The organism is Atlanticothrix silvestris CENA357 (genome assembly GCF_016056295.1).
GTDB classification, from domain to species: Bacteria; Cyanobacteriota; Cyanobacteriia; order Cyanobacteriales; family Nostocaceae; genus Atlanticothrix; species Atlanticothrix silvestris.
In genome coordinates this window covers 39,270-96,940 of sequence record NZ_JAECZB010000075.1, presented here as the reverse complement: position 1 = coordinate 96,940, position 57,671 = coordinate 39,270, and the positions used below count along the sequence as shown (strand labels likewise).

The 57,671-nt window shown below is 41.0% G+C and carries 52 protein-coding genes and 1 pseudogene; 26 read left to right on the top strand and 27 right to left on the bottom strand.

The features are described from left to right. Window positions 1-133: 133 nt before the first annotated feature. The gene (locus tag I8751_RS19595) at window positions 134-1,186 is read right to left on the bottom strand and encodes an aldo/keto reductase (RefSeq protein ID WP_214440787.1); all 1,053 of its coding nucleotides are present in this window, start codon (window positions 1,184-1,186) and stop codon (window positions 134-136) included. A gap of 239 nt (window positions 1,187-1,425) precedes the next feature. On the opposite strand from I8751_RS19595, the gene I8751_RS19590 reads away from it, so the two are divergent. From I8751_RS19590 to I8751_RS19580, 3 genes are all read left to right on the top strand, one after another. Beyond that, a complete protein-coding gene (locus I8751_RS19590) occupies window positions 1,426-1,845 on the top strand; it encodes a thiol-disulfide oxidoreductase DCC family protein (protein ID WP_214440786.1) in 420 nt (139 codons plus the stop codon). An 18-nt stretch (window positions 1,846-1,863) separates the two neighbouring features. Further along, a complete protein-coding gene (locus tag I8751_RS19585) occupies window positions 1,864-2,760 on the top strand; it encodes a helix-turn-helix domain-containing protein (protein WP_214440785.1) in 897 nt (298 codons plus the stop codon). A gap of 109 nt (window positions 2,761-2,869) precedes the next feature. After that, window positions 2,870-3,886, top strand: a complete 1,017-nt coding sequence (locus I8751_RS19580; RefSeq protein ID WP_225894264.1) for a Rieske 2Fe-2S domain-containing protein — start codon at window positions 2,870-2,872, stop codon at window positions 3,884-3,886. A gap of 13 nt (window positions 3,887-3,899) precedes the next feature. Here I8751_RS19580 and I8751_RS19575 read toward each other — a convergent pair whose 3' ends face one another. Continuing rightward, a complete protein-coding gene (locus I8751_RS19575) occupies window positions 3,900-4,328 on the bottom strand; it encodes a hypothetical protein (protein WP_214440784.1) in 429 nt (142 codons plus the stop codon). Window positions 4,329-4,681: 353 nt separating this feature from the next. Between I8751_RS19575 and psbQ the strand changes: the two genes are divergently transcribed. The 3 genes from psbQ to I8751_RS19560 all read left to right on the top strand — a co-directional run bounded on the left by psbQ (window position 4,682) and on the right by I8751_RS19560 (window position 7,261). Continuing rightward, window positions 4,682-5,149, top strand: a complete 468-nt coding sequence (gene psbQ / locus I8751_RS19570; protein ID WP_214440783.1) for a photosystem II protein PsbQ — start codon at window positions 4,682-4,684, stop codon at window positions 5,147-5,149. A 75-nt stretch (window positions 5,150-5,224) separates the two neighbouring features. Then, complete coding sequence (locus tag I8751_RS19565) at window positions 5,225-6,328, top strand: NAD(P)/FAD-dependent oxidoreductase (RefSeq protein ID WP_214440782.1); 1,104 nt, start codon at window positions 5,225-5,227, stop codon at window positions 6,326-6,328. 81 nt (window positions 6,329-6,409) lie between these two features. Further along, a complete protein-coding gene (locus I8751_RS19560; protein ID WP_214440781.1) occupies window positions 6,410-7,261 on the top strand; it encodes an alpha/beta fold hydrolase in 852 nt (283 codons plus the stop codon). Window positions 7,262-7,268: 7 nt separating this feature from the next. On the opposite strand, the gene I8751_RS19555 is transcribed toward I8751_RS19560, so the two are convergent. After that, window positions 7,269-8,306: a serine hydrolase domain-containing protein gene (locus tag I8751_RS19555; RefSeq protein WP_214440780.1), complete on the bottom strand. Its 1,038-nt coding sequence runs from the start codon at window positions 8,304-8,306 to the stop codon at window positions 7,269-7,271. Window positions 8,307-8,567: 261 nt separating this feature from the next. On the opposite strand from I8751_RS19555, the gene hemJ reads away from it, so the two are divergent. Further along, entirely contained in the window at window positions 8,568-9,152 is a 585-nt protein-coding gene (hemJ, locus tag I8751_RS19550; RefSeq protein WP_214440779.1) for a protoporphyrinogen oxidase HemJ, read from the top strand. A gap of 533 nt (window positions 9,153-9,685) precedes the next feature. Here hemJ and I8751_RS19545 read toward each other — a convergent pair. From I8751_RS19545 to I8751_RS19505, 9 genes are all read right to left on the bottom strand, one after another. Next, a complete protein-coding gene (locus I8751_RS19545; RefSeq protein WP_214440778.1) occupies window positions 9,686-10,420 on the bottom strand; it encodes an amino acid ABC transporter ATP-binding protein in 735 nt (244 codons plus the stop codon). Continuing rightward, entirely contained in the window at window positions 10,413-11,903 is a 1,491-nt protein-coding gene (locus tag I8751_RS19540) for an ABC transporter permease subunit (protein WP_214440777.1), read from the bottom strand. Before I8751_RS19540 ends, I8751_RS19545 begins: the two co-directional genes overlap by 8 nt. 614 nt (window positions 11,904-12,517) lie before the next feature. Next, window positions 12,518-14,302, bottom strand: a complete 1,785-nt coding sequence (locus I8751_RS19535) for a M61 family metallopeptidase (RefSeq protein WP_214440776.1) — start codon at window positions 14,300-14,302, stop codon at window positions 12,518-12,520. 141 nt (window positions 14,303-14,443) lie between these two features. After that, window positions 14,444-15,127: a Crp/Fnr family transcriptional regulator gene (locus I8751_RS19530; protein WP_214440775.1), complete on the bottom strand. Its 684-nt coding sequence runs from the start codon at window positions 15,125-15,127 to the stop codon at window positions 14,444-14,446. Window positions 15,128-15,327: 200 nt separating this feature from the next. Next, window positions 15,328-16,572 (bottom strand): pilus assembly protein PilB, encoded by a 1,245-nt coding sequence (locus tag I8751_RS19525; protein ID WP_214440774.1) that lies wholly within the window; start codon window positions 16,570-16,572, stop codon window positions 15,328-15,330. A gap of 98 nt (window positions 16,573-16,670) precedes the next feature. Next, a complete protein-coding gene (locus I8751_RS19520) occupies window positions 16,671-16,820 on the bottom strand; it encodes a hypothetical protein (protein ID WP_214440773.1) in 150 nt (49 codons plus the stop codon). Further along, window positions 16,817-18,004: a HetZ-related protein 2 gene (locus I8751_RS19515; protein ID WP_214440812.1), complete on the bottom strand. Its 1,188-nt coding sequence runs from the start codon at window positions 18,002-18,004 to the stop codon at window positions 16,817-16,819. The genes I8751_RS19520 and I8751_RS19515 overlap by 4 nt, the downstream gene beginning before the upstream one ends. A 960-nt stretch (window positions 18,005-18,964) precedes the next feature. Continuing rightward, window positions 18,965-19,315, bottom strand: coding sequence for a carbon dioxide-concentrating mechanism protein CcmK (locus I8751_RS19510; RefSeq protein WP_214440772.1), 351 nt, complete (start codon window positions 19,313-19,315; stop codon window positions 18,965-18,967). Between the two features lie 85 nt (window positions 19,316-19,400). Beyond that, the gene (locus tag I8751_RS19505; protein ID WP_214440771.1) at window positions 19,401-19,712 is read right to left on the bottom strand and encodes a carbon dioxide-concentrating mechanism protein CcmK; all 312 of its coding nucleotides are present in this window, start codon (window positions 19,710-19,712) and stop codon (window positions 19,401-19,403) included. A gap of 572 nt (window positions 19,713-20,284) precedes the next feature. Between I8751_RS19505 and I8751_RS19500 the strand changes: the two genes are divergently transcribed. The 3 genes from I8751_RS19500 to I8751_RS19490 all read left to right on the top strand — a co-directional run bounded on the left by I8751_RS19500 (window position 20,285) and on the right by I8751_RS19490 (window position 24,329). After that, window positions 20,285-20,683 carry a hypothetical protein gene (locus I8751_RS19500; RefSeq protein ID WP_214440770.1) on the top strand — a complete coding sequence of 133 codons (399 nt, stop codon included), beginning with the start codon at window positions 20,285-20,287 and terminating at the stop codon, window positions 20,681-20,683. 283 nt (window positions 20,684-20,966) lie between these two features. Continuing rightward, window positions 20,967-22,532 carry a hydantoinase B/oxoprolinase family protein gene (locus I8751_RS19495; RefSeq protein WP_214440769.1) on the top strand — a complete coding sequence of 522 codons (1,566 nt, stop codon included), beginning with the start codon at window positions 20,967-20,969 and terminating at the stop codon, window positions 22,530-22,532. A 246-nt stretch (window positions 22,533-22,778) separates the two neighbouring features. After that, complete coding sequence (locus tag I8751_RS19490) at window positions 22,779-24,329, top strand: serine/threonine-protein kinase (RefSeq protein WP_214440768.1); 1,551 nt, start codon at window positions 22,779-22,781, stop codon at window positions 24,327-24,329. Between the two features lie 448 nt (window positions 24,330-24,777). Here the strand turns inward: I8751_RS19490 and I8751_RS19485 are convergent, their stop codons facing one another. The 4 genes from I8751_RS19485 to I8751_RS19470 all read right to left on the bottom strand — a co-directional run bounded on the left by I8751_RS19485 (window position 24,778) and on the right by I8751_RS19470 (window position 28,433). Further along, on the bottom strand, window positions 24,778-24,972 hold the full coding sequence (locus I8751_RS19485; protein WP_214440767.1) for an NblA/ycf18 family protein: 195 nt from the start codon (window positions 24,970-24,972) through the stop codon (window positions 24,778-24,780). A 555-nt stretch (window positions 24,973-25,527) separates the two neighbouring features. After that, entirely contained in the window at window positions 25,528-26,259 is a 732-nt protein-coding gene (locus I8751_RS19480) for a Stp1/IreP family PP2C-type Ser/Thr phosphatase (protein ID WP_214440766.1), read from the bottom strand. A gap of 18 nt (window positions 26,260-26,277) precedes the next feature. Then, window positions 26,278-27,966, bottom strand: coding sequence for an ABC1 kinase family protein (locus I8751_RS19475; protein ID WP_214440811.1), 1,689 nt, complete (start codon window positions 27,964-27,966; stop codon window positions 26,278-26,280). Window positions 27,967-28,106: 140 nt separating this feature from the next. Then, window positions 28,107-28,433 carry a DUF6825 family protein gene (locus I8751_RS19470; protein ID WP_214440765.1) on the bottom strand — a complete coding sequence of 109 codons (327 nt, stop codon included), beginning with the start codon at window positions 28,431-28,433 and terminating at the stop codon, window positions 28,107-28,109. A 673-nt stretch (window positions 28,434-29,106) separates the two neighbouring features. On the opposite strand from I8751_RS19470, the gene I8751_RS19465 reads away from it, so the two are divergent. Then, a complete protein-coding gene (locus I8751_RS19465) occupies window positions 29,107-31,272 on the top strand; it encodes a PhoX family protein (protein WP_214440764.1) in 2,166 nt (721 codons plus the stop codon). A gap of 219 nt (window positions 31,273-31,491) precedes the next feature. Here I8751_RS19465 and I8751_RS19460 read toward each other — a convergent pair whose 3' ends face one another. After that, on the bottom strand, window positions 31,492-32,037 hold the full coding sequence (locus I8751_RS19460) for a PEP-CTERM sorting domain-containing protein (RefSeq protein ID WP_214440763.1): 546 nt from the start codon (window positions 32,035-32,037) through the stop codon (window positions 31,492-31,494). 440 nt (window positions 32,038-32,477) lie between these two features. On the opposite strand from I8751_RS19460, the gene I8751_RS19455 reads away from it, so the two are divergent. Beyond that, on the top strand, window positions 32,478-33,680 hold the full coding sequence (locus tag I8751_RS19455; protein WP_214440762.1) for an argininosuccinate synthase: 1,203 nt from the start codon (window positions 32,478-32,480) through the stop codon (window positions 33,678-33,680). 55 nt (window positions 33,681-33,735) lie between these two features. Here I8751_RS19455 and I8751_RS19450 read toward each other — a convergent pair whose 3' ends face one another. After that, the gene (locus I8751_RS19450; RefSeq protein ID WP_214440761.1) at window positions 33,736-34,365 is read right to left on the bottom strand and encodes a DedA family protein; all 630 of its coding nucleotides are present in this window, start codon (window positions 34,363-34,365) and stop codon (window positions 33,736-33,738) included. Window positions 34,366-34,816: 451 nt separating this feature from the next. Here I8751_RS19450 and I8751_RS19445 point away from each other — a divergent pair, with 451 nt between their 5' ends. Continuing rightward, the gene (locus tag I8751_RS19445; RefSeq protein WP_214440760.1) at window positions 34,817-35,170 is read left to right on the top strand and encodes an STAS domain-containing protein; all 354 of its coding nucleotides are present in this window, start codon (window positions 34,817-34,819) and stop codon (window positions 35,168-35,170) included. Between the two features lie 615 nt (window positions 35,171-35,785). On the opposite strand, the gene I8751_RS19440 is transcribed toward I8751_RS19445, so the two are convergent. Together I8751_RS19440 and rpsF are read right to left on the bottom strand one after the other, a co-directional pair. After that, entirely contained in the window at window positions 35,786-36,337 is a 552-nt protein-coding gene (locus I8751_RS19440) for an Npun_F5560 family protein (protein ID WP_214440759.1), read from the bottom strand. Between the two features lie 284 nt (window positions 36,338-36,621). Further along, the gene (gene rpsF / locus I8751_RS19435) at window positions 36,622-36,969 is read right to left on the bottom strand and encodes a 30S ribosomal protein S6 (protein ID WP_214440758.1); all 348 of its coding nucleotides are present in this window, start codon (window positions 36,967-36,969) and stop codon (window positions 36,622-36,624) included. Between the two features lie 471 nt (window positions 36,970-37,440). Here rpsF and I8751_RS19430 point away from each other — a divergent pair, with 471 nt between their 5' ends. Then, on the top strand, window positions 37,441-38,214 hold the full coding sequence (locus tag I8751_RS19430; protein WP_214440757.1) for a fumarylacetoacetate hydrolase family protein: 774 nt from the start codon (window positions 37,441-37,443) through the stop codon (window positions 38,212-38,214). A gap of 3 nt (window positions 38,215-38,217) precedes the next feature. On the opposite strand, the gene I8751_RS19425 is transcribed toward I8751_RS19430, so the two are convergent. Both I8751_RS19425 and I8751_RS19420 read right to left on the bottom strand, forming a co-directional pair. Beyond that, window positions 38,218-38,694, bottom strand: a complete 477-nt coding sequence (locus I8751_RS19425) for a Tic20 family protein (protein ID WP_214440756.1) — start codon at window positions 38,692-38,694, stop codon at window positions 38,218-38,220. An 81-nt stretch (window positions 38,695-38,775) separates the two neighbouring features. Beyond that, a complete protein-coding gene (locus I8751_RS19420; protein WP_214440755.1) occupies window positions 38,776-38,973 on the bottom strand; it encodes a hypothetical protein in 198 nt (65 codons plus the stop codon). Window positions 38,974-39,466: 493 nt separating this feature from the next. Between I8751_RS19420 and glyA the strand changes: the two genes are divergently transcribed. The 4 genes from glyA (at window position 39,467) to I8751_RS19400 (ending at window position 43,755) form a co-directional block, all read left to right on the top strand. Then, window positions 39,467-40,750: a serine hydroxymethyltransferase gene (gene glyA, locus I8751_RS19415; protein ID WP_214440754.1), complete on the top strand. Its 1,284-nt coding sequence runs from the start codon at window positions 39,467-39,469 to the stop codon at window positions 40,748-40,750. Between the two features lie 154 nt (window positions 40,751-40,904). Next, window positions 40,905-41,951: a glycosyltransferase family 4 protein gene (locus I8751_RS19410; RefSeq protein ID WP_214440753.1), complete on the top strand. Its 1,047-nt coding sequence runs from the start codon at window positions 40,905-40,907 to the stop codon at window positions 41,949-41,951. A gap of 96 nt (window positions 41,952-42,047) precedes the next feature. Then, on the top strand, window positions 42,048-43,298 hold the full coding sequence (locus I8751_RS19405) for a competence/damage-inducible protein A (protein WP_214440752.1): 1,251 nt from the start codon (window positions 42,048-42,050) through the stop codon (window positions 43,296-43,298). Between the two features lie 265 nt (window positions 43,299-43,563). Continuing rightward, window positions 43,564-43,755, top strand: coding sequence for a hypothetical protein (locus I8751_RS19400; RefSeq protein ID WP_214440751.1), 192 nt, complete (start codon window positions 43,564-43,566; stop codon window positions 43,753-43,755). A gap of 112 nt (window positions 43,756-43,867) precedes the next feature. Here the strand turns inward: I8751_RS19400 and I8751_RS19395 are convergent, their stop codons facing one another. The 3 genes from I8751_RS19395 to sbcD form a co-directional block, all read right to left on the bottom strand. Further along, window positions 43,868-44,254, bottom strand: a complete 387-nt coding sequence (locus tag I8751_RS19395) for a DUF2358 domain-containing protein (RefSeq protein ID WP_214440750.1) — start codon at window positions 44,252-44,254, stop codon at window positions 43,868-43,870. 72 nt (window positions 44,255-44,326) lie between these two features. Then, window positions 44,327-44,905, bottom strand: coding sequence for a hypothetical protein (locus tag I8751_RS19390; protein WP_214440749.1), 579 nt, complete (start codon window positions 44,903-44,905; stop codon window positions 44,327-44,329). 114 nt (window positions 44,906-45,019) lie between these two features. Next, on the bottom strand, window positions 45,020-46,273 hold the full coding sequence (gene sbcD / locus I8751_RS19385) for an exonuclease subunit SbcD (protein ID WP_214440748.1): 1,254 nt from the start codon (window positions 46,271-46,273) through the stop codon (window positions 45,020-45,022). A 330-nt stretch (window positions 46,274-46,603) separates the two neighbouring features. On the opposite strand from sbcD, the gene I8751_RS19380 reads away from it, so the two are divergent. From I8751_RS19380 to I8751_RS19365, 4 genes and pseudogenes are all read left to right on the top strand, one after another. Further along, the gene (locus tag I8751_RS19380; protein WP_214440747.1) at window positions 46,604-46,909 is read left to right on the top strand and encodes an RNA recognition motif domain-containing protein; all 306 of its coding nucleotides are present in this window, start codon (window positions 46,604-46,606) and stop codon (window positions 46,907-46,909) included. 654 nt (window positions 46,910-47,563) lie between these two features. Continuing rightward, window positions 47,564-47,869, top strand: a pseudogene (locus I8751_RS19375) (hypothetical protein); the annotation flags it as partial. A gap of 103 nt (window positions 47,870-47,972) precedes the next feature. Then, entirely contained in the window at window positions 47,973-49,172 is a 1,200-nt protein-coding gene (locus I8751_RS19370; RefSeq protein ID WP_214440746.1) for a GUN4 domain-containing protein, read from the top strand. A 23-nt stretch (window positions 49,173-49,195) separates the two neighbouring features. Further along, window positions 49,196-50,107, top strand: a complete 912-nt coding sequence (locus tag I8751_RS19365) for an ATP adenylyltransferase family protein (RefSeq protein ID WP_214440745.1) — start codon at window positions 49,196-49,198, stop codon at window positions 50,105-50,107. On the opposite strand, the gene I8751_RS19360 is transcribed toward I8751_RS19365, so the two are convergent. After that, window positions 50,024-50,407 carry a hypothetical protein gene (locus tag I8751_RS19360; protein ID WP_225894263.1) on the bottom strand — a complete coding sequence of 128 codons (384 nt, stop codon included), beginning with the start codon at window positions 50,405-50,407 and terminating at the stop codon, window positions 50,024-50,026. The two genes, I8751_RS19365 and I8751_RS19360, sit on opposite strands and share 84 nt — an antisense overlap. A gap of 379 nt (window positions 50,408-50,786) precedes the next feature. On the opposite strand from I8751_RS19360, the gene I8751_RS19355 reads away from it, so the two are divergent. The 4 genes from I8751_RS19355 to I8751_RS19340 all read left to right on the top strand — a co-directional run bounded on the left by I8751_RS19355 (window position 50,787) and on the right by I8751_RS19340 (window position 57,383). Further along, entirely contained in the window at window positions 50,787-51,590 is an 804-nt protein-coding gene (locus I8751_RS19355) for an SDR family NAD(P)-dependent oxidoreductase (protein ID WP_214440744.1), read from the top strand. 468 nt (window positions 51,591-52,058) lie between these two features. Next, window positions 52,059-54,383 (top strand): GMC family oxidoreductase N-terminal domain-containing protein, encoded by a 2,325-nt coding sequence (locus tag I8751_RS19350; RefSeq protein ID WP_214440743.1) that lies wholly within the window; start codon window positions 52,059-52,061, stop codon window positions 54,381-54,383. 94 nt (window positions 54,384-54,477) lie between these two features. Next, the gene (locus I8751_RS19345; RefSeq protein WP_214440742.1) at window positions 54,478-55,542 is read left to right on the top strand and encodes a DUF6765 family protein; all 1,065 of its coding nucleotides are present in this window, start codon (window positions 54,478-54,480) and stop codon (window positions 55,540-55,542) included. Window positions 55,543-55,682: 140 nt separating this feature from the next. Continuing rightward, window positions 55,683-57,383, top strand: a complete 1,701-nt coding sequence (locus I8751_RS19340) for an alpha/beta hydrolase (RefSeq protein ID WP_214440741.1) — start codon at window positions 55,683-55,685, stop codon at window positions 57,381-57,383. A gap of 19 nt (window positions 57,384-57,402) precedes the next feature. Here I8751_RS19340 and I8751_RS19335 read toward each other — a convergent pair. Further along, the coding region (locus tag I8751_RS19335) for a hypothetical protein (RefSeq protein WP_214440740.1) at window positions 57,403-57,671 on the bottom strand (269 nt) is incomplete at its 5' end.

The window sequence follows — 57,671 nt, the reverse complement described above, 5'->3', positions numbered from 1 at the left end:
TACTTGAATTTGAATCAATAGTACAAGTCTACAGATAGTGGCATAATGTCCGAAACTCTCTACCGACAGATGGAATTCAGGAGTTAATGAATTATTATCTAGCTCATTATCCGAAAATCTAAAATTAGCTCTTTCAGATGCGATGGTTGTCTATGGTATTAAATGTGCCACCAAACAAGCGATCGCGGATCATGTCATTCTGCAAGAAATCATGGGGAAAACCCAATTCAATTTGGCTCACTTCATCTAAGCGTTGCAGATGCTCCGGTGATAAAGTCACATCAAGGCAAGCTAAATTATCTTGAAACTGAGTCAGCTTACGTGCGCCAATAATGGGGATAATCACGCCGCTTTGAGCGCGTAACCAAGCCAGGGCGACCTGTGGAGATGTGCATCCAATTTCGGCGGCCACTTGACCAACGACATCTGCGATCGCTAAACTTTTTTCGGAAATACTGCCGGCTGCGGCATTTGTCAATCGCCCTGGTTCACTGCTTTCTGGAAGAGGTTTGTTGTATTTGCCTGTTAGCACTCCACCACCCAAAGGCGACCACGGTGTGACTGCCAAATCAAAGGCTTTAGCCATTGGTAGCAAATCTCGTTCTGGAGTTCGCTGAATCAAATTATACTCAATCTGGAGCGCCACAAACTGAGTCCACCCTTGATATTGAGACATTGTATTGGCTTGGGCAACAATCCAAGCGGGGGTATCAGAAATACCGATGTAAAGTACTTTACCTTGGCGCACCATATCATCAAGCGATCGCATGACTTCCTCTACAGGCGTTGTGAAGTCCCAAGCGTGCAACCAAAATAAGTCAATATAATCGGTATTCAGGCGTTTGAGGCTGCCTTCTAATGACTGCATCAGATTTTTGCGATGATTGCCACTACCGTTAGGGTTGCCTTGATTCTCGTTCATTTGCAAAGGAAAGGAATACTTCGTCGCAACTACAAAGCGTTCTCTTTCTTTTGCAATTAACTCACCAACAATTTTTTCACTACTGCCATCGGTGTAACCGTTGGCGGTGTCAATAAAATTCCCTCCTGCTGCGACGAAAGTATCAAAAATTTTTTGACTTTCGTCTTTAGAAGCGCCCCAACCCCAGTCTTCACCGAAGGTCATGGTTCCTAAGCAGAGTTCAGAAACTCGTAATCCACTTTTGCCCAAGAGTTTGTATCTCATGAAACTTGCTCACTAGTTAAAAAATCTAGATTTTGACTTGTTCCTTGTAGGCTTTAGGTGTAATGCTTGTTAGTTGATGAAAGATATTATTTCTAAACAAGCATTTTTTTGAGCAAAATCAACACTGAAGATTTTCTCTGCTGATATCGTTCTCACCCTAATAATTTGGTTGTAGGTGTAACGCTATACTGAATTTATAAAACACCTTCAAATATTATCCTAAATCACTCATTTTTTCGATGAATTACTACATTATCTACGATGGAAATTGTAATCTCTGCGTCACTTTAGTCCAATTCCTAGAAACCTTAGATCAGGGAAAGTTGTTTCGCTATGCTTCCATGCAAGATGAGCAAGCACTTTCCCAGTGGGGAATTACACCACAAGATTGCGAACAAGGGATGATTTTAATTGATGGCAATATGCCCCAGAGACGTTGGCAAGGTAGTGCCGCGGCTGAAGAAATTGGGCGATTATTACCATTAGAAAGTATATTTGTAGACGCTTATCGGGCATTACCAGGGATGAAATGGGCAGGCGATCGCTTTTACGAACAAATCCGCGACAATCGCTATACTCTTTTTGGCAAGCGTTCTAGTACCTATCAATCGGCTTACTGTGTCGATGGTAGCTGTAAGTTAGATACTCAAAGTCAATAAAATAATTGATAAGTGGTCATGCAAAGGTCACAGTTTCTCAGGCTCAATGCTGCCCAACCAGATAGTCTAAAACAAATCCTGCCTAAACCCCTAATTATCTCTAGCCCTATGGGAGGTTGGAATGGTTTTTATTTTGCCTATCATTGCCAAACTGACTATAAAGCTCCCGAAACATGCGCTTCTCAGCATGTTATTGGTATTGGCACTGAAAGTTTTCAGGCAAGACTAAAAATAAACGAAAAATGGCAAGACAAACTTTATACAGCAAATGATGTAACTATTTTTCCTGCTCAACAAATTTCTCCAGCAGTGGAGTTTGAGCAGGAATTAGGATTCATTGTTCTCTGTCTGGAACCAGTATTTGTGCAGCGTGCTGCCTATGAATTAATTGATACTGATAAAATCGAAATTTTACAACAATTACAAACCCATGACCCACTCATTCAACAAATTGGACTAGCACTGAAAAGAGAACTAGAAATCAGTGTAATTGATAGTCGCCTCTATGCAGAGTCGGCAGCCAATATGTTGGCAGTACATTTGTTAAAACGCTATTCGGCACGTCCATTTCTGATCCGAGAAGACACAAGCGGATTACCAAAGCACATATTAAAAGAAGTGATTGCCTATATCAACGATAACTTAGACAAAAACTTGTCGCTTGCGGAAATGTCTATAGTTGTGCGGATGAGTCCACACTATTTCGCCACCTTGTTTAAGCAGTCAATGGGAATAGCACCTCACCAGTACGTCATCAAATGCCGAGTCGAAAGAGCAAAGCATTTATTGATAAACAGAGAATTATCAATTATCCAAGTCTCTCAGTTAGTGGGATTTCAAAGTCAAAGCCATTTTACCAAGGTTTTCCGTAAATACATCGGCGTTACTCCTCAAGTATTTAAGAATACACACTGAATTGTTCGGAAGATTCCGCTAATTTTCAGAAGATTGTGCGAGACAGCATGATTTTGTCAGTACTAGACTTAGGAGTTATTACCATTCACTAAGTCTATTCTCCAAAAAAATGACACAACTAAAATCAGCAGTGGTTATAGACATGCTGCAAGGCGCACCGTGGCTGTTGGCACATCGTTCCATGCTCATGCCCAATCAGCCGAGGAAGGTTTCACTTTATGGTAATGACTACGTAATCTGGCAAGATAGCAACGGTAATGTTAGCTGCTTGCCGAATATCTGCCCTCACATGGGGGCTATGCTATCGGCAGGGTGGTGTACAACTAAACCCAATGGTAGTAGTGTGGTGAATTGCCCATTTCATGCTTTGGAGTTTGATAGCACTGGTTGCACAGTGTTACCTGGTTCCAATAAATCAACCAAATCCTTAATCAAGCCATTGGAGTTAATCATTCAAGGGGATTTTATCTGGTCTTATGGTGGCAGGGAACCCAAAATCCCGATTCCAACGATTATGAACGATATTGCATCTGAGTATGATTTTGTTGGGTTTACAGGCGATCGCAGCATCAAGACTGATCTTCTGACTCTCCTACTAAACATGCATGATTACAATCATCAAAATGGTACGCATCGTCAACTATTTGAAATAGAAGAAGTTCAAGTTAAACAGTTTCTCGACAACGGACATCATTCCCATGCGTACATTACTCAGCAGAGGAAGAAATCTACATTGCGCGAAATCTTCAAGAACCCTGGACTCCTAGCTATGCCACAGGTACTTGAGGCTCATCTGGAAAATTTCTTTCCGTGCCTTGGAGTGATGCACGGTGAGAGTCCGTTATTAAGTCTCAAAGAATGTCACTTCTACATTCCAGAATCACCAAATTACTCTCGTGTTTACGTTTTGATATTCATGAAAGCGTACAATCCCATTGCCCATCTAATCAAACGGAATCTTTTACGCCTTGTTGAGGTTGTTATTGACCAAGATGTTGACATTTTGGGTAAGCTTTATGTCAAAATACCTCAACAAATTAAGCTCAATAATGAAGTTGGAATAGATTGGGTGCGGCGAAATTTTAAGAGTTTCCCAAAGGTTGTTGAACCCAATCTGTCTCGATAAATAATTCGACCTCTTAATCGCTCGGTTTATTAAACACTTCTAAAATCTGGCGACAAATTTGTTTGAGTTTATCCCCAATTTGAGGAGAGGGTATAGATTCACCTACAAAACTCCAGTTTTCTACTGTAGAGAGTCGCCACGCCTCACCGCGATGGTCAAAGCCAGCTACTTCTAAACCGATCGCCCGCCGTGAATTATTTATGGGATCTTGATGAAAACGAATTTGAATCAAGATGCTGCGACTGCGCCAAGATTTGCTAATACCAGGAAAGTGAAACCCGATGTCTATCGAATCTGGATCGACCAATTCTCTGGTTTCTGGGTCATTTTTCCAAGGTTTCAGATCCGATTTGGCATCGGGGAACTCGAATTTAAATAAATTCACCGCCGCAGCAATCTTGCTGGCGAGTTCAAGGTTGGTTGCCTGTTCAGCTGCGTTCACGAAAAAACACTCCTATGATTGTGTCGGTTAATTTGTTGGATGTGACGACAGAAAAACCGCCAGAAGGCTTATCATTTTGGTGTTTCAGCTTATCAATACCTTTTAGTTTTTGCAACTATAAATCACACTTTCCTGATAATTATGCTTGCCCAAAACTGCTCTTTGAAGGCTGGTCTATTGGAATATGCATATTAAGTAATTGTACTTAAAAAATATTAAAATTGAGCTTGCTTGTAGAAAATATCAGATGACGATTCATAGTTTTTCAGCAAATTAACTAGTTGATAAGAACAATAAAATCACGCTAGCGATCTAAAATGACACTGTTATTGGTAAACAAATAAGTTCGGTTTATGGTGCGTCAACGCTCTATTTTTTCACTGGTTCTAGTATTATTGGCCACATTCTTGATTAGTTGTGGCGGCCCTGGCGTGGCAGTTGCACCGCCAACTTACACAGCAGTTGATCTGCAAAGAATTCAGGTACACGTTCCTGAAATTAAATCTGTGCGCGATCGCTCACAAGAACTGCAACAGTTGATCCAAAGAAAAGATTGGATCGACGTGGGTAATTTTATACATGGCCCCGCGGCAGAAGCAAGGCTGAGTATGGCTTATGTCACTCCCAACCTTCTACCCAAACTCCAACCCACAGCCCGTCAAATCACGCGAGATTTGTTAAATCATCTGGTTAAAATTGATCAAGCTGCAAGGGAAGGTGATACTTTGCTTGCCTTGAATAATTCCCAAGCTGCTTTTACAGACATCGACAAATTCCTTGATCTGCTTCCTGAAACAAGCAGTGCCTCCGAGGAGAGTTAAGAATTAATAGTTAGGGGTTAGAAGTTTCAACTTTAAAACTTCTAACTCTTTACTTTTAATTTTTGCATCAAAGTCATGAATGTAGTCATTATCGGTTGTGGTGTAGTTGGGGCAGCGATCGCCTATGAATTGAGTCAAGTTAAAGGACTAAAAATCACAGTTATTGACCGTCAGCCACCAGCCCAAGCCTCTACAGGCGCTGCTCTTGGGGTTTTGATGGGCGTAATTAGCCACAAAATTAAGGGCAAGGCTTGGCAGATGCGACAAACTAGCATCCAACGCTACGAAACCTTAATTCCTGAATTGGAGTCTTTAACAGGTGCTAAAATCCCTTTCAACCGTCAAGGAATCCTTAGCCTTTGTCTGGAAGAAGAAAATTTCCTTAGATGGGAAAAATTAGTAGAAACTCGCCACTCTCAAGGCTGGCAATTGGAAATTTGGGACACGCCAAAACTTAAAAATTTCTGTCCTCAAGTTAATAACACCAAAATTACTGGTGCTGTCTATTCTCCACAAGACCGTCAGATTGATCCAACTGCTTTGACGTTAGCTTTAGTTGCGGCTGCTCAACACAAAGGTGTTAATTTCAAATTTGGTGTGAATGTTTTAGGTCTTCCAAAGTCAGAACGAAACAATCAAGAAGAATCTGCAAAATGTCCTTCTGTGGAAACTACAGCCGGAAAAATTCCCGCAGATTGGATTGTGATTGCCGCTGGACTAGGTTCGACACCATTGACGGCACAGTTAAACCAAATAATTGATATTCGCCCTGTTTTGGGGCAAGCATTACAAGTACATTTGGAACATCCACTAGGTAATCCCGACTTCCAGCCAGCAATTACAGGTAATGATGTCCATATCGTCCCTGTGGGTGGCAAAGATTATTGGATAGGTGCAACGGTAGAATTTCCCAACAATGGCGATGAGATCACGCCTCATCAAGAATTGCTAGAGTCTGTAAAACAACAGGCGATCGCATTTTGCCCAGAGTTAGCTACAGCAACTATTATTCGCACTTGGTCAGGATTACGTCCCCGTCCTGAAGGTCGTCCAGCCCCAGTGATTGGAGAACTACCAGGGTTTAGTAATGTTCTGTTGGCGACTGGACACTATCGCAACGGCGTTTTATTAGCACCCGCAACAGCTCATGCAATTCGTGAGATGATTATTTCTAATTAATTAACTCTCAATAAAAAATACATTTTTAGCTCTGCGACTCTGCGTGAGGCATTTACATTCAAAACCCAGGAAAATAAAAGCGTGTCATCAACAGAACATAAAATAACAGTAGATTCTCTAGAATGGTTTTATCGTGAATCTTTACCAATTGGTAGAACTGACCTACTGCCAGTGTTGTTACTGCATGGTATAGTATCACAAAGTTATAGTTGGCGGCATATATTACCAGCTTTAGCAGCACAGGGAACAAGAGCGATCGCACCTGATTGGATCGGTTATGGCTTTTCTGCACATCCCGAAAAACGAGACTTTGCTTACACACCCGATGCATTTATTACAGCTTTAGAAAGATTTATCAAAACGTTGGAAATTGAGCGTTTTTCTTTAGTTGTACAAGGCTTTTTAGGCTCTGTGGGGTTACAATATGCCTTGCGCCATCCTGAACAAATTGCTAACTTAGCTATTCTCAATACACCAATTTCAACTGCTGCCAAATTACCCTGGAAAATTAAACAAATGGGTTTACCCTTAGCAGGTGAAATGATGACCCAAGACCCTCTATTAGTTGATCGGACTTTAGAAGGAGGCAGCCGTTACCGCATCGAAGATCAAGATTTGGATGTTTATCGTAAACCTTATTTGAAAAGTTCTGCTCCTGGACGTAGTCTCTTAGCAACTATTCGTAACTTGCAACTTGAGACAGCAATGACAGAAATCGAATCTGGTTTTAAACAATGGCAACAACCAATTCTTTTGCAATGGGGTGTGATTGACCCTTGGTTATCTGTAGACATGGCACAAAATTTTGCAAATTCTGTACCAAATACAGAAACAATAAAACTTAATAACGTTGGGCATTATCCTCAAGAACACTATCACAAAACGATTTTAGAAGATATGTTGCCCTTTGTACGTCGCACTGAATCTAGTTAACACAAAATCATAATGAAGGTTGAAGTGCTAATTTTGCAATATTTGGGCAGTAATATCCAGCAATTGCTTTAGCGATCGCATCGGGTCGAGAAATTTTGTCTAAGTTGCACAATAAAATTACAGTAATATTGTCATCTATAAAGCGGGTAATATTACTGGCAAATCCTAAAATGGAACCATTGTGACCAACCACACGGCGACCATCATAATTGAATATCCACCAACCTAAACCTGCTACATATTTGAGCTTTTCCCAATTATTACCCTGACTTGGTAAATGGGGAGTCCACATTAAATCAAGGGTTGACTGCTTGAGCAGAGTTGCATTGTTAAGTGCTTGTTCCCACTTCACCATATCCGCCACACTAGAAAGTTGCCCCCCAGATGAATATGTGACAGAAGGACTGTAATAAGGTTTGTTAATCAGTTTTTGATTGAACAAACGGTAGCCAGCAGCCCGATGAGGCACAATGTTTTGGGGATTATTCATCCCCGTTGCATTCATTCCTAACGGTAAAAAAATGCGATCACGCAACAAATCTTCATAAGATTGTCCAGTTATTTTTTCCAGCATCAAGCCTAGTAGATAGTAACCTGTGTTGTCATAGGCGCTCAATTCACCCGGTTTAAACTTCAGGGGTAAATCACTAACTAAAGCTAAAATTTCCGATTTGGATAAATCAAGACGGGTAATTTCCCAGTAGTTGGGATCATCAGTATAACTGGGAATTCCAGATTGATGAGACAGAATATGCTTAACGGTGACACTTTGCCAAGCTAAAGGTAAATCATCAAGATAATTTGCGATCGCTTCGTCTAGCGAAATGACTCCTGCTTCCAACAACATCATTATGAGTGTAGCGGTGAATGTTTTACCGATAGAAGCAATTTCGTAAACTGTGTGTTCGGTTGCAGCAACGGAGTGTTCCACATTTGCTAAACCATAGCCTTTAACCCAAACAGGTTCACCCTCCTGTAACACAGCAACAGAGAGTCCCGGAATCTGATTTTGAGCCATTATTTCCAGGATATAGTTGTCAATCATCAAATTAGCCTCATTTTTATTGTTGGCTGTTGATTTAAACCCATATACAACCCAAAACTGTAAAGTTTAGTGGCTACTCTCTTTTTGACACTTGCCTCTACTACTAAATTGGTTAAAGTCAAAGAAAGATATTGTCGTGATAATTCACACTTCTTCATCAATTACCGCATAAGGTTTTGTCGTAACCTAGTAATGAGAGTACTTGCAGCCATTTAGGCTATTGCTACTTTAAAACAAGTTGATCAAGGCAGGTTACAATTCATGGCTTATTCCTGGTTTAAAGCGTTTCATATTATCGGTATTGTAGTTTGGTTTGCTGGGTTGTTCTACCTAGTGCGTCTTTTTATCTATCATGTTGAAGCTAACCAAGAACCCGAACCAGCACGCACGATACTGAAAAATCAGTATCAAATTATGGAAAAACGCCTTTACCACATCATTACTACTCCAGGAATGTTGGTAACTGTAGCAATGGCGATTGGTTTAGTAAGTACTGAACCAGAAGTTTTAAAAGAAGGTTGGCTACATTTCAAACTGCTATTTGTGGCTATTCTGCTGGGTTATCATCATTATTGTGGTCGTCTCATGAAGAAGTTAGCTGCTGATGAATGTCGGTGGAGTGGTCAGCAGTTGCGGGCTTTAAATGAAGCACCTACAGTTATGTTGGTGGTGATTGTATTGCTGGCTGTATTTAAGAACAATTTGCCTACAGATATCGCTGCCTGGGCAATTTTCGGCATGATCATTTTGATGGCAGTCACTATTCAGCTATATGCTAAAAAACGGAGGCTGGATAAAGAAAAGTTAATGGCACAAATAGGACAAGTTCCCCAAGAACAAAGTTAGGCAATCTTTGGGATATCTTAGAACTAAGGATTAGGAACTAGGGGCTAGTAGTCTGTCAATAAATAATTGACGAATAAATTTTCTGTAGAGACGGCGATTTATCGCGTCTGACCTCTTGATAAAAAAATTCCCCGTTGTTATTTAGCAGCGGGGATATACAAATTTAAAGTTCGTCAGGTGATCGGAATAGTTATTTATTTAATATTTATATCAACTATCTTAATTCCGCCATTAGATAGAGAAATAGCTGGATATTTTCCTAATAAATGTATAGATGAACACTAGCCAATAATATTCCTCAGATTAAACAATTATCAGATTAGCTATAGCATTTTAATTGAAGTTTTTGAGAATTTCTCTGCACCAAATTGCAATTAAAAAAATCCCTCTTGACATTAAACAGCAAGAGGGCTTTGGGTATGGTGTAAGGAGCAAACTGAATGTTTACTTAAACTCAGCGTATCAAAGAGATATGACAGATTTGTCACAATGATGTGAAAAGTATGCGATCGCTCTTTTCTCAAGCTTGGAAGTTAAAGCATTTTTTCCAAAAACTGCTTAGCGCGATCGCACTGCGGATTCTGAAAAAACTCGCTAGGAGTGGTATCTTCAGCTAAACTTCCTTGGTCGAGGAACATAATCCGACTGGCAACTTCTCTTGCAAATCCCATCTCATGAGTGACGATTGCCATTGTGATTCCCGTATCTGCTAAGGCTTTCATCACTTCCAGCACATCTTTTACCATCTCTGGGTCTAAAGCAGAAGTAGGTTCATCAAATAAAATCATCTCCGGTTCCATCGCCAACGCACGAGCGATCGCCACCCGCTGTTTTTGTCCCCCCGATAATTTAGATGGGTAGACATCTGCTTTTGCCTCTAAACCAACTTTAGTCAGCAACGCCAACCCCTTTGCTTGCGCTTGCTGCTTATCTACTCCTTTCACTTTCATGGGTGCGTAGGTGACATTTTGCAGCACCGTCATGTGAGGAAACAAATTAAAGTGTTGAAATACCATCACCAAACGTTGGCGAATTTTAGCGATGTTGACCTTGGGATGAGTAATTTCTTGTTCATGAAAGTAGATCCGTCCTTTGGTAGGGCGTTCTAGCAAATTCATACAACGTAGAAAGGTAGACTTACCCGAACCAGAAGGCCCCAAAATCGCTACAACTTCTCCCTGATAAATCACCGTAGAAATATCTTTGAGTACTTCCAGTTCACCAAACGACTTACATAAAAATTCCGTGCGAATGACTGTATTACTCACTTTGCCTTAACCTCCTTTCTAAAGCGGATGCACCAAAGGTTAGACCCATCACCAAAACGTAATAAATTAACCCTGCAAACAACAGCGGTTCAAAGTAAATATATTTATTTGCGCCTACAATTTGGGCACTGCGTAATATTTCGACTACACCAATAGTTGACACTAAGGCAGAATCTTTGAGCAGTCCGATAGTTTCATTAACCAAGGCGGGGAGAATATTCTTTAATGCTTGGGGCAAAATGACATCCCACATCATCAACCAGTAGGAAACCCCCATAGACATCGCCGCTTCACTTTGTCCTTTATCCACTGCTTGAATCCCACCCCGGATGGTTTCTGACATGTAAGCCCCAGAATTGAGGGTAAAAGTTAACACCCCCGCCTCTAAAGCTGAAATATCATAGCCTGTCAGTTGAGGCGTAGCGTAATAAACCAAAGCCAACTGTAACAGCAGGGGTGTGCCTCGAAAAATTGAGGTATAAGCGTTAGCAACCCAGGTAAAGAGCTTAATTCCAGTAATTTTTAACAAGGAAAGTACTGTACCCCAGATTAACCCCAAAGTTACAGATAAAAGAGTGAACAATAAAGTTATGGGAACTCCCTGAAGAATAAAGGGAATGTCAGGAAGGATTCTGGTGAAGTCTAAATTTAGTCCGCTTTTGGTAGTCGGTAAAGATGCAGTATCGATGGTGCTGTTTTGCGAAAACCACTTGGTTGCTAGTTTTTTTAGTTCACCGCTTTCCTGCATTTGTTGCAGAACTTTGTTAAATGGTGCAACCAAAGGAGAACCTTGGGGAAAAGCGATCGCTGATCCACTTGCTGACTCTGAGGGAATCACATTAAACTCTAAATCTGGGTTGGCTTGGGCGAATCCCTTAGCAACAGTATCTTCAACAATTCCTGCATCAATACGCCCAGATTTGATTTCTTGAATTACTTCAGGCACTTTGTTAAGTTGCTTGAGCTGAATACCTGTAACTTTCTGGGCAATTTTCTTGGCATTTTGCTCTTGGATAGTTCCCAACTGCACCCCAACCTTTTTTCCTAAAAGGTCTTGTGGCTGTTTCAAGTTGCTACCTTTAGGAGCAACAATCGTATCTTTGGCCTCGTAATAGATAATTGAAAAATCAACATTTTTCTTTCGTTCTGGGGTGGGAGTCATCCCAGCCATCACAAAATCAGCCCGATTTGCTTGGAGTGCTGGAATTAATCCATTGAAATCAGATTCCATCACTTTCAGTTTGAACCCCAGTTTTTGAGCAAGGGTATTGGCAATATCAATGTCAAAACCAACAATTTGGCGATCGCCCCCCTTAGTATCATAAAATTCGTAGGGAGGATAATCGGGTGAAGTAATCATTGTCAATGTGTCTTTGCCTACAGAAGAGGCTGCTTGTAGGGGATTACTATGACCTGTTATCACGCTGATTGCTACCATTGCCCCAAACAGCATCGTAAATAGCCATACTCTTCGTTTCTTCATTGACTTGCTAAATTATTTTAGATGCACCCCTAATATTGGAATAATTTTGGGAACTATATAAATGTAACTTTTGAGTCTTTCTTCCGGAAAGAGTCAAAAGCAGGCTGTATAGAGCTATATACCGAATCACTTATACAGAAAATGGGGCATTACGCTTATGAAGCCCCGATGCATACACAACTCTCGTCGAGCCGTTCCAGGATATATCTAGAGCGGCTTTTGCCTTTTCTCAGAAATTTGTCAATTGCGATCGCCTCATACCAATTCACGAAAACCCTGATACATATAGATTTATCGTAGGGGCATGGCATTGCCATGCCCTTACCAGCATATTTGTATCATTATTCAAAGTGAAATAGTATCAAGTCCGTGCGAGGCGCGCATAGCGATCGCACTTGTGTTGGCGTGAGATCCTTTTGAAGTATTAATTTATCCTTATGCCAATACTTGATATATCTACATCCTTGATAAGAAATTTAGAACTATCAATTTCAATGACTTCATACTTTTCTGTCTTCTGTGCATCGATAAATGAAAGAGATGAGGAAATAGGGAAAGCAAGGGGAACTGCGGGAAAATAACTCTCCCTTATCCTCTTCATATTTCGATGACTATTAACGGACAGTAATGATCGGCACGCCTAACCATCCAGCGAAATTCTCTTTCTGTATAGGATCAGGATTCTGGATGGGAATTACTTGATACTTATTAGAACGTGATGCAGCCAGGGTGACGGCATAAGTACGCAGTTCATCTTGGTGAAAAACTGTGACTTGGATAATGTCGTTGGGTTGATAATCTTTGAGGCGATCACTCAATTGATTTGCTGTAACTTTAATTCCTGCAATAGCCAACAATTCATCACCTGCATCAATTCCTGCTAGTTGTGCAGGCGAACCCACTTCAACAAACTTAATGATTTCTCGTCCATGCTCGGTTTTCGCTTTTACACCCAGATAAGGTTCTTCTTCTTGCTCTGCTACTAGCTGCAAACCAAAAGGTTCCAAGTACTGATTAAAGGGTAATTCTTCAGTACCATCAATATAGCGTTGAAAGAAATCAGCCAAATTCACTCCCGCTACAGATTCAATTACTTTCTGTAATTGTTCAGGAGTGTAGCCAATCTCTGCTTGCCCAAATTGCTGCCACATCTGTCGCATCACATCATCCAGGGAATGCTGATTGCCATGCCGCGCTCTAATCAATAAATCTAGCAACAAAGAAACCATTTCTCCTTTCAAGTAGTAGGAAATTTGGGAATTGCCGCTATTGGCATCTGGGCGATAGAGTTTAATCCAAGCATCAAAACTTGATTCAGAAAGCGGTTGTACCTTACGCCCAGGTGTGGTGAGAAACCGAGTAATCTCCTTACCCCAATTATTTAAATACGCCTTGGCATCATACATTCCAGCCCGTAAAGGAATCAGCAAATCGTAGTAACTGGTAGTTCCCTCACAGAACCACAAAGATGGTGTGTAGTTTTCGCGATCGTAATCAAAAACTTCTAGGGCTTTGGGGCGAATACGTTTAACATTCCACAAATGGAAGAATTCATGTGCTACCAATTGCAGAAAGCGATCGTATTTATCCTGAGAGCGAAACCCAAAGCGTTGGTAAATTAAAGAACAGCTGTTTTTATGCTCCAAACCCCCATAAGCTTGGGCAAATAAATGCAGCAGAAACACATATCTTTCATAGGGCAAGCCACCAAACATTTGTGCTTCCACTTGGACAATTTTCTGGATATCAGCGATCATCCGCTGCGCTTGAAAATTTCCCTGTCCCCAAATTGCCAGTTCATGAGGTTTGCCCAATACCTCAAAGTGATACAACTGGTGAGAGCCAATCTCAAAGGGGCTATCTGCAAGAGTGTCAAAATCAGCAGCTAAGAAACTATTAGTTTTTTCACCAGCTGTTGGCAAGGCAGTAGTTACCCGCCATTCTGGACGGGGTGGTACGATAGTCACACGAATTGGTAGCTCTTCCCAACCCGGTAGTCTAAAAAACAGCGCAGCACCGTTAAAATAGCCGTGGGTGGTGTCCAAGTGATTTGTCCGTACCGATAGCTCATTAGCAAACATTCGGTAACGTACAGTTAAGTCTGAAACGCCATTTTTATTAACTTGCCAGTGATTTTTACTAATTTTCCGCCAACTTAAAGGCTTATCGCCTACAAAAGCAGCAAAATCTTGCAAGTTTTTGGCGTATTCCCGGACTAAGTAGGAACCTGGTGTCCACACCGGCATTTTTAAGTCAAGAATCGGCGATGGATGATTCACAAGCTGCAATGTCACTTCAAACAGATGTGTTTCTGGTTGGGGCATCGCCACTTGGTAATGAATCGTCGGCACGGTTTCCTGAACGCCAATTTCTAGACGAGGTGCTGTTGCTTCGGTCATCGGTAGTTAGGAGTGATAAATTCTGAGTCGATAGTTAATAGTCAATAGTTGTTAATAGTCAATAGTCAATAGTCAGTAGCAAAAAACTTTGGACTCAGCACTCAAAACTCCACATTTCAGCACTAAACACCCCACACTGATTTAGACTTTACCAGCCAAATTAAACAACTGTTTGAAATTGATTAGGTAAATGATGTCGTTGGCGCTGTCAATTGCAATCCAACCTTTTTCATGTAGTTTTTCCATGATTTTGGTGGTTTCTTCCACGCCAATTTCTGTCACCTCTGCCAAATCTTTGAAAGGAATATTAAAAATTTCTCTGCCTTTATCTGATTCTAACCCATAGCTTTCACCCAAACTTACTAGAGTATGAGCAAGTTTGACAGCTGGGGGAGAAGTTCTGATTTGCAAGCGCTGGTTAATCTGCCGTAATCGTCGCACCATCAGCTGCAGCATCCGGTGATGTAGCTGCGGGTCTTTGAACAGGATTTGAATAAAACGTTCTCTAGAAATGCTAAGTAACTTGACTGGCGAAAGGGCAATAACATCGGTTGAACGCGGGGATTCATCCAAAATTGCCATTTCTCCAAAAAAATCACCCCGACCCAAAATTGCAATAGCTACAGAATCATCTCCAGAGGTGCGTCGGACTTTAACCCAGCCAGAAACCACAAAGTAAACAGCGTTACCCCAGGCATCTTCCATTAGCACAGCTCGCCCAACTGGATATTCATGTTCAATTGCAACGTTAAGCAGCCATTCCAAGGTTTGTGGGTTGGCTGTACTCAGTAAGGGGAAAAGTTCACTAAAAACCTCAGTCTGCATGAGATATCTGCAAAATTAATGAATTTGGAAGTGGAAAATTCAGTTATTTACTATAAGTTATATAACTGTTTTTTAGTAAAAATACGTAATTCAAATGTTTAAAATCAAACCAAAAATATTCAAATAAATAGTTCTGGTATGCCATTACAACATAACAATTATGGATAAGATCGAAATCAGCGGTTTTACTGACAGCATTGTTATTCAATGTCTGCTGATGACTGGTTATTTGCTGTTACTATTTTTATCTGTTGCTCTAAATGATCTACTAGTTGATTGAGGGTAGTTAAAGCTTCTATTTGCTCAGACCTGGGGTTGGGATTGAGGAGGAGTCGTTGATGGAGTTCGCGTAACTTGAAACTGAGTTGCTGAGAAATTCCTAAAGCATCTCGGCTTAGACCGGCCAACTGTTGTTGCTGATAAAACTTTAATGCTGCTCCCCGCAGTACTTGTAATGTAGCTTCTTCACCATACATTCCTGGCATCACACGCAGGCGTAATAACAAACGATTTTGTTGATACAAGCATTCTTTCTCTACTTGTTTCGGTTCTGCAAATCTGGTGACAGGCAAAGCCGCAAATCGCTTCAATTCATTCAGCACGCCTTGAAAAACCGAGAGAGGCAAGTTTTCGAGTACAGATTGCAAGACACCATTGTCACTCCAGAGTATCCTGCCTTCGTAAGGTTGTCTTTCCAAATATAAGCGGCCAATTCCTCCACCTAGTACTCGTCCCAGCAATTCTTGTAGTAATTTTTTGGGTGGTAATGTTGGCAGCATTTCAATTGGATTGAATAGTTCTGGAACTTGCAGCTGCAAAACAGTTAATTGGTTAGGGGATACTACCTTGGAGTTATCTTCTTCTTTCTGCTCGTTGAGAGGAGGAGACAGGGTCTTAAAGTTATCTGGATGGAGGGTTGGGGGAAGATTTGCTGTTTGCTCAGAATATTGAGGGGTTTGTATCTGAGCTACATTCGATTGTAGTTGCTGATTTTGCTTTGATAAGGCGGTTGCAGAGTGAATCAGATTCTCGACAATATTGTTTGTACTATTTTCTGGGGTTGAGTTCGCTTTTAGTTGATTGACTTGTTTTACATCTGGGCAGAATGTATTTTTATGGTTGAGATAAGCTGAAAGTATGATGCGATGGGTGTCAATGGCAATCTCTTGAGTCACCATTGTGCAATTGATATAAGTCAATATGCGACTTACGTAATCTAACGCTCCACTATCTTGGGGATGAACTATACCTAGCAGTAACTCGTTGTCTTTTAATCTAAAGGGCACAATCTGGTGGTATAAACAAGCTTCAAAGGACAAGAGGCTATCAATTAACTTAAATATTTCTTGGTGTTCGTGTTCTTGCTCCCAATTTGTTGAAGTGTTAGATAGTACTTGCTGCCCACTTGCTCCGATATCAGTTGATTTACCCTCTGAAGACGACATAGGTTTGATTTTTTGGGGTTTCCTTATATTTTATTTTGGTCTAGTTTTAGTTACCAGTAAATAAAGATACTTTGTTGTCTTCTTAAGGGTTAAATTAACTACCAGTAAATAAAGGGTTTTTGCGGGATTGTGGATTGAGGATTTATCCCTAGTCCACAATCAAAAATGTTTAGCTTGGTGATAGTTGTCCAGGGATGTTTGGGTATGCGATCGCCATCACCCCCAGACTCAGTAGTCAATCTACTCATTCTTGAATTCTCAATGATTGAGCTGCAAGGTAAACTTTAGTCCATTCACCCATAGCTTGATGGGTTTTAAGTTGTAACTGTTGGGCTGCTGCTTCTATGGATTCGCCTGCTTTGCGTAAATCTAGGATCTGCCGTCCAACGGGTGTTAATTTTTCATAAAGTTTCTGCCATTGCATTTGTGTTAGCCCCAAATTATTCTCTTGCAAGGAAATCGACAACCAGTTATCTACGAGTTCCGGTTTACCTTTAAGAGCAAAGACGCGTACCGCATGGTAACTAATTTTTTCGCGTAAACGGTAGATTTCTTTAATGGGCTTATTTAGTTTTTTGGCGATTTCATCTTGGGATTTGCCTTGGAGATACAGACGCAGCCACTCTACTGCATCTGCGCCCAGATTTTCGTGTAAATAATCAGCAAATTCCTTTTGTACTGTCTGTCGCAGTACTTGTTGTTCTTCTAATTGTTGTGCTTCTTGATATTCTGCGATCGCCTGATTATCTACCAAGTTCACCCGATTCTCATTATCATCTGTGAGAATTTCTTCAGAAACTAGTCTTACTAAGTCGCTACCTGGTACTTGAGTTAAACCGCCACGCTGAGTGCGACGTAAGTAGTTGACAAAACGATATGCTAACAGCGGTTGATTACGTACTGGTCGCAAAGCATACTCTTCTATGCTCGCAAACAGTAGAGTATCTCGTAGTCGCTTATCGGTTGTTAGTTCAGCAATGCAAGCCATTTGCTGCTGCATGTAAGTGTCGTTTTGTAGTAACTCTTGCAGCACTTCTTGTAGTACATCCATCACACTACGCTGGCGATCGCGGCTCAGTGAAACCCAAGTCTGAATTTTATTCCGTAGTGAGACTACACTCCCCAGTCGATTAATTAGGTTACGATAAGCACGTTCTCGCCCAATGCCCAAGTAACGTTGATGTAAAATTCTCCAGCGATATTCCATTGCTTGCTTGGCAATATCGAGTTCTTTAGGGTTGAGCAGATCAAACCGTCTTAAATCACGTCCCAGTAGCCAGAGAATAATGCCTTCTCTAGTTGCGACACTTTGTTCGGGACATTCAGCAGCTAATCGCTTTTGCCAATATTGTGCTAGTTTTTCTGCTTCCGTTACCATAGCGAGATTGCGCTCCTCGAAACCCTGTTTTAAAGTTTGCATCACAACCCCCATTGCTCGTACACAACTTATTAGCTGACATTTGTCCACAAGTCTGTTGTTCTCATGAATACATCTCAGCGATCACATTGTTATTACGTCTTTATTGACTAACTTTATGCAAATTTTTGCATATTGCTGTTTTTAGTTTTAATCTTTGAGCGCTAGAAATTAAGCTTCTTAGGGGATTTGCCTAAATGTGTGTAAATTTTGAATATTTGTAAACTTAAGTTTTAGCAACACATAGCGACTATCTACACTTGGATAGATGGGGTAAGTAATCTTATAGAAAAATCTGGAAAAGCTGTCATTTTGCACCTGCTTGGAGACATGAATTATGATTCACTTCCATCTGGACGTTGTTTTGTATATATAAGTTTCACTTACTAGGTATTTAACTGTGGAATTAACGGAATTTTGAGGAATTTCCTTCTTTAACACCATTCCACCCATTTTTAGTCATAAAAAATAGAAAGTCAATGCTTGTAAGCTTTCTATATTGTTTAGATAATGTATTGGGTGGAATAATTCAACACCATCCTTCCCACTTATGGGAGTAAAATGCAATGAATAGATATAGACGATACTCCTGAAGAAGCTGTTGAAAATTTAAAAGTACCCTGATACCATTTCACCAATACATACTACAAATACATGGCAATAATTCTACGAATTTACGTGTATACAGCCAATATATTTGTAGTAAATCTTTTAAAAATGGTATTACGGGTACTATTTTAAGTAAGAAATTCGATTGAAAGTTTAACTAACAAAGTGTGGTATTAGTTGAAGTTAAACTTGATAAACGAGTTGTTCATAATAGTTCACTAAATTTGCTGAATCAGCTTGCTGTGTTCAGTTCCATTAAATGACTCTTTAATCTCGACATTGCATCTTACAAAAATTTGATAGTCAAAAATCGAGGGTTAAATGGTAGACTTTTGACTTTTGTTGAATAACTAAATGAATCTAACTTTATCGCCCATTCGATGATCTAACGATGGGGTTTTCCACAGATTCTCGATACTGTTGAACTTGTTCAGTATAAGCAATTGGCAGAACAGCTTCAACGTTTTCATGGGGACGGGGGATAATCACCCAAGATTCCAAAGTACCGCCATAAACATTTTCTGCGGCTTCAACACCAGCAGCCATAGCGGTTTTTACTTCAGAAACATCACCGCGAATATTGACTGTAAAACGGGCACTACCTACTCTGATATAACCAACTAGGGTGACTCGACCAGCTTTCACCATTGCATCTGCTGCTGCTAGTACAGCGGGAAATCCCTTAGTCTCAAGTGCTCCAACGGCTTGTAGTGACATTAACAATCTCCTGTATGAATAAACCTATGTGGCGCTACAAATTAATTGTACGAAGCTTCGCTACCAATTTTAATGACGAATTTGCTTAGAACATACTGAAAGGTTCAGATTTTTCAGTGAAGTGGATTGGTAAGATGGTTTCCACATTTTCTGGAGGATTAGGCACTATGTAATGAGTGATTACTGTACCAGCCTTTACCTCTTCCCCAGCAGCAATTCCAGCTTCGACAGCTGTTCTGACTTCAGCAACATGTCCCCGGACAGCGACTATTAAGCGGCCGCTTTCCGCTATACCATAATATACCAGCGTGACTGCGGCAGATTTCACCATTGCATCTGCCGAAGCTAACACACTAGGAAAACCTAAAGTTTCAATTACGCCAACCGCCATTGGCATAGAATCAGCTCCTGAGTCAAGAATAAGTGATATTTATTGTACGAGGCTTTAGCCCCAATTTTGACATTTAGGAAAACTTTTTGTTGAGCTATCAAAAGCCCAGGACAAGCTGTAGTGCAAATTGCTGAGTATGGGCTTCAGGTTTGAAATAAACAAATTGTAGAGGTCAACATCATCAACATTAGATACAGTTTAATGAAGTGGAATACTAATCATTCCCTTGCCAAAGCAGCTGTAAATTCACACAGATTAACTCCCATAATAAGTAAGCTCTTCGTTAATACCTACTTCTAGTGGCTTTAATAAGTCTGTCTTTTTCGTAACCAAGATATGCCTTTTGTTAGAAGAATCATTATTTTTTTATAGTTATCGTTGATTTGTAGTTCAAGTGGCTAGTTGGTTTAAAGTTAGGTAAAGGTTTTCTCAAATTGCATTCCTAACTTAGTAATTAAAAATGTCAGGCGATAATTGCTAGAAATTCCGTTGAATTTCTCCTGACATACATATTATGGTTAACCAACTAAATGCATAATCTGAAAAAATCATCAATGACAAATTCATGGAATATGAGCATGAAAAATTTAATTTCTAGGACGATGACTTACATCAATTCCCTACTTAATAGACTTCAGGTAAACCGTTTTTTAGCTGTTGTCTTAGTTGGTTCTCTATTGCTAACAACAAATGTTACTTTGGGTAGCCAAAATAACAAAGATTTGGGCGAAAGAGTTCGTGAACAAATACAACAAAATGATTCCCCAAGGCCGAAAACAACAGGCCAATGGAATAAAGAAGCTCGTGAAACAGAAGGCTCTCCTGGTGAGCGACTGAAGAGGATTGGAGAACAATCAGCAGAAGCCTTTAAAGAATTTGGATCAGGATATGTAGAAGGTACTCAGGAAACTGCTCGTGGTGTACAAGACAGTGCATCACAAGCTGGTGAAGCTATTTCTAACCAAGTTAAGCGTTAAATAGCGTTTCATAGTTTACTACAAGCGAATATCAGTAGTTGCTGAAACAACTAAATCTGCACTGTTTCTATTTATGTACAGTGCAGATTTAGTTTTAGCATTTCAAGACCAACCATTAGCCTAACTTTAATAACCTACAGATTGCAATATTTTTAAACAAGGATTTTTGGCAACTATAATTGTAAACCTAAATCGTATTTGTTTATCCTAACCTCAAATTTATGATAATTTTCCTTGTATCTCCGTATTTCTGTGGTTTTGTTTATCATACAATAAAAAAATAATGTATACAAAATTTCAACCCGATCCCGTTCGCTTAGAAATATTCAAAAATCTCTATCAATTTATCGCCGAACAAATGGGAATTGTGCTGCAAAATACAGCAGCATCGGTCAATATCAAAGAGAGGTTAGATTTCTCCTGTGCTATTTTCGACTCTTCTGGATTATTAGTAGCTAATGCCCCTCACATCCCTGTACATTTAGGCTCAATGAGTGAAAGCGTTCGCAGTTTAATTAATGATCAGGGCAACACAATCAAACCAGGAAATGTATATTTATCCAATAATCCTTATAACGGGGGAACTCATCTTCCTGATGTGACTGCGATTACTCCTGTGTTTATGGAAAATGAGGAAACAACTACATCCTCTACTCCCCTTTTTTATGTTGCTTCTCGCGGACACCAAGCCGATATCGGTGGAATTACTCCTGGTTCCATGCCTCCCAACAGTATTACAGTAGAGGAAGAAGGAATTATTTTTGATAATTTTCTCTTGGTTGAACAGGGAAATTTCAGAGAAAGCCCAGTAAGAGAATTACTATTAAATCATTTTTATCCGGCTCGTAATCCTGACCAAAATATAACTGATTTTAAAGCACAAATTGCCGCCAATCAAAGAGGAGTTCAAGAACTTCTGAAAATGGTTGAGAAATATGGACTAGAGACAGTCCAAGCTTATATGCAATTTGTACAAGCTAATGCTGAAGAGTCAGTTAGAAAAGCGATCGCTGTTCTTAAAGATGGCTCATTTATTTATGAAATGGATAATGGGGCACGCATTCAAGTTAAAGTGACTATTGATTACAGCGATCGCAGTGCCACGATTGATTTTACTGGAACATCTGCCCAACTCAAAAGTAATTTCAATGCTCCCAAAGCTGTGACTCAAGCAGCAGTTTTATATGTCTTTCGGACTCTGGTTAGCGATCGCATTCCCCTCAATGCTGGATGTCTTAACCCTCTAAAAATGATTATTCCCGAAGGCTGTATGCTGAACCCAATCTATCCAGCAGCAGTAGTAGCAGGTAATGTCGAAACATCCCAAACTATCGTCGATGCTTTATATGGTGCTTTGGGTGTAATGGCGGCTTCTCAGGGAACCATGAATAATTTTACCTTTGGTAATGAGCGATATCAATATTACGAAACCATCTGTGGTGGTTCTGGGGCTGGAGCTAACTTTGATGGTACTGATGGCGTTCATTCTCACATGACTAACTCTCGCTTAACTGATCCAGAAGTCTTAGAAACTCGCTATCCTGTGCAGGTAGAAAGTTTCGGTCTTCGTCTTAATAGCGGCGGTAAAGGAAAACATTCAGGTGGCGATGGGGTTATCCGACGCATCCGTTTTCTAGAACCTATGACAGCCAATATTCTTTCTGGACATAGATTTGTGCCTCCCTTTGGGTTAAATGGTGGAGAAGCAGGGAAAGTAGGGCGCAACTGGATACAACGTCAGAATGGAAGCGAAGAAAATTTAGGCAGTACAGCAACAGTAGAGATGAAACCAGGGGATGTTTTTGTAATTGAAACTCCTGGGGGAGGGGGATTTGGTCAAGTCTCCTGAGTTCTATGACAACTCTTTGGTAAGTGTAGTTAATACTAATCTGAGTTTTTGGAATGACTTGAGTTATCTAATTAGTGAAAATTGGGCAAACTAAAACTAAATCAAATTTAAAGTGCGGAATGGTGCAAAACATCAGGATAAATCTACCCGTTCCGTTTGTTTGAACGCACTTTTACCCAAACACTCATAACCTGCTTACTGTACAGGTGTCATACACGATTGTTGAATATTGGAGTCGAATTTTTTATGTCAGACCCCAACATTGGTCGCTTACTCGGCAAACGTTACCAGCTTCAAGAGTTAATCGGGACTGGAGCTATGGGTAGAGTTTATCGTGCTAAGGATATTTTGTTGGGAGGTGTACCCGTTGCGGTAAAGTTTCTCGCCCTGTCCATACAAAATGAAAAGATTCGGTTGCAAGAACGCTTTGAGCGAGAAGCCAAAACCTGTGCCTTATTAGGGCAAAAAAGCATCCACATTGTTCGAGTTATGGACTATGGCGTAGACGAAAATAATACCCCATTCTATGTTATGGAATACCTGCAAGGACATAGCCTAAACAATATTATCCGTCAGCAAAATCTATCGGTATTAAGATTTCTCAGTATGGCGCGTCAAATCAGCTTGGGTTTGCAGTGCGCTCATAATGGCATTCCAGTTGATGGCACAATCTACCCTATTATTCATCGTGATATTAAGCCCAGTAATATGCTGGTGATTCAAGACCCCAGTTTTGGAGAGTTGGTTAAGGTTCTAGATTTTGGGATTGCAAAGTTACTCCAAGCAAATAGCGACCAGACGAAATACTATTTGGGAACCTTGGCTTATTCTTCTCCTGAACAAATGGAGGGCAAGGAATTAGACAACCGTTCTGATATTTATAGTTTAGGCGTGATGATGTTTGAGATGCTGACAGGCAAGATGCCATTAGTAGCACCAACTCATTCCTTTGGAGCATGGTATAAAACACATCACACCCAACCACCACGTACTTTTGCTGAGGTTGCACCTGGGTTACAAATTCCCAAGGAAGTGCAAAATTTGGTGATGAGTTGTCTAGCCAAAAGCACACGCGATCGCCCCCAAAGCATCAATGAAATTCTTCAGGTTTTAGAATCTCTAGAACAGCGTTACCGTATCCACGCGGTTCCACAGAATAATATATCTACTCGTACCCTGACAATTAAGGCTGAGATTAAACCGAAGGTTAGCCATGATTTACAGGTATCTCTGTCTCAGGATGAAATTGCTCGCGCTACTTCCTGGCCTGAGAATAAACCTATTGCTGATATTGTTTTTCCCCAATCTATCCATGCCAATGGGGAGGCTTTACCAGCGCTATGGATAATGCTGCCACAACAAGAAATTATCAAACGCTTAGTCTGTAAACGTTATAATCAGTTTCTTTTTATCACTACACCCCATCCCATGCTGTTATGGATTACCGTGATCTATAACCGTAAATATGGTGCTAAATGGTTGCCTTACTATCTCGATCTTAAAACTAGTCTAGGTCAGGAGATCACTTATTTACTGGGACAAACAGGTTCTTATCGCCTGTTATTTTTTGCACGGGAGATACCAAACCGCTGTTCTCATGTCCTACTTGCCAGTATTGCCCCTGCTCAACGTCAACGACTCCAACAATGGGTAAAAGCAGGCAAAACCTTAGTTTCCGTTGCCGACCCCCAGATGAGCAAAAACTTACTCAAAAACGAGTATGAAAAGATTAAGCCCCATATTTTGACAAAATTAGAAACATCTAAGACAGATTCTCATTTTGATCTTTCAGGGTAAGAAAAATATCAAGGAGCTAAACAGGCTTATTGGAAATATGTAAAGTTTTATAACAATAAATATCTATCTAGTTGTAAGCTTCATTTATAAAAAATATAATGGGCAACAGTGCTAGATAAGTTTGCTTAAATTTACGCACAACTTGATCTGTAAATCTTACAGCAGATAAGTAATTGTGTCATAAACACACTGCTGACGATGTTAAACCATCTGCTTAAAGTAGGGTTTGGCTATATACTGATTGCTAATTTCAACCTAAAGCTACAAGCTTTTGAAAAGATTGCCAAGGTTATATGCAGCCAATAAGCATTTTTAATGTGGATTTGGACAGTAAATTATTCAGTATTAAGACTGCTTATTTAAAGTTGACGCCCCAGCATCCCCAGCCCCTTTCCTCCCTGGAACCGAGCAAGAGAAGGAGGTCGCCCACTGCGACACAAAAACTCATCTATGCCATAGCGGAACCTGAATCTATTCCCCACTGGTGCTTGAGTAGTTCTTGATAAGTCGCTTCACGCACAACCATTTGCTCATAAAGCTTGACTAAAAAGTCTTGAGCTTGTTCATGGCTCATGTGCTGTACTTGAGTGGCAAATGAGCGAATGCTGAATTGCTGTTCTAAGGATAAGTTTGGTTTGTTCATAGTAACTCCGAAAAAACAACGCGTAAAAGTTATGTTGGTTGCAGAAGTCCAAAGGGATAAGATTTGGACTCTGATTCATCCTACAGTTGTACCTCTGTATTAAGAAAGATAACAATTGTGTGACAAATTGCCCATACCCTTAAGGGGAATTTTTTTGCTTTTGATAGCTTGCACCTAAACCTACTGATATACAACCCAAGTCTGCTAAAGCAAATTCCGGAAAAAATTACTATTTGTAATATCCCTCCGGATAGGTTGGAATACGCTGATCCGCTTTCATCCTCGTTTAAACTTCTCTAGAAAGGAGAAGCTCATAGAGAGATGAAAGGTATTAAGCGTGAATTATATTCGCCATATATCATTAGGTGCAAGATGTCAATTCACTAAATTATGTCAACATGGCCGCCAGCAGTTAAATTTGGAGGCTAAAAGTATTTGTATCAAGTTGTAAATGGGAAAAATGCTCACGCTGAACAAATTGGTGAGTATATTTACTAGAAAGAGTCTAAAGTCTAAATTCAATAGTCAAAAGTTATAACTTTTGACTATTGACTACTAACTATTTTCAAGGGCCACAATCACGACTGTGATGTTATCGTGCCCACCTTCTTGTTTTGCAGCTTCAATTAAAGAGAGGGCGGCTTTTTCTAGTAATGGAGTGTCATGCAAGTAATCAAAAATTTTCTGATCAACAAGTTCTTCGGTCAAACCATCGCTGCATAATAGCAAGCGATCGCCAACCTGCACATCCAGTGGTTGCACATCAACTTGGTGTAAGTCTTCACGTCCTAAACAACGGGATAACACATGACGGAAGGGATGAACCCGTGCTTCATCTGAGGTGATATCGCCGACTTTGATCGCCCTTGCGACCCAAGTATGGTCTTCTGTGATCTGTTCTAGTTGTGCTTCTCTGAGACGGTAGATTCTAGAATCACCAACATGAGCGCACCAAGGCGAATCTGATGAGCGAAAAACTACCGCTACAACTGTTGTACCCATATCAGCGCGTTCAGGATGATTTTGCTGATCTTGCAAAATACCTTCATTTGCGTGCCACAAAGCCATTTCTAACAATTTTTCTGTAGACTCAGAAGAATCCCAATTTGCCACCAAATACGCCTGAATTTCGTGAGCAGCAATGCGACTTGCTTCTTCACCTCCCGCATGGCCACCCATCCCATCAGCAACAATGAAAAATCGCCCTTCAGGGTCGATATAGTAAGCATCCTGATTACTAGAACGAATCAGTCCCGGATCGCTGAAACCCGTAAAATTAAGTTTCATAAATTTTTGCGGCAACAATTAATACATACGGTCATAACGGTCGAGGCGTAGAAGTAAGCGGATTAGGATTACTGAGACTGCTGCGGCAATTAAACCAAAAAGCAGTGCTAACCATACATAATGATGATTAACCAATAAAAGGGTGGCTGAAAGAGTAAATCCACTGATTATCAAAGCGTAGATCATTCCTAGCTGGATATTGCTCTGTCGTCGCAGCAGGCGCTCCGTTTCTATAGAACGGACGCGGACGCGCATGTCTCCGCGTTCTAGTTTTTCTAGTGTATCCTCTAATCTACGCGGCAGTCCAAAGGCAGTTGTACTTACCTGAACTGCTTGACGACTTAATTCATTGAGGAAGCTATTACTCTCAGAACCATTCATATTAGTCATAAGTTGCATTGCATAAGGTTGGGCAACTTCCATAAAGTTAAATTCTGGATCTAAACCCTTGCCTACCCCTTCTAAAGTAGAAAAGGCTCGCATCACAAAAGTGAAGGTTGCAGGAAATCTAAATGGCTGATTATAAGCTATTTCATAAAGGTCGTCACTGATTGCTGCCACTGATTGATTTTCAAAGGGCTTATCCATAAAGTTATCCAGCATGTACTGGACAGAACGCCGCACTGGCCCCATGTCATCTGTGGGTGCGATCGCCCCTAAATCGATCAAAGATTGCACAACGCGATCGCCATCTTTTTGGGCGATACCAAATAGCGTTTCCATTAGTCCTTCCCGAATGTTGGACTTAATCCGTCCCATCATCCCGAAATCGTAGAAAATTAAAGCACCATCCGGATTGACTGCAATGTTACCTGGATGAGGATCGGCATGAAAAAAGCCATTATTAAGTAACTGAAGCAGATAAGCTTGAGCGCCTTGACGGGCAATTATCTTACGATCTATACCTGCTGCTTCTAAAGCTTCGTATTGGCTAATTTTAATTCCAGGGAGATATTCTAAGGTCAGCACTCTGGGCGAGGCATAACGCCAGTAAACTCTGGGAACTTTTACCCAGTCGTAGCCACGAAAGTTCCGACGAAAAGTATCAGCGTTGCGACCTTCATTAAGATAATCAATTTCTTCCCAAAGAATGCGACAACACTCTTCGTAAATACCTATCCAATCTCTGCCTCGACCCCATTTAGGATGGTTTTGAAAATAGCGAGTAATTCCTTTCAGAATTTGTAAATCTATTTCAAACAGCTTCTTGAGTCCAGGACGTTGTACTTTGACAACAACTGCTTCCCCAGTATGCAGCACAGCTTTATGCACTTGCCCCAAACTAGCAGCAGCTAGAGGAATAGGTTCAAAATTTTGGAAGAGTTCGGGAATTTTCTTGCTTAGTTCTTGCTCAATACTTGCTTCTACTTGTTCATAGCTAAATGCCGGCACTTTGTCTTGCAGCTTTGCCAACTCTTCGACATATTCACTAGGGAATATATCAGCGCGAGTAGAAAACAATTGCCCAACTTTGATAAAAGTTGGGCCTAAGTCCAGCAGGGTAGTACGAATCCACACTGCTTGAGCTTTACGTCTTGCTGCTTGCTTTGCCTCAGTGACACCACCAGGGTAACTCCACGATTTGTTGTAGCGCCAAATCTTGAACATCAAGGTCAAAACAAAAGACCAAATGTCCACGAACCGCCTTCTGCTAGAGTAGTTTTCACGATTCCAACGGTAGGCCTTATCTGAATAACCTGTTTCCATATCCTTTGCGTACCGTTGATTTGCCACCGAATCACCTGGAAGAAAAGACACTCTGATTCCTAAACTGTTTTTAAGATGTCAGTTGTCAGTTGTTAGTTGTTAGTCGCTACTGACTACTGACTACTGACTAATAACGAAATTTATACAGAACTACTACGATAACGTTGCAATTCGTTCCGCAACAGGGCAATTTCTGCTCTCAGTTCATCAATCGTTGCTTGTAAATCAACTGGTTCAGAACCATATTGTCTACTAGATGAGGCAGCTTGACCCGTATTAGCAACTTCTGCTGCCCGATTTGCGCGCTCTGTAACTTCTTCTGTGAATTGGCGCAGTTGTTCTCTAGCTTCTGCATCAAATTTGCCCACTTCGCTCAGAGCGTCGGTCAAAGCGACCTCTAAACGCTCATTAATCACTTCTGCTGCTGCTCTGCCTACGAAAAAGGCTTGTAAAAGGGGGTTACTCATAAATATTTGTTACGCTCGTCCGCAAGAGAATTATAACTTGCCTGTATGCTTTGCGGCTTCTGCTGCGGAGCTAGATATTCGGCTTGATGAGAATCAGTAGAGCAATTTCTGAGAGATTGAATCATAGCGATCGCCAGTCTTGCCATATTCACCTCTACTCATGACAGGCGTGCTTTTATGAGTATTGTCGTATTTCAACGAAAAACATCTTCGTTTTTGGCGCAAAAACTGATAGCTGAAATGAGGATTCACTAAAGAAGTTGAAAGTGTAAAAACAGAAAAATGTAGTAACGAATTTTTATAAGCAAAACTTCACCCAATTATAAAAAATCTCTCAATTTATAAACTGCAAATACGTAGACAAAACACCTCATATACACATTTATCATCAAAAAAAATTGTTGATAAATTCAAATTAATCAATATATAACCTGATGTTAACACTTAGTAATTAAGTTAAAAAAAACTTGATTATTTCTGTCTGCTTAAGCAGCATCAGCCAGTTGTGAATTATTATTCACTGCTATTTTTTGAGCTGTTCACAATATGTCAAATCTCCATAAAAATCTCAGTAATTTATGTAAATACATAGAATCTTTATTTACTAAATTACTCGTGTTACTGAGAGATGAACTGAATAGCAAACTCGTAAGCCTTAAATGGAGAACAAAGAATGAAAGGACGCTTTCACCCTAAAAATAATTTGACCCTCAACCCATCAGGTAACGAGTCGATTCGTGATGTAATTGACCGGGTTAGCCTGAGCAGGCGGCGGTTCATTATGACGGCTGTGGGTACTTCAATGCTAACTGTTCTGGGCGATGTTTCTATTGGTGGCTTTCTTCAAAGTGTTGAGGCAGCACCGATTCCCAAGGGAACAGGATTTGCTGGCATAGGCTTTAAGAGCATTCCACCAAATCTACTCAACCCAGTTACAGGACTTCTGGAAAAGGATCTTGTCAGTGTTCCTGAAGGTTATACAGCTAAAGTATTGGTTGCTTGGGGAGATCCGATCGCATTTGGTGGCCCAACTTGGCTAGCAGATGCTTCCCAAGATGCGGCTGCTCAAGAAAAGCAATTTGGTATGCACGCTGATGGGATGCACTACTTCCCTTTACAGCCAGGGAATGTTGTTAGTCGGACAGTGAGTTCGCAAGCAAGATCATTAAGAGGCTTTTTAAACCAGCCGATAAATACTGGTCTGCTGTGCGTGAACCATGAATATACTCAGGAATCAATTTTGCATCCAGATGGTTTGGATGTAGTCACAATCGCTAAGGTACGGAAGTCTCAGGCTGCTCATGGTGTATCTGTTGTAGAAATTTCCAAAAACGGCAATGACTGGAGTTTTAATCGTAATTCGTCTTATGGTCGCCGGATTACTGGTAACACCAAGATGCGAATTTCGGGGCCTGCGGCTGGCGATGCACTATTGAAGTCGAAGAAATTTGACATTACGCCAACTGGCTCTGTTGACACCGGCACAGTCAACGACGGCTACACTGCTTATGGTACTCTCAACAACTGCGCCAACGGTTACACACCTTGGGGCACTTACTTGACTTGTGAAGAAAACTGGAACGGCTACTTTGGAAACCTTGGCGAAGAGCTAGTTTCAATTCCAGGAATCGAAGACTCAGAGATTCTAGAAGGACAGAATCGGTACGGTCTTGCACCTTCAGGGTTTGGCTATCGCTGGCATGAAGTCGATCCACGCTTTAATTACCACACAAACCCACTCGAACCTCATTTATTTGGCTGGGTGGTTGAAATTGATCCTTACAATCCGCAAAGTACACCAGTCAAACGCACTGCCCTTGGTCGCTTTAAGCACGAGAGCGCTCAGGTTGTTGTTGATGATAATAACCGTGTTGCTTTCTATATGGGTGACGACGAGCGCAACGATTACATCTACAAGTTTGTTTGTGCCCAACCTTTAAATCCCGGAAATCGTGCTGCTAACCGCGATTTACTTGACAAAGGTGTTCTGTACGTTGCTAAATTCAATGACAACGGTACTGGTGAATGGCTGCCTTTGGTTTACGGTCAGCGCGGTCTGACACCAGAAAACGGTTTTAGAAGCCAAGCTGAAGTATTGGTTAAGACAAGACAAGCAGGCGATCGCGTCGGCGCAACGATGATGGATCGCCCAGAGTGGGTAGCCGTGCGTCCTCGGATTGGCGGATATAAAGAGATTGAAGTCTACTGTACGTTGACTAACAATACTCGTCGCGGTACAGACCCAGCGTCCTCCAACCAGCCAGACGGCTCAACAGCAGGAGGCGGTGCGCGTCCTCCCGTGGATGCTGCTAACCCACGTCCTGACAACCGTTATGGTCACATCATTCGCTGGCGCGAAGATGGACGCAGTGTCACAGCAACTACTTTCAAATGGGATATTTTCTTTGAAGCTGGCGACAAAACCAGACCCGAACCAAATCTCCAAGGCAACATTAAAGGTGATGACTTAAGTTCACCAGATGGTCTGTGGTTCGACGACTTCGGCCGCCTCTGGATTCAGACCGACCACGCAGGCGATGGTATCGGTGATTTGGTAAACATCGGTAGCAATACAATGTCGTGTGCTGACCCTAATACCAAACAAGTTAGGCGCTTCTTGACCAGCCCTACCGACTGTGAAGTAACTGGTGTAATTACTACACCCGATGGTAAAGCGATGTTTATCAACATCCAGCACCCAGGCGATCGCGGAGATGCCTCGAATCCCACAATCGCCAGCAATTGGCCTCACAGTCAAGGCTATGGCCCATCTGGCCGCCCACGTTCTTCAACTGTAGTGATTACCCGCAACGACGGTGGCGTTGTTGGTGGTCTCTAAAACTGATCGCGCTTTGAGCAATAAGGCATATTAAAGTCTTTTAACGCTTTGGCTTGTTGATACAGTTTATTCAATTGACCATGACTAATCGCTTTAATCCTTGATTTGAATCAAAGTCAAAGGTTAGGCGATTTATTTTTCTATGTTCTATAAATGAAATCCTCACCTTGTAAGTGAGGATTTTATTAATTTAGATTTTGCTTTAATGTATGCGTATTATTAAGCTGTCACTTTTGTTGCTTTCTTCTTGCGTTGCATCCACAATCCCATAACACTAGCGATCGCAGTACCTGTAATAGCTAACGGTTCTGGTACTTTAGTGTAGCTTACAGTACCGACTTCTGTTGCATTTACTGATTGCTCAATTACATAAAATCTGTTTCCTCCTAGATCTGGAGTATTTACATCACTCCCGATCACAAACTGATCGGCAACAAAATAGCTCAGTCCCAAAACTTGGCCATTGTTAAAACTGACTATGGGAAAACTGTCGAAATCAGTATCATCAGCTTCCGTATAGTTAGTACCCAAGTAGTTAAATGCAACTGCTAATCCATTCTCAACTCCCAATGTCTCAAGACCTACATTGGTTAAGGTCGAGTCGTCGTATTGAAAAGAACCGAAATACTCACCTGGGTTGCTGCCAGATGTAGCATTTACAGTGAAGTTGTAATTCAATAGGGCAGCTTGTGCTGGATTAGCACCAACAGCAACAACAGAAATAGCAGCAAAAGCTGCAATACCCAAATTTTTAGCTAATTTCATCACGAAATACTCCAAAACAAAAAAGTAAATAGTTACCTAAACTCACTTAAATTTAATAAGCTTTCAATCAACTACCAAAGGTTAAGGAATATAAAACAAATGGTTAAATAAAATTGGGCTGCTTGTGAAATTACTGCCATAGAAGAGGTTTAGAAAGTTTGATAAATACTTACTTACTTAAATGCTGAGTTAGTAAGATTTAGAGAAATTGATACCTGATGAAGTTAAATACAATAGCTTTATGATTAAAGTAATCGCTTTGTTGTCAAATTTTGACAAATTTTCAAATTCTTGAGGAACATCATCCGGTGATTAACTCAGATGGGTTGCGTTGTACAGCGTCAGCCAAACTGCCGAGTAAGCCACGTCTCAAGAAAATATACGTGTATTAGTTAGATATAATAATGACTCATTCTTTGTTTTCCTAAATGGAGAAACCAATGGGTCGCGCCAAAAAGGTTGTCCTGGCATATTCTGGCGGAGTTGATACTTCTGTTTGCATCCCTTACCTCAAGCATGAGTGGGGTGTAGAAGAGGTGATTACTTTAGCAGCAGATTTAGGTCAGGGAGATGAGTTAGAACCAATCCGAGAAAAAGCTTTGAAATCGGGTGCAAGTGAATCCCTAGTGGCGGATGTGAAAGACAGCTTTGTTAAAGATTATGCCTTTTTTGCGATTCAAGCCAATGCCCTTTATGAAAATCGCTATCCCCTAGGAACTGCTCTTGCACGTCCATTAATTGCCAAAATTTTAGTAGAAACTGCCCAAAAGTATGGTGCTGATGCGATCGCTCATGGTTGCACTGGTAAGGGTAATGATCAGGTTCGCTTTGATGTCTCTGTCACCGCCCTGAACCCAAACCTGAAGATCCTCGCACCAGCCAGAGAATGGGGGATGAGCCGTGAGGAAACTATCGCCTATGGTGAAAAGTTTGGTATCCCCTCGCCAGTTAAAAAATCTTCTCCCTACAGCATTGATAAGAATTTGCTTGGTCGTAGCATTGAAGCTGGTGTGTTGGAAGATCCAACAGTTGAGCCACCAGAAGAAATTTATGAGATGACTAAAGCAATTGCTGACACTCCCAACGAGCCAGAGTATATCGAAATTGGGTTTAACGAAGGTATTCCTACCACCCTTAACGGTACACCCCAAAAGCCAGTTGAACTGATTGAACAACTCAATCAGGTAGCGGGAAATCATGGTATCGGGCGAATAGACATGATAGAAAACCGCTTGGTGGGTATTAAATCCAGAGAAATTTACGAATCACCAGCTATGTTAGTGCTGATTCAAGCACACCGAGATTTAGAAAGCCTGACTTTAACAGCAGATGTCAGCCACTACAAACGAGGGATTGAAGAAACTTATACCCAAATTGTCTATAACGGTTTGTGGTACAGTCCACTCAAAAATGCACTGGATGCATTTATCCAAAAGACGCAAGAGCGAGTGTCGGGAATCGTGCGAGTAAAACTTTTTAAAGGTAATATCTCCATAGTTGGGCGTTGGAGTGACAATTCACTTTATAGCCCCGACTTGGCTACCTACGGTTCTGAAGATCAATTTGACCACAAAGCTGCTGAGGGTTTTATCTACGTTTGGGGATTACCCACTCGTATTTGGGCACAGCACACTAGGGGTTAGAAGTTGGAGTTAGGAGCTAATAAGTTAAATTTTTTATTTCGCTCCTAACTCCTAACTATTCTCCTGTTGCACGTTTAACTTGGCGGGATTCCCACCATAAAGGTATAGCAATCAAAGCAACCAGAATCAGTAAAGCCGCGATCGCAAATTGGCTTACCCACGCCACTAATTGTTCTAAAGAGACAACTCTGCCAGCAAAAAAAGCTAATGTCACCATTGCACTAGCCCAAGTGGCCGCTCCTGCTAAGTTGTACAAAAAGAATTTTCCAAAAGGCATTTCAGCTATACCAGCTAGTGGTGCAGCAAAAATTCGCAGCAATGCAAAAAATCGTCCGAAAAATACAGCTTTAGCAGCGTTTTGACTAAATTGTTCTTTGATACTTAACAATCGCTCTTCCGAAATCCGGAAGAGTCTGCCTACTTGTAACAGAAAAGACCAACCGCCAAGCCTACCAATCCAATAGCCACAAGCACCACCAATTACTGCACCCGCAACCGCATCGGTGAGGACTAACCAATAACTTAGTTCATCACTGCCAGCTAGAAACCCACCCACTAAGGTAACAGTTTCTCCAGGAAGAGGAATGCCTAAATTTTCTAGCAAAATTCCCAGAAAAATTGCCCAGTAGCCGTATTGATGAGCAAATTCCTGGATGTTCTCTAGTGAAATCAGATCAAGAGACATCCCGCACCGCCGCCTTTACAATTTTTTACGTTTACTATATCTTGGCTCGTTTGTGGCTGGGGTGTCAATCAAGCCACTATGTATATCTAATGATTTATATTATTTATTACTTAATGAGTATTGACGATCACCTGTTAATCGATTAATAACACAACTACATACTTAAGTACCAAAAACAACAAGTATTTATAAAAAATTTATAAATATCCAGGATAAATATAAAAGTCTAGTAAAAGATACGTTTGATACCGAAATTCTTCAGCGTTTATGCATATATTTATGAAAGTTAACATAAATTATACGGCATAAATACTGACTCAAAATTAATCAATTGCAGGGCTGTAAATTTCCAAATATTGTGAATGAAACAGTAATTTTGCTCTTGAAACCTCATCAGTATTGATGTCGAGTTTTTGCTTTTGTTAAATGTTTCAACTACCGACTTAAATACATGACTATTTCACAAGAATTGCAAGTGGTTTTATTTAAGCCCCAGGGAAGCATCGATCTACAGGGTGGTATGGCTTTGAGCGAACAAATGGTTGATATAGTGCCCCAGCCTCATCAACTCTGGGTTATTGATCTAGCAGAGGTAGATTTTATGGATAGTTCGGGATTAGTCCCACTGGTTAAGGGTCTAACGACTGCGCGCCAGACTGGCTGCCGTCTAGTGCTTTGCAATGTGCAAGCCCCTGTGCGGTTAATTTTGGAACTGACCCAACTAGATTCAGTGTTTGAAATTTTTGACACTTACGAGGATATCTTCATTAACGTCGATGATCGCAGTCTGGTGCTAGCAAGCTAGCTTTTTATCATCACAGAAAAATGTATGGTGATCTAGGATAATCTTCACAATTATTAACAATCGTTCAGAGTTTTTTCCCATCACCAGCGATCGCAATCTGGATTTTTCAGACACAAAAACAATAGTAGTGAAGTTAGAGAATCGCTTTGCAGCACAGCAATATCAATGACAGATGAATTAATCTAACTGTTGGACGCTGATGTTAGTTAAAGCAGGTGCAGTGGGATATAGCCAAAGCAAATTTCACTCCTTTGCTACCCAAACTGCACCAGTTACGTAGCTGATAGAGATTTGAGGAGGTTAAATGCCCTCCAGTATTAATGCTGATGCTACACAGCTAAGTCAATATCAGGCAATGTATAGTTTTAATAGACCAAAAAACATTGTCTTGCGATTGCTAAACAGCGTCAGCATACTTGTTTAATTTAAAATTATTTGTAATATGATCACTTAGGGTTAGAAGTGATTTAGTTGCCAAATTTATAGCTAAAACTATATCTGTGATATTACACAACTGAGCATAATTCATAATTCCTAGGCCATCGCTAAAGCTAGGCGCTGGTATTCCGCCCTAAATTACGAACTAGTATTTATGTGATTACAGTCTCAGATATTTTACACAGTAGAAATATTATTTTGATTGGATATCGGGCGGGGAAAATTGGGTAAGTCAATACCACTGTGACTAGAATTACGGGTTTTAAGCGCCAATCGATAACTTACACTTTGCAACTCTGCCTGAAGTTGGCGGTTTTCACGTTGTAGGATTGCTACTTTTTCTCTCACAGGTGTCATGCGCTCCTCAAATTTACGGCGGTAAATTTGTGGTAACTCTTGTACTACTTGTTCCAACATCCGACTGCGATCGGTTAGTTCTTGGACTGACTGCCGTAGTTGGTAAATTTCGGCATCACGAGTAGTAATTTGTTCTTGGTAAAATGTTACCTGCTGCTCGACAGCTTGCAATTGTTCTCGCAACGCCTGCAACTGACTCATATTGAGTTCAGGTTGGGAGCGCTGAGGTATAAAATTAGCATTACCCTTCACCAAGCGGAAGAGTTCTTGAGATAACTGTTGCACTAATTGATCACGAAGTTGCAACTCTTGGCGAAGCTGCGACACTTCTGTAGAGAGAGCTTGAATGTTGGGTGTGTCAGTTTGGCTCACAGTGGCTTACAGCTCCCATTAACGTATCTTGTCCAAATTTTAGGTATAACAGCGATAGTACTGCCTTTGGCAAGTACTTGTTAATTTAGCATTCCCAACCGACGCATAAAAAAGGTCAAAGGTAAAAAATTTTTTAGATTTATTTTAATCAATACTGAGTATTGAAGCCCGGAAAACTTAACATCGCTAGTCTTCCCAAGGAAGAAATCCTTTCTTATGTGTTCTTTTTGTAGTGTTGATGAGCCGCAATACGACTCATCAACACTAGTTACTCAAGACTTATCTTAAGCAGATGCAGGTATAGGTGCAGGTACAGCAGGGCTTTCTGCTTTTTCTTCGCTTGGAAGTTCCTGTTTAATTGTCATGTAGCGAATCACTTCTTCGCTTAAACGCATTGCCCGTTCCATAGGCGCAATGGCATTTCCAGGACTAGTATAGTTCATCTGGATGTAGATACCATCTCGATTCTTTTTAATCTCATAAGCAAGACGGCGCTTACCACGATTTTGAATTTGGATATCTTCAGCACCTTGCTCTTGGAGCAAGTTTTGATATTTTGCAATTGCTTGCTCTACTTGTTCGTCTCCCAGATCAGGACGCAGAATGTATATTGTTTCGTAAAATGTGGACATGATTTTAAGTATCCTTATGGACAGAATGGTTACTTGTGCTGATCTATACAAGTTTTTTGATAGAAAATACTAGTATTAATCAACATCTGAAGCAACAAGGAACTATAATCTTACCAGTTTTCAATTTGGATCATTAGCTTAATCCGCCGAAATTTGCATCTTTAATAAGAAGCTATCTGCGGGTAACTAAAAAGCGGAGTGCTAATTCACCACAACTAACTGATTGCTCACCTCAGTGGTTTTGTAAGACCAAACTGTCTCTTTGCAGAAAGTCTACAGACTTGTTGATGAAAGTGAGAATCTAACTTTTGGTGAACAGCAGCAAATTGATCAAGCTATCAGTTTACCCAAAGGGTATGCTAGCCAAATGGAGTTTATAGCTATTGGTTTCTAAAACCTCCACTATGAACTGAATGTTGTGTTACCCCTTATCAGTTTTTAATCGCAGACAAAAGGATACTAATCAAGGTTATGGCGCAGCGCTATGTGCGAGTTCAAAATTTAGAAGGAAAGATTTACTATGGGTTGCTACAACTATCCCTTAGTGTGCAGGTGCTGGATGCTCCACCCTGGTTGCAAGGGCAACCCACAGATTTAAATTTAGAACCAGACAACTACCAAATTCTTCCTCCCTGCGCTCCGTCAAAAATTGTGGCGGTAGGTAAGAATTATGCAGATCATGCAGCTGAAATGGGAACTTCAGTCCCAAGTGAGCCGTTACTCTTTCTCAAACCACCGACATCTGTGATTGCGTCAGAAACCGAAATTAAATATCCTCTCCAGTCGCAACGGGTAGATTACGAAGGTGAGTTAGCATTAGTGATTGGCGATCGCGCCTTTAATTGCACACCAGAGGAAGCCCAAACTAAAATCTGGGGTTATACCATCGCTAATGATGTGACAGCACGGGATTTACAGCAAAAAGATAGTCAATGGACTAGAGCCAAAGGTTTTGATACTTTCTGTCCCCTAGGCCCTTGGATTGTCCGAGAATTAAATCCTGGAGCCAGATTACAGACTTTTTTGAATGAAAATGCTAATCCTGTGCAATCTGCTTGTATTGATCAGATGGTGTTTCCCCCGGATGTTCTAGTGTCCTATATTAGCCAAGTGATGACATTACTACCTGGAGATGTAGTACTAACTGGTACACCGTTGGGTGTCGGGCCGTTGCATCGAGGCGATCGTGTCCGTATTGAAATTGAAGGCATTGGTCGTCTAGAAAACACAGTAGCAGCCTATTAAACCCTAGCGCACTTGCATATAAACTGCATCAGAAATTGCCGGAATTTCTGCATAACGCCCCATTATGGACTGGACAACCGAATATGCAACAGCTGCTAAAATTCCTATAAAAATTGTTGTAGATAGAGTTTGGATAGCAAAACCACCACTAGGAATTAGACCAACAACATCAGTTAGGATACTGAATAAAAATATAACAATGTCCAAAAGGATTGCTTGCATAGTGTTGAAACGAATAAAATGGCTAATTTTTTCGTTTCTTACTACTAAAATCCATAAAGCAAAGAAAATAATCAGTCCTGCATAACGAACGCCATAATAAATCCTTAGCAACGGCATTAGGGGCAGAAACAGCACTAGCAGAGGTGGAAACTGTGCTATTAGAAATTGGCCAAAAGCAAAAACCTCAATTATGGGAAGCAAATAAGGTAAACAAGCAAAAATTCTATCTTTAATTGTTGTAGACCCACGCCAAGTCATTATGCGTTCTCCTGTGGCTAAATTTAGAGAGTTACTTGAGCCTAGGATAACGCAGTTACTTGGTCTTGCTAGGAAATTTGATTATTCTATGTGAGCGATGCGAAAGCCCATCATACATTCATACTGGGCTGGTTGCTGTTCTGTGAGTTTGCGGATGGCATGACCACAATAGAGTTTACCTCCACGCCAACGGGGTTGACCGCTACCATCAGCAAGTAAACACGACTGGCAAACTTGCTCAGGGGCGAAGATTTGATTGTCCGTTAAAATGACTAGCATCCAATCCCTCCTTATAAATCCTCATTATTACCCGCATTTTGTCAAGAGGAGATATGCTTAATATTCTTCCCAAAAGTGACTTCAGGTAGGTTGAGATGAAGCTGTAGATGGGAATTATGGAAATTTGCGATCGCGGAGGACACCTGGGAGTTTATTTTGACGCTCTTTTCGGCAACAATGGGGGTAGTAATTAAAAATCGCCAACTAAACCTTCATCTATTATTTATTGTATGTGGTGTATCTAATATGATTAGATTCTTTAGTAAAAAGTCATACATAAACTTTTACGCCAAAGATTACCAGGGGCAGCCAGTGGTATCCATTGCATTCCTATAAAATTAACGATGGAGCTAATGAATTTGATATTAGGGAAATTATGATCATTAAATACCTTCTTCAGGTTGGTATTTAAATAATCAATATGGGCTGTTACGGTAAATGCTGTAACCAGCCAAAATCAACTATTGCACAAATTTCCACAAGGATAGTTTAAGTGACTAAGACTAATTCAGACTTTTTGGCTAACTCAGATCCCGCGATCGCGCAATTACTCAACCAAGAACTACAACGTCAACGCGACCACTTGGAGTTAATTGCTAGTGAAAATTTTACTTCTGCTGCGGTACTTGCTGCTCAAGGTTCGGTATTGACAAATAAATATGCCGAGGGATTGCCTGGTAAACGCTACTATGGCGGTTGTGAATTTATTGATCAAGTTGAGCAACTGGGAATTGACCGGGCTAAACAGCTATTTGGCGCTGCTCATGCAAACGTCCAACCCCACTCAGGCGCACAGGCAAATTTTGCAGTTTTCCTGACCCTATTAGAGCCAGGAGACAAAATCATGGGAATGGATTTGTCTCACGGAGGGCATCTAACCCACGGTTCACCTGTGAATGTCTCAGGAAAGTGGTTTCAAGTTTGTCATTATGGCGTTAGTCAACAAACAGAACAACTGGACTATGACCAAATTCGGGAACTGGCGCTCAAGGAGTGTCCGAAGTTGCTGATTTGTGGTTATTCAGCTTATCCTCGTGTGATTGACTTTGTAAAATTCCGCAGCATTGCTGATGAAATCGGCGCTTATTTACTAGCGGATATTGCTCATATCGCTGGTTTAGTTGCTACTGGTTTGCACCCCGATCCAATTCCTCACTGTGATGTAGTCACAACAACTACCCATAAAACTCTCCGCGGCCCTAGGGGAGGATTAATCTTGACCCGCGATGCCGAACTCGGTAAAAAACTCGATAAATCAGTTTTTCCTGGCACTCAAGGTGGCCCTTTAGAACATGTTATTGCTGGTAAAGCAGTAGCATTTGGTGAAGCTCTCAAACCAGAGTTTAAAACTTATTCGGCTCAAGTTATTGACAATGCCCGTGCTTTAGCAAGCCAACTACAAAACCGGGGTTTAAAACTGGTATCTAATGGTACTGACAATCATTTAATGCTAGTAGATTTACAGTCTATTGGATTAACAGGTAAGCAAGCGGATCAGTTAGTGAGCGCAGTGAATATTACCGCAAACAAAAATACTGTTCCCTTTGATCCGCAGTCACCTTTTGTAACTAGTGGACTGCGTTTGGGTTCTCCAGCAATGACTACAAGAGGATTGGGAGAAATAGAATTTACCGAGATTGGTGATATTATTGCCGATCGCCTGCTGGCTCCAGATTCAGAAACAGTTGCTCAAGATTGTCGACGACGAGTCGCAGCATTGTGCGATCGCTTCCCCTTATACCCCCACTTGGAAATTCCTGTAGCAGCATTAGTCTAAGGAAGAAGTTATAAGTTGAAAATTTTCAACTTATAACTTCTAACTTCCAATTTAAAATTCTCCTAGTGATAAAAATTTGAGATGTAGTAGATATCAGGTAGAAAGCTCCCTCCACACATTTTTGTCTTAGCAAACTACTTATTTAAAGATACAGATGCTTCCTCAGATTTATCATCTGATTGCCTTCCTTGTCGCCGCAGTAGTCGTTCTTTGGACTACTCCTGATGTTAAAAACATTGGTATCAAAAGTGGACGTGTCGACCAACCTGGCGATCGCAAAGTCCACAAACACCCAATGGTACGCCTGGGAGGAGTTTCTATCTTTGCAGGTACTATCATTTCCCTAATGGTTGTTTGGTGGTTGGGTGGATTTGATAATCTACCCGCTGAAAAAGAATGGCAAATTTGGGGTGTCACCTTAGGCGGTCTTGGCTTTTTTTTGATTGGTTTAGCAGACGATTTATTAAATTTATCTGCTTTAAAACGCCTGCTCATGCAAATAGTTGTTGCGGCTGGTGCGTGGAAAGCAGGCGTAAGTATAGATTTCATTAGCATTCCTACAATCGGGATAGTTGATCTCGACTGGCTGAGTTTGCCTATTACAATTATCTGGCTGGTAGGGATGGTCAATGCCATTAACTGGATTGATGGTTTAGACGGTTTAGCTGCTGGAGTATCTGGAATTGCCGCCGTAGTGATGCTATTTGTGTCTTTGTTAATGCATCAACCAGCAGCAGCCCTGATTGCTGCTGCTTTAGCTGGCGCATCGCTGGGATTTCTCCGCTACAATTTCAACCCTGCACAAATTTTTATGGGAGATGGCGGATCTTATTTTATGGGATTTACCTTAGCATCTGTGGGTGTAATTGGTCTGGTGAAAATCCCTGCTTTTACCGCCGTAATTTTGCCTTATATCATTTTGGCAGTGCCAATTGTAGATATGTCAGCAGTGATTGTGGCACGAATTTGCCGTGGTAAATCACCTTTTACAGCGGATAAACGCCACCTACACCACCGACTGTTAAAGGCAGGTTTATCTCATCGATGGACGGTTTTGTTCATTTATTCTTTGACTTTGTGGGTGGGAAGCTTGGCATTAGCGATCGCTGGCATACCCAGTGGCATTGCTTATGCCTGTGGTACAACTTCGCTATTAGGTTATGCGATTTGGCGTGTTTGGAAACTTTCTAGACAATCTTAAATTATCAGTTACCAGTCACAAGCCACTTGATAACTATTCACTGTTTACTGTTTACTATTCACTGTTCACTGGTTTAATTGATAACGCTTGCTTCCGATGAGTGCAGAAATTATTTGTGTTGGTACAGAACTGCTGCTAGGAGATATCCTCAACAGTAATGCTCAATTTATTGCCCAGCAATTAGCACAGCTAGGTATTCCTCATTACTATCAAACAGTGGTGGGAGATAACCCAGAACGATTGAAGCAAGTTCTAGAAATTGCTATTTCAAGAGCGCAAATTCTCATTTTTACTGGTGGACTTGGCCCTACCCCTGATGACCTAACCTGCGAAACCATCGCTGATTTTTTTGGTGTCGCTTTGGTAGAACACCCAGAAATTATCGAAGACATAACTCAGAAATTTACCCAACGCGGTCGGGTTATGACACCAAGTAACCGCAAACAAGCCTTGATTCCCCAAGGCGCGGAAATTTTACCCAATCTCACTGGTACAGCACCCGGTATCATCTGGCAACCGCGTTCCGAAATTACGATTTTCACTTTTCCTGGTGTACCATCAGAAATGCATCGAATGTGGGAAGAAACAGCAGTACCCTTTCTCAAAAGCCAAGGCTGGGGCAAAGAAATTATTTACAGCCGGAGTTTAAAGTTTTGGGGTATCGGTGAATCTGCTTTGGCAGAAAAAGTTGCGCCTTATTTTAACTTGCCCAACCCCACAGTAGCGCCTTATGCAGGCAAGGGGGAAGTTAGACTGCGAATTTCTGCAAAAGCTGCTTGTGAAGCGGCAGCAGAAGCTTTGATTTTGCCGATTGAGAAACAAATTAAAGAAATTGCTGGATTAAATTATTACGGTGCAGATCACGACACCTTGGCTTCTATAGTTGGTCAATTGTTACGAACAAGCAAAGAAACCCTATCAGTAGCAGAATCTTGCACTGGCGGCGGACTAGGACAAATGTTAACTGAAGTCTCTGGAAGTTCTGATTACTTTTGGGGTGGGGTAATATCTTATGACAACTCGGTAAAAGTTGGGCTATTGGGAGTTAACCCTGAAGATTTAGATAAATTTGGGGCGGTAAGTGCTATTGTTGCCGAGCAAATGGCAGTTGGGGTAAAAACACGCCTTGCAACTACTTGGGGATTGAGTATCACTGGTATTGCTGGCCCTAGCGGGGAGACGGACAACAAGCCGGTCGGTCTAGTTTATATCGGTTTAGCTGGGCCAAAAGATGAAGTTGTGAGTTTTGAATATCGGTTTGGGACAATGCGGGGACGTGCTTTAATTCGTCACGTAAGTGCAAGTACAGCGTTAGATTTGCTGCGACGGCAGTTGTTGACAAGGTAGTAACGCAACTCTCACTCAATTATGAAGAGTTCGTAGTCAGCCCTTTATACCAATTTCCGAAAAAAATGCGACAGATTCTTTGTTACTAATTAGCTGTGATGTAGAAAGCTACTTTAAACTGGAATAAGGGAATTTATCATCAAGTGACTCAGATGTCAAAGACTGATGGTTTTAACCAATGTCATCTGTGTATAAGTATACACTATCTGCATAACTTGAGAATACTTCACTCGAATTCTATCAGTTACTAACGGAGTTGATGGGAATGGGTAAATTAATTGTTTTTGGTTTAATAGTAGTTTATGTAGGTGGTGTTTGGAAGTTCTGGACTGGCTTTAAACGGACTAATTTTAGTCCTAGTCTACCTAATCGTCTAGGCTTATCTCTGTTGTGGCCAGCTTTATTTATTAGTAATAAATCTTATCGTCAAAACTTTAGAAAGGCGTTGAAGGGCTAGAAATTACTATTAATTTGGTAGACATTTAAACAAGAAATAGCTTGGTCTTGTCTACTAATTTGTCAAGGTTCGTAGTTGGCGCTTGAGCTTTCAAATGCCAACTACACAATAGTTAGGAGTAATTAGGGAATATATTTTGTTTCAGCACATCTAGGCGGGAACATTTCCAATAATCAATGTGGGAAACAATCAAACTATCAGAATTAAGTCCTAATTCACTCCAGCCAGCGATGGAAATGCGCGGTTTCCAAGGTAAAGGAGTGTTCCAACTGAGTGTCCACTCGGTTTTAATTGTGTTTCCCAAAAGTTGAATATTGTGCAAATCCATTTGGGGATTTATAAACCAAGTTTGGATGAATTTAATCATCTTTTTATAGCGTTCAACACCATTAAATTTATTTAATGGATCTTGAAAATAAACATCTTCTGCATAAATGCTATATGTTTGGTTAGCTGGAAACCTCTGATAGTCTTCTTTGAGGATTTCAATGATATCCATAATCAATAGACCTCTTTATAAATTAAAATAATATATTCGTAATCCATATAGATAAATATTTATGAATGATTACTATTCAAGGATTTGATCTACCTCATTCCACAAGCGTTCTAACTGACGTTGCCAAACAGCTAGCACTTCTTCTCGCGCCGCTGATGTTTGATTGATTTCGCCCAGCAAGCCCTCTGCATAAAAGCGTTCTAGGGTTTGCATAGTAGCTGGAAGTGATTGCCCCTGCTGTTTTGCAGCCTGGATGATTTGCCGGATACGGCTTTCAATTAATCGATTGAAGACATTATTTAAACCAGCTTTATATAAAGACAAAAGTCGAGCGATCGCACTCTTAAAATCTGCACTCACCAAAGTGACGCTGTTGTGATGAAAGATTCCCCAAACTACCCCTTCATGCAAAGCGTAGCGGACTTCTTGAGTATCATCAAAATTAGCTTCTAAAAACTGTGTTAAAAATGCTTGAGCTTCTTGGATTGGTGCTATTGGTAGTAAAATTCGTAGCCAAGTATAATCTTCAGATAGCAGTACCAATAACCGAAAAGTAGCAGTCTCTACTTGCCATGATGTAGGAGCGATCGCTTGTACATCTGTCGGCTCAAATAATTCTGTCAGCGTAGCTGCAATTTCTTCAGGTGTCATTATTATAGTAGGGAACAGGGAATAGGGAATAGGCGATAAGCTTGAAAATCTTTTGGTATCAGGGTTTTATGATCAGTTTATGTCCTAAACTATCTGACAATAGCTATATCTATCCTATTCATTAGTTGCTGTTTCTAGCCAGATTTCCACATCATCTGTTAGTAACTTTTGTGCTGCTTCTAGCATTGAAGTTGCTATATCTTTGAGGTCTTCGCGATTATTTAAGTAGGTTTTTAAAGCTTCCATTGGATCAATACCACTACTAGCGCTTAATTCGGGAATACGGGGTCGAGCTAACTGACTAACCAATTCTGCTTGAATGGTGTAGGTGTGAGCAGGATTTAAGGCAGTATGTAGGGAGGCGCTATCAATTACATCCATCTGTTCAGACCGGAGTTTGTAAACTAGCCGAACTACAGCATCTTGAATCTCACGTTTGGCGATCGCTTTCATTAATGCAGCTTGAGGATCATCAGCTTTTGAGATATCCACCTCTATTGTGCAGAAAGTCCGAACTGGCAAAGGACAAAATTCCCAATCAACTTGTCCTTGTTCTAGTGTGATCATCACATAGCCTTTGTCTTCTTTTTCTTCACTAAAATCTACTCGCTCAATACTCCCTGGATAAATCACCGGCGGGTTGTTGGATTTATTCAAATTTTGATGGCGGTGGACGTGTCCCAAAGCTACATAATCAAAACAAGGTCGCGTCAGCAAAGACAAAGGTAAAGTAAAGCCTTTACCCACCGCCAAAAAGCGCTCGGCTCCCAAGGTAGCATTGTCAGCCATCAAGTGAGCCAAAAGAACCGTTGGTACATTGGGGTCAAGACGACGAATTTCCCCCTCTAAAACTACTTGTAGCCGATCTGTTAATAGTTGATTGATTTCTGATAAAGACAAACCTTCTGTTTCTTGACGAGTCATCAGCGTCGAACGAGTCAACCAGGGTAAGGTAATTACTTGGACACTACCATTACGAGTAGAGATATAGTGAGTAGTTAACGTATCACCAACAACAAACCCTCGCACTCCTAGGGTGCGGTAAATGTTTAAACTTGCTCCTCCCTGTCCTTGAGAATGTTGGTCGTGGTTGCCTACTAACAGTACAGTGGGAATATCAGCATCTACGAGGCGGCGAAATTGACTGGCAAAGGCTTCTTGCACATACGGCGGCGGGGTGGCATCCGGAAAGGCATCGCCGCCAAATATGACCAAATCCACTGCATCTGACAGCGCTCGGTCAATGCATATAGATAGAGTTTTGACAAAATCCTCTAACCGTGTGTTCAATCCTGTTGCTGGATTGATTCGTCCGTGGGAAAAACTGCTTCCCATGTGGATATCGGAGAGATGGAGGATTTTAATCATATTAAGTTAGTAATTAGTATTTATTCGCTGTTTTCCTACATACTATATATTAATGACTATAACGGCGATCGCTTGCGTGTAATACAGTGTAAGAGTATGGTTCTCAAGAGCATTAATACTCATACTGTATTTCTTAGTGCTTACATAACTTTTTCTAACGGTTTTTACAATTACTCTCCTAAATATTCACTAGTTATGTAATCATGGGAAGTGAGAGTTAATTCGGCGACCGCGTTTGTTTTTATTATTGATAGGCTTTTCCCCTTTGGTATTCACAGACTTTTCTCCGAAATCTACATCTCTACACACTTATGATTTTGGAGACAATCTATGTCAGTTTACGTAGGCAATCTTTCTTACGAAGTTACAGAAGAGAGCCTGAATGCAGTGTTTGCAGAATATGGTTCTGTAAAACGTGTTCAGCTACCTACCGACCGTGAAACAGGTCGTGTACGCGGCTTCGGTTTTGTAGAAATGGGTACAGATGCAGAAGAAACAGCTGCCATTGAAGCTCTTGATGGTGCTGAATGGATGGGACGTGACCTCAAAGTTAACAAGGCTAAGCCTAAAGAAGATAGAGGTTCGTTTGGTGGTGGTGGCCGTGGCGGAAATAACAGTTTCCGTAACCGCTACTAAGCTTTAGAGATTTAGCTTTTTAAGCTAACACATTAGTCCAAAAAATTAATTGGATTGAGTAACGGCTCAGGCAAGAATGCTTGAGCCTTTTTGATGTGTGTATTTGTAGTCCAGAAATTTTTACAAAAGACATTGGGGAAAGGTTAAAGATAAAGAAAAAATTCCATACTTTTACCCTTTACCCCACTTCTGCAAGAAGTCTAAATTTATGATATGGCAGTGGTCACCTAGATTAAGATATAAAATCCTTACACCAAGGAACTTTCAAGCCTATTCCCTGCTCTATACCTGAGTAAATGCACTAGTTTTTACTAAGAAAATTTACGGCATTTTAAGTTTTATCATTATTTTATAAATATTTATACTGTGACTGATATTGTTAAAGAATACTCACAATTTAAAGAATTTTACTGAAATGAATAATACCAAACTCCCCAATGCATTAGGCGAATCTATAACTATGGGTGCTTTGATCATTTTTACCAGCGCTAGTATCATCACAATCATGAGTTTGTTTTAAGGCAAGCATAACCAAGTTTTAACAAAATAATTTTTGATAACCCCACCTGAAAATGAGTGGGGTTTTTACATTTTGTAATAAAAAACCACGCCCACTGGAGCAAAAGGTTTCCCGTCCTTTTCGATAAAAGAAATGAACAGATTCTGCACGTTCCCTATTACGCTGTATTTGATCGCTATAAATATGAGTTTAAGATGTTTAAGCTAGATGGGGGTCGTTATGCTGAGGTGGCCTTGCCTGAATCACGCTTTTGGATACCTGAACTAAATTTAGGTTTGGGTGTATGGCAAGGATGCTATCAAGATGTAGAACAGCCTTGGTTACGTTGGTATGATCACAAAGGCAACTGGGTATCAACTTCTATAGAACAAGAAAGACAGCGAACGCAAAGGTTAATAGCACAATTGAAAGCGCTTGGCATTGAACCTGATTTAGATTAGGTTTATCGTTTATCATTGCTTCTAAGTTATTACTATATAAAAAATACTGGATAGATTACAGTAGAGCCTAGTTCTTGAGAAATTTATATATTAAATTTTAATCATGCAACAAAAAATATTGATTTTGACAGCAATTCCTCATGGTCTACGTCTCGATACAGAGATTCGGGAAATCCAAGAAGCTATAATACGCTCTGTGAAAAGGAATTTATTTTCTACTAAAATTAGAACTGCTGTACGTCCCCAAGATATCCGTAGAGCAATAGCAGAAGAACGACCTAAAATAGTTCATTTTTGCGGACACGGTATGGAGGATGGAAGCTTAATATTAGAGGACGATGGAGGAGACAATAAATTAGTTTCGCCTGAGGGATTAGCAGCGTTATTTGAGTCACATAAAGATTATGTAAAGTGTGTATTGCTCAATGCTTGCTATTCAGCAAAACCTGCTGAAGCAATTAGTCAACATATTGAATACACAGTTGGCATGAATCAACCAATCGGAGACAAAGCCGCAATTGTCTTTGCTCAAGGCTTTTATGATGGATTAGGATATGAACTTTCAAATAATCAAGATACATTTGAGAGTGCGTTTAAGGAAGGATTAATTGCAATTAAATTAGAAGATTTTTCACAAGCAAATATACCAGTTCTTAAACAAAACAAATTTATAAGAAAAAATATTAATAATACTAAGCAAAACCCCAGTCAATTTAAACAATTAGAAAATAAAGTTTATCCACTTAAACTTAAACCTGTAAGTTTGATAAATAATGTCAAATCTACCGATAATAACATAGACTATACAAACTTGGAAAACTTTCTGCATCAAGGGGCTTGGAGAGATGCAGATGAAGAGACTTTGACGATTATGCTTGAAGCAAATGAATGGGGAAGATTTAGTAAAAGCATGAATGAATGTTATATTGATTCTTCTTATGTCAATAAGATACCGCTTGAAATTATCCAAAATATTGACGCAATGTGGTTAAAATATAGTGATGAAAAATTTGGCTTTAGTATACAAAAACAAATTTGGAAGAGTGTAGGTAGAAAATATGATAAGTTTGGTCTTCAAGTCAGATGGTGTAAAAGATCATTATTAGATTTTGGGCAACCAAAGTGGTTACTTTATGAAAATCTCAACTTCGACTACGTAGATGCTGTTACAGGACATTTACCAGCACGTTGGAACTATAAACCTGACACAATTCTTCATGCTTATATGATGAGGAATTACCTTGATTCTAATGTAAGTAAGTTTAATGAAAAAGTTGGAATTAACGTATTGTCTCGTATATAAAAACATGCACAAAATATTTCACCATGCCTGAAGGAAAAATATTGCTGAAATCTGGCACTTTATGGACAAGTGTCAAAGAACAAACTACACAAGCTTTACAATGTGGGGCGCTACTGTCAATACCGACTGAGTTTGAATTTGTAGAACAGGATGGTGTGCTATTTTTAGTACGGATTTTATCTAATCTCAACCGCAAAAAAGCAGCTAAGGAAAAACAAGAGAAACAAACTGCTAACTCTGGAAAAGAATTTAATCCCTTCCTTCCCTATGAAGAGGATTTGTTTGTTGCGGATATTTCCGACACTCATGTATGTATTTTGAATAAATTTAACGTTGTTGATTATCATCTATTAATCATTACCCGTGCTTTTGAGGAACAGGAAAGTTTACTCACCCAAGAAGATTTTGCAGCTTTATGGGCATGTATAGCTGACTTTGACGGTTTAGCATTCTACAACGGTGGCAAAATTGCAGGTGCTAGTCAGCGACACAAGCACTTACAACTCGTACCGCTACCTCTTGCGCCTTCAGGTTCGCAAACACCTATTGAACCGCTATTAGCATCGGCCAAGTTTCAGGATGCTATTGCAACTATACCGGGGCTTCCTTTTTTACATGCTTTTGCACTCTTAGACCCCGATTGGGTACAGTCTCCGTTAACAGCAGCAGAAGCTTTGCTAGAACGTTATCACGCCTTATTGCGTGCTGTAGGTTTAGATGCAGTTAATGATAATAAACAGTCTGGTGCTTACAATTTGTTAGCTACACGAGAATGGATGTTTATCGTACCGCGATCGCAGGAGCATTTCCAGTCTATCTCTATCAACTCATTAGGATTTGCGGGTGCATTGTTAGTACGAAACGAACAAGAAATGCAACTTCTCAAAAGCCAAGGGCCAATGAATATTCTTAAGAATGTTGCTGTGCCGATTTAATACTAATTCAAATAATGTTTGCGACATATCAATTATTCGTAAAGATGGAAATAATAACTGCTCTGCATGTTGGCGATCGTCACACGCTCCTACTTGCAGATCACAGATGCAGGAAGTATTGGTAATATCAGCGACCTGACCACACAGACAATGAACGCCGTGAATCACAAAATAAGCAGCAAATAAGGCTATTAATCCCGCCACGACTAAACTGATGACTCCATCCGCCCAAGTCCAATTCAGCCAAATGACTGCGATCGCTGCTAGTACAGTTCCCACAGAACTGGCTAAATTTGCCAAGAGGTGAAGAAATGCACCCCTAATATTAAGGTCGTGATCCGAACCTTATTGCTTATTGACTAACAATTCGATTTTATCGACCAACAATGCGATTGTATCGACTGACAATGGCATTGCATAGGCTAACAATGCGATCGCAGTTGCTACTCCCTGAAGTAGTATGGTTTGTTGAACAACTCTGAAGTCTGCATTACGCCTTGTCCATACTGGTTTATCATTGTCTTTTGTTAGACTTCTACACCCGCTGTATTTTCCCTGGCTCTTTTTCAAAGATCAAATAGAATTGCTATATTTACTTTACAAACCAGCCATTAGCGTATTTTTACAGTATAAGAGATTCATCAACTCAAGCAAATTAAATACAAAAGTTTCTTGATTTATGAATACAACATCTCACTTAAGCAGGGAGAAAACTGCTCTAATTACTGGTGCATCTGGTGGAATTGGATACGAATTAGCCAAGTTATTTGCTAACGATGGTTACAATTTGGTGTTAGTCGCCAGAAGTGAAGAAAAGTTAATTCAAGTTGCTGAAGAATTGACAAAAAAGTCAGGCATAAAAGTTGAAATTATTGTTAAGGATTTATCTATACCAACAGCCCCAGCAGAAATTTTTACAAAAGTACAACAAGCGGGAATTAAAGTTGATGTGCTAGTAAATAATGCTGGATTTGGGACTTATGGATTCTTTTACGAAACAGATATTGCTACAGAGTTACAGATGCTACAGCTAAATGTGGTCAGCCTTACCCATTTAACTAAGTTATTTCTCAAAGATATGGTCAAGCAAGGCTCTGGGAAACTATTAAACGTTTCTTCAGGTGCAGCATTTCAGCCAGGGCCTTTGATGGCAGTTTATTTTGCCACAAAAGCCTATGTATTATCATTTTCAGAAGCGATCGCTAATGAATTAGAAGGTACAGGTGTGACTGTAACCGTGGTTTGTCCAGGAACGACAGCATCTGGTTTTCAACAAAGAGCAGCGATGGAAGAATCTAAATTAGTTACTAGTCAGAAAATTATGGATGCGGAAACTGTAGCTAAGATTAGCTACCGTGGTTTAATGGCAAACAAAACTGTTGTCGTCCCTGGTGTGAAAAATAAGTTACTTGCTGAAGCTGTAAGATTTACACCTAGAAAAATGGTGGTAAAAATAGCAAGAGGGATGAATAGTAAGCAATAAAAATTAACTATTTGCTTACTAAAAATTTTGTCTGTAGTGTTACGCTAATGTTTTAAATTCCATATAACATTCCCATGTGTAAATTAAACTTTCTTAACTCATGGCAACTCAGAAGTAAACGTTGCTAACGTCAGGGATTTAAAAGTAATAAAATGTAAAGTTCTTGGCGAACTTGCATAAATCCCTAATCCACTCCGATAACTCTATAAAAGGTATTGCTTAAATTTTTAAAGCAGTACCAGATAAGTTTGTTTTCAAACCTTATTTTTTTATAAACAATTAGCAGCAATATTTTCTGATCTGCGGTATTTACGGAACCGCCTTGAATACTGTTGAAGTACAACAGCAGTAGTCTTACGAAAATCACGCTTTGTTAATCTAAACTCTTTGTCTGATCAGCTTTCCTCTTCATCTGAATGTAGGTAAAGCTTATTTTGCTATGTTCACAATTTTCCAGGATTGATATATATGACTCATTTATCAAGCCCTATTGAAAACTTAAAAAATCACTATACAGTTGTGATTATTGGTTCTGGCTATGGCGGTGGTATTGCTGCTTCGCGCCTAGCAAGAGCTGGACAGCAAGTGTGTGTACTAGAGCGAGGCAAAGAATTTCAACCAGGTGAATATCCCAATACTGACACCAAAGCGGTAGGAGAAATACAAGTAGATTTACCTGCCAAACGTATCGGTTCGCGTACAGGCTTGTACGATTTTCACGTTAATCAAGATATTAACGTCTTCGTTGGTTGTGGATTGGGTGGTACATCCCTTGTCAATGCCAACGTTTCATTGCAAGCCGAACCTCGTGTGTTCGCAGACAAGCGTTGGCCTCAAGAACTGCGTGATGATGTAGATACCCTAGTGGCAGAGGGTTATCGTCGTGCAGAAGAAATGCTCAAACCCAACTCATATCCAGAAGATTTTCCGCCTTTGCCAAAATTACAAGCCTTGGAAAAATCTGCTGAGTACTTGAATGAAAATTTTTATCGACCACCCATTAATGTGACTTTTCAAGATGGGGTGAATCATGTAGGCGTAGAACAAAAGGCTTGTAATCTCTGCGGTGATTGTGTCTCAGGTTGCAACAATAAAGCCAAAAACACCGTTTTGATGAATTACCTGCCTGATGCTGCAAATCACGGTGCAGAAATTTATACACAAGTATCCGTGCGGCAAATTGAACGCCAAGGCGATCGCTGGTTAGTTCACTTCCAATTACTCAATGCTGGACAAGAAAAATTCGATGCTCCGACAATGTTCGTGAGTGCCGATATTGTTGTCTTAGCGGCCGGTACTCTCGGTTCTTCAGAAATTTTACTGCGATCGCAACAAGCAGGTTTAGCACTGTCTAACCAACTAGGACACAACTTTACAGGCAATGGCGACGTGCTGGCCTTCGGCTATAACACTGAGCAAAAAATTAATGGCGTTGGCTTTGGCAATCGTCCTCTTGACGAACCTGTGGGCCCTTGCATCAGCGGCATTATCGATATGCGCGAACAACCACGGCTAGATAACGGCATGGTTATAGAAGAAGGCTCAATTCCTGGCGCGCTAGCTGCCTTTTTACCAGAAACCTTTGCTACAGCTGGCAGAATCCTGGGTAAAGATACTGACGAGGGTTTAGGCGATCGCCTCAAAGAAAAGTTACGGGAAGCCGAAAGTTTAGCCCACGGTGCTTACACAGGCGCAGTTCGCAATACCCAGACTTACCTAGTAATGACACATGATGATGCAGCCGGGCAGATGTACTTAGAAAATGACCGTCTCCGGATTCGCTGGGAAAATGTCGGCAAACAACCGATTTTTCAGCGAGTCAATGATCGCCTCGCAGAAGCAACTCGTCCTCTAGGCGGAACACAAATTCCCAACCCTATTTGGACTAATTTATTTGGTCATGATCTAGTTACCGTCCATCCTCTAGGTGGCTGCATCATGGCAGAAGACGGCGCACACGGTGTAGTCAACCATAAAGGACAAGTATTTTCTAGCAACCAAGGTACAGCCGTTTACGAAAACCTCTATGTTTCCGATGGTTCCGTAATTCCCCGTACTCTAGGCGTAAATCCACTACTAACAATTTCTGCCGTAGCAGAGCGTTGCTGTGCCCTCATTGCTCAAGACCGGGGCTGGACAATTAACTACAACCTACCTTCGATGCCTAGTGATTCAACCCCAACTGCACCCGCCAAAATTGGCATTCAGTTCACCGAAACCATGCGTGGCTACTTTTCAACTCAAGTCAAAGATGACGATTATCAGCGTGCATCACAGCAGGGCAAAAAAGACAACTCTCCCCTACAATTTACCCTCACAGTCATTGCCGATGACTTAGAACACTTACTTAACGACCCCAACCACCCTGCTCGGATAGTTGGTACGGTAACAGCTCCTGCTTTGGCGGCGGAACCATTAACAGTCACTAATGGTAATTTCAATTTGTTTATTCAAGAACAAGACCAAAAGAAAACCCGACAGATGCGTTATCGGATGCACCTGACCACAGAAGCAGGGCAAACTTACTACTTCGAGGGCTTCAAACAAATTCACGATGACCGAGGCTTTGATATATGGTCTGACACCACCACTCTTTTCATCACTGTTTATGACGGCGACAGTAGCAACACTCTAGTCTTGGGTAAAGGCATTCTCAAAATTCAGCCCGTCGATTTCATCAAACAAATGACCACCTTAAAAGTCACCAACGCCGCCAATTCCACAGAACGTCTACAAGCACTAGATCGCTTTAGTCGCTTCTTTGCTGGCACATTATCAGAAGTCTACGTTTAGATGGTTAGTTCTTAGTTGTCAGTTGTTAGTTGTTACTGATTACTGACTACCGACCACTGACCACCGACCACCGACCACTGACTACTAACTAAATATGCAAATCGACTTTCATCATACTGTCACTTACGTTGCAGCAAGATTAGCTGGATTTGAGCATGAAGCCGCTAGTATCATCGCCTACAGTGCCCAATACGTAGACGATGCTACCAACGACGGATTCATTCGGTTTGACAACGGCGCACTGTTTAACCGCATTAGTTCTGCCCATAAGATGCTGGACTATCGCAACTTTGAAGAACTAGCGAATTATCGTGTTTGGATTCCGTTTCATTTTTTGCCAGGTAACGGCGGACTACCAGCAAGTCAAGATCCCCAAGGAAGCTTTATCGACAAACTAATTTGTCGCCCTAATAGCTATGTGGCTCAAGAAATGGTGAAGGAGTGTATAGAACATCGTCACACTCCCTACGGTCTGCATCGTTTAGGTATCACCATGCATGTCTACGTTGATACCTGGGCGCACCAGGGGTTTGCCGGGGTTAACCATCGAGTGAATGAAGCCAAAAAGCTCCTAGATGAAGATGGTAAACCCGATCGCAAGCTAATGGATCGTCTCCAGAATTACTTTATTAGTGAAGCTTTACCCTTGGGACATGGTTCTGTTCTGACTCATCCTGATAAGCCATTCTTGCGCTGGGGTTACTTCAACGGCAGAGGCGAGCAAATTACCAGAAACAATCCTCAAGACTTTCTAGAAGCCGCAGACAATATGTGCAAAGCCATGCAGCGATATTTGCTAGGCGAGCCAGATGCCATTGTACCGGGATTGCCAGAACCAGATCAGACCTTAATTGCCCTCATGTTGGAGAGTATCACAGATGACAAAGGTAACATGCGTCACCAGAAATGGTTAAATGCGATCGCTGGAGGTAAATTCAGCTTTGGCAAAGCCGATATCAACTATATCCCCAAAGGCAAAGATTCCTGGAAGTTTTCCGCCCTTGGTACCGAAAAATCAATAGATAGAGGAGACGAAAAGTATCCCTATCACCCCAACTTTTTGACAAGCAACTGGAAGAAATTTCACGACGCTTTAGAATCTCATCACTTCTACATCACCCACGACTTGCTACCCAAATACGGAATCTGCGTTGCTTAAATGCGAGATGATTTTATGAATTTTCCTTTGCGCCTCTGTCTTGAAAAGTTTCCTACGCCGGGAAACCCGGCTTCGAGGAACTTTTCGCTGCGCCTTTGCGTGAGATTTTTCATCTTTATCATTAACAATCGAGGTGTCCAATGGCAACAACCACAACCACACCAGCCAAAGCAGGGATTCAATTCACCGAAACCATGCGTGGCTATTTTTCTACAGCAGTCACAAACGACGACTATCAAAAAGCATCTCAGCAGGGTAAACAGGATAATTCCAAATTTGAATTTACCCTTACCGTCACCTCCGACGACTTGGACAAGATGCTCACGGATGAAAGCCACAAAGCCAAAATGTTTGGCACTGTCACCGCACCAGCTTTATCACCCAAACCTCTCACAGTTACCGATGGCGAATTTAACTTATTTATCGTTGACCCAGACAGCGTAAACACGCGCCGCATGGTCTATCGCATGAAGATGACTGCCGAGGATGGTCAAATTTACTACTTTGAAGGTTTCAAAGTCGTACACAACGATCCTGGTTTTGACCTCTGGACAGACACTACCACCTTGTACATCACCGTACATGACGGCGACAGTCTCAATAGTCCAGTACTGGGACAGGGAATTTTAAAGATTCTCCCCGCAGATTTCCTGCATCAAATGTCTACGTTGCAAGTTACCAACGCCATCAGTCCTCAGCAAAAACTCGAAGAAGCTGTCCGCTTCGGTAGCTTTTTTGCCGGAGTTCTTTTTAACGTTTACGGTGGCATCTTTGCTCCTTCAAAAATATTTGATCCAGATGCACCACCACGCCAAAAGCGTCCCTTACGGATGTCAGCGCCCCAAGTGCATTTCTTCAACACTAGCGATGGAGTCCAACTGCGACTGATTCGGTATCAAGGCGGAACGAAAGGCCCAGTTATGTTAGCACCAGGCTTTGGTACTTCGACCTTGGCATTTTCCATTGACACCGTAGAAACAAACCTACCAGAGTTCTTGTATGCTCAAGGCTATGATGTCTGGTTATTTGATTATCGAGCCAGTGCTGATTTGCCCTCAGCTACAACTCAATTTTCAGCGGATGAGATTGCCCTTTACGATTGGCCAGCCGCAGTTGAGCAAGTGCGTACCATAACTGGAGCGCCAACAGTCCAGGTCGTAGGACACTGTGTTGGTTCTATGTCCTTTCAAATGGCGATGCTAGCAGGTCTTGAGGGAGTACGTTCTGCCGTTTGCTCCCAACTGACGACCCATCCCAAAGCCGCAACTCTCAACGAAGTCAGAGCTGGTTTACGTTTAGCTTCCTTTTTGACAGTCTTAGGTGTAGACACTCTCAACCCAGACTTCGATACCCATGCCAATTGGCAAGATAAACTTTACGACGCGGTTTTAAGGTTATATCCCACCAAAGAACCCTACAACAATCCTGTTGATCGGCGCATTCTTTTCATGTACGGAGAAGTGTACAAAATTGCCCAGCTCAACGAAGCCACTCATGATGCCGTTCATGAGATCTTCGGCCCCGGTAATCTTACTTTCTTCCGACATATTTCTTTGATTCTGCGCGAAGGACATATTGTAGATCAGCACGGTAAAGATGTTTACTTACCCCATTTGGAACGGTTAGCCATTCCCATCGCGCTGATTCACGGTGCAGATAACGCCTTCTTCATACCAGAAGGTTCAGCAATTACTTACAAATTATTGTGTGATAAAAATGGTAGCGATTTGTACGTGCGCCATGTAATTCCAGATTATGCACACATGGACTGCTTCATGGGTAAAAACGCCGCCAGAGATATTTTTCCTACCATTTTGATGGAATTAGACAAGTTCAATTAGCGGCAGATCATTGGTCTTATCAGACGCGATAAATCGCGTCTCTACATGAGGCTTTTTGGCTTAACTGAACGGTATTGCTCAATGACCAACACTCAGTGACCGGAGGCAGGGAGTCTTTAATACTCGCCCGTGAGTCTTTAATACTCGCCCGTGAGTCTTTGATACTCGCCCGTGAGTCTTTGATACTCGCCCGTGAGTCTTTGATACTCGCCCGTGAGTCTTTAATACTCGCTCGTGAGTCTTTGATACTCGCCCGTGAGTCTTTGATACTCGCCCGTGAGTCTTTAA

Excerpts from the sequence above, each read along its gene's own strand:
- I8751_RS19510 (WP_214440772.1), bottom strand. The coding sequence starts at position 19,315 with ATGTCACTACAAGCCGTTGGAGCACTTGAGACTAAGGGATTTCCCGCT.
- I8751_RS19390 (WP_214440749.1), bottom strand. The coding sequence starts at position 44,905 with ATGACACCTGAAGAAATTGCAGCTACGCTGACAGAATTATTTGAGCCG.
- I8751_RS19345 (WP_214440742.1), top strand. The coding sequence starts at position 54,478 with ATGCAAATCGACTTTCATCATACTGTCACTTACGTTGCAGCAAGATTA.
- I8751_RS19505 (WP_214440771.1), bottom strand. The coding sequence starts at position 19,712 with ATGCCAATGGCGGTTGGCGTAATTGAAACTTTAGGTTTTCCTAGTGTG.
- I8751_RS19485 (WP_214440767.1), bottom strand. The coding sequence starts at position 24,972 with ATGAACAAACCAAACTTATCCTTAGAACAGCAATTCAGCATTCGCTCA.
- psbQ (WP_214440783.1), top strand. The coding sequence starts at position 4,682 with ATGGTGCGTCAACGCTCTATTTTTTCACTGGTTCTAGTATTATTGGCC.
- I8751_RS19410 (WP_214440753.1), top strand. The coding sequence starts at position 40,905 with ATGCTTCCTCAGATTTATCATCTGATTGCCTTCCTTGTCGCCGCAGTA.
- I8751_RS19470 (WP_214440765.1), bottom strand. The coding sequence starts at position 28,433 with ATGAGTAACCCCCTTTTACAAGCCTTTTTCGTAGGCAGAGCAGCAGCA.
- I8751_RS19595 (WP_214440787.1), bottom strand. The coding sequence starts at position 1,186 with ATGAGATACAAACTCTTGGGCAAAAGTGGATTACGAGTTTCTGAACTC.
- I8751_RS19585 (WP_214440785.1), top strand. The coding sequence starts at position 1,864 with ATGCAAAGGTCACAGTTTCTCAGGCTCAATGCTGCCCAACCAGATAGT.
- I8751_RS19340 (WP_214440741.1), top strand. The coding sequence starts at position 55,683 with ATGGCAACAACCACAACCACACCAGCCAAAGCAGGGATTCAATTCACC.
- I8751_RS19535 (WP_214440776.1), bottom strand. The coding sequence starts at position 14,302 with ATGACCGAAGCAACAGCACCTCGTCTAGAAATTGGCGTTCAGGAAACC.
- I8751_RS19525 (WP_214440774.1), bottom strand. The coding sequence starts at position 16,572 with ATGTCGTCTTCAGAGGGTAAATCAACTGATATCGGAGCAAGTGGGCAG.
- I8751_RS19515 (WP_214440812.1), bottom strand. The coding sequence starts at position 18,004 with ATGGGGGTTGTGATGCAAACTTTAAAACAGGGTTTCGAGGAGCGCAAT.
- I8751_RS19565 (WP_214440782.1), top strand. The coding sequence starts at position 5,225 with ATGAATGTAGTCATTATCGGTTGTGGTGTAGTTGGGGCAGCGATCGCC.
- I8751_RS19420 (WP_214440755.1), bottom strand. The coding sequence starts at position 38,973 with ATGCTAGTCATTTTAACGGACAATCAAATCTTCGCCCCTGAGCAAGTT.
- I8751_RS19450 (WP_214440761.1), bottom strand. The coding sequence starts at position 34,365 with ATGTCTCTTGATCTGATTTCACTAGAGAACATCCAGGAATTTGCTCAT.
- I8751_RS19430 (WP_214440757.1), top strand. The coding sequence starts at position 37,441 with ATGGCGCAGCGCTATGTGCGAGTTCAAAATTTAGAAGGAAAGATTTAC.
- I8751_RS19475 (WP_214440811.1), bottom strand. The coding sequence starts at position 27,966 with ATGGAAACAGGTTATTCAGATAAGGCCTACCGTTGGAATCGTGAAAAC.
- I8751_RS19495 (WP_214440769.1), top strand. The coding sequence starts at position 20,967 with ATGTATACAAAATTTCAACCCGATCCCGTTCGCTTAGAAATATTCAAA.
- I8751_RS19405 (WP_214440752.1), top strand. The coding sequence starts at position 42,048 with ATGAGTGCAGAAATTATTTGTGTTGGTACAGAACTGCTGCTAGGAGAT.
- I8751_RS19425 (WP_214440756.1), bottom strand. The coding sequence starts at position 38,694 with ATGACTTGGCGTGGGTCTACAACAATTAAAGATAGAATTTTTGCTTGT.
- I8751_RS19460 (WP_214440763.1), bottom strand. The coding sequence starts at position 32,037 with ATGAAATTAGCTAAAAATTTGGGTATTGCAGCTTTTGCTGCTATTTCT.
- I8751_RS19355 (WP_214440744.1), top strand. The coding sequence starts at position 50,787 with ATGAATACAACATCTCACTTAAGCAGGGAGAAAACTGCTCTAATTACT.
- I8751_RS19365 (WP_214440745.1), top strand. The coding sequence starts at position 49,196 with ATGCCTGAAGGAAAAATATTGCTGAAATCTGGCACTTTATGGACAAGT.
- sbcD (WP_214440748.1), bottom strand. The coding sequence starts at position 46,273 with ATGATTAAAATCCTCCATCTCTCCGATATCCACATGGGAAGCAGTTTT.
- I8751_RS19400 (WP_214440751.1), top strand. The coding sequence starts at position 43,564 with ATGGGTAAATTAATTGTTTTTGGTTTAATAGTAGTTTATGTAGGTGGT.
- I8751_RS19465 (WP_214440764.1), top strand. The coding sequence starts at position 29,107 with ATGAAAGGACGCTTTCACCCTAAAAATAATTTGACCCTCAACCCATCA.
- hemJ (WP_214440779.1), top strand. The coding sequence starts at position 8,568 with ATGGCTTATTCCTGGTTTAAAGCGTTTCATATTATCGGTATTGTAGTT.
- I8751_RS19395 (WP_214440750.1), bottom strand. The coding sequence starts at position 44,254 with ATGGATATCATTGAAATCCTCAAAGAAGACTATCAGAGGTTTCCAGCT.
- rpsF (WP_214440758.1), bottom strand. The coding sequence starts at position 36,969 with ATGTCCACATTTTACGAAACAATATACATTCTGCGTCCTGATCTGGGA.
- I8751_RS19380 (WP_214440747.1), top strand. The coding sequence starts at position 46,604 with ATGTCAGTTTACGTAGGCAATCTTTCTTACGAAGTTACAGAAGAGAGC.
- I8751_RS19530 (WP_214440775.1), bottom strand. The coding sequence starts at position 15,127 with ATGCAGACTGAGGTTTTTAGTGAACTTTTCCCCTTACTGAGTACAGCC.
- I8751_RS19350 (WP_214440743.1), top strand. The coding sequence starts at position 52,059 with ATGACTCATTTATCAAGCCCTATTGAAAACTTAAAAAATCACTATACA.
- I8751_RS19500 (WP_214440770.1), top strand. The coding sequence starts at position 20,285 with ATGAAAAATTTAATTTCTAGGACGATGACTTACATCAATTCCCTACTT.
- I8751_RS19370 (WP_214440746.1), top strand. The coding sequence starts at position 47,973 with ATGCAACAAAAAATATTGATTTTGACAGCAATTCCTCATGGTCTACGT.
- I8751_RS19580 (WP_225894264.1), top strand. The coding sequence starts at position 2,870 with ATGACACAACTAAAATCAGCAGTGGTTATAGACATGCTGCAAGGCGCA.
- I8751_RS19520 (WP_214440773.1), bottom strand. The coding sequence starts at position 16,820 with ATGAGTAGATTGACTACTGAGTCTGGGGGTGATGGCGATCGCATACCC.
- I8751_RS19540 (WP_214440777.1), bottom strand. The coding sequence starts at position 11,903 with ATGAAGAAACGAAGAGTATGGCTATTTACGATGCTGTTTGGGGCAATG.
- I8751_RS19490 (WP_214440768.1), top strand. The coding sequence starts at position 22,779 with ATGTCAGACCCCAACATTGGTCGCTTACTCGGCAAACGTTACCAGCTT.
- I8751_RS19455 (WP_214440762.1), top strand. The coding sequence starts at position 32,478 with ATGGGTCGCGCCAAAAAGGTTGTCCTGGCATATTCTGGCGGAGTTGAT.
- I8751_RS19480 (WP_214440766.1), bottom strand. The coding sequence starts at position 26,259 with ATGAAACTTAATTTTACGGGTTTCAGCGATCCGGGACTGATTCGTTCT.
- I8751_RS19590 (WP_214440786.1), top strand. The coding sequence starts at position 1,426 with ATGAATTACTACATTATCTACGATGGAAATTGTAATCTCTGCGTCACT.
- I8751_RS19555 (WP_214440780.1), bottom strand. The coding sequence starts at position 8,306 with ATGATTGACAACTATATCCTGGAAATAATGGCTCAAAATCAGATTCCG.
- I8751_RS19445 (WP_214440760.1), top strand. The coding sequence starts at position 34,817 with ATGACTATTTCACAAGAATTGCAAGTGGTTTTATTTAAGCCCCAGGGA.